This window comes from Synechococcus sp. 8F6 (genome assembly GCF_002252665.1).
Classification (GTDB): Bacteria; Cyanobacteriota; Cyanobacteriia; order PCC-6307; family Cyanobiaceae; genus Cyanobium_A.
On sequence record NZ_NQKZ01000013.1, the window covers coordinates 1 to 54,831 of the forward strand.

Here is a 54,831-nt window from a genome sequence, read left to right on the forward strand (position 1 = left end):
TCCCCTGGTCCCTGCGCATCGGCACCAGGCTCTCCAGCACTCACCCCACCGGCCAACGAGCTTGTCGCCGACCGGCCAACTTCATTGTCGGCAGACATCAAATTTGTGGCGGGCGCCACGGCCGGTGACATGCAGTTCCTGCCGGTGTCGGCAGATTTCATCCGCCACTTCCCGCCGATGAGCGCGGTGGGGGCCCGTCAGCACCCGCAGCAGGGCCCCCTGCTCTCGGGGTCAGGCAGTGGTGGCGGGGTAGGAACCAGCGAAAGTGGATCAGGTCGCCCCACAACGGGCCTTCTATGGCCTAGGAGCAGATGGGCATAATCAAAGTGTCATAACAGTCAAGCATCAATAATCCCTTCGAAATGCATGGTCGAGCTTCCAGGGCAAAACGCCGTTAGCATCCCAATGGTCAAAAGCACTGCCAACCGAGGCGACATTAAAATTAGCCCGAAGCTAGCCAGGTTTTGCGACTGCGAAGCAAGAAAGACAGGATGAACCCAATTAATGCAGGCTGCACTAAGGCATCGGAAACAACCCCAATGCGACCTCCCACGTACTGCTCATAGAACAAGAAGAAAGTCCCTAAGCAAATCGAGGTCTTCGGGGTCTTCAGGGCTGGACTCGCGTTGTCAAATATGTTCGCGAAATAAGGAACCACGCCTAAACAGATAACAAGCCTGTAATCCCATGATCGACTTACCAGCCAAGTAACCAGGATCATGCAAGAAAACATCAATGCTGCCTGCCTAGAGCTCTCCAGTCTTTGATCGTCTTGACTCCCCGCAAATAAGCCGTCAAATCGATCGCTCCGTAGAATGTACGCAATAAAAACAACAACTGCAGCCTTGAAAGCCGTCAGGATCATCGCCATCATCCCCCCAAGCCTAGATTGATAAGAAGCCAAAAAGCCAAAACTCGTACCGCCGTCAGGCTTGGGCGTGTTTGCCATTATTTGAGAAAGGTCTCCAATTTGGATTAAAACCCCAAGGCAACTCATAACAAGAATCAAAATAGGAATCCATTTAGCTCTTCTATCTGGCCAGCGAATAGCGAGCCCAAACGACCAGGGTGCTAGCCCTACCAATGGAAATACTTTCAACGCAACAGCACTGAACGCCAATGCGGAAGCGGTTATTGCTTTTGCCGTTTGGCCACCAAAACCCTCTGGCGGGAACAGGAGCAATGGCACAAAAAGACATACCCCAAAGACAATTACATCATGATTTCCCCTTTCGATAGCAAGCTGAAAAGGAAACGACATGATAAAAGCCGTGGCTATAAGCAAGCCCTTCGTTCGGCCTTTTGTCAGGGCAAAAACAAAGACAGACACAGCAATGAGCCCAAATACACCAAACAAGGCTCCTGTCAGCTCAGTACCTTCAGCCCCTATCCCTAGACTACGCAAAAGCTGAAGACTGGGCCACGTATAATTGAATGGCCTCTGGAATGGATCGCAATTCGAAGTGTTTGCCAGAAGCTCCCAAAAACTGGAACCACAACTACTCGAATGAGTAAGCTGCCGCAAGTCTGCAAAAACTGGACTCATTCGGGGAACCCGAAAAAAAGCAAAAGATCCTCCAGCTGAAAAGTAATATGAGGCAAGCGAGGCAAGCGTATATGCCAATGAACAAAAGAATGCAAACGCTGCAAATAAGTGCAGCCTGCCAGTCGAGGGTTTGGCAAGGTGGCTGTCAAGCTTGCGATCCATCGGCGATATGGGAAGGGGCATCAGTGCAATCCAGCTCGATTTCGTATGGATGAATAAAACACGGCGAGTGGATCCAACAGCCTGGAAGGCCTCGCCCACTCAGAATACTGCTTATAACTTCTCAGGAACATCTCTCGCGCCTGCCTAGAATCCTTGGCTAGATACAGCCTCCCCCCGGCGGCCGCCACCTCTTCGTCCAATTGATCCAGCACCTCCAGCAGCCCCGGCACAGCAGCAGGCACATCTGCGGCAAGCGTCCACCCCGGAATCGGGAATGACAGCGGCGCTGGGTTACTAGGCCCAAAGCGCTTGAGCACCGTGAGGAAGCTTGGTGCTCCCACTTGCCGCAGGGCCTCCAGCGTGCGCGGCACCAGATGAGCCGCTTCATTGGGCACCGCGAACTGGTACTGCAGAAAACCTGCCGGCCCATAGATCCGGTTCCAATCCTGCACCCCATCGAGGGGATGGAAGAACGGCGCAATCGCCTGCAGCTCTCCCACCCCATGCTTGGGGGCCTTCCGGTACCAGGCCTCGTTGAACGCCCGCACCGTGAACTTGTTCAGCAGCCCACCCGGCAGGAACGGTGGTGCGGAAGCTAGGGCCTTGGGGTCGTAGTAGAGCGGGTTCGATTGCTGGCTCTTGGGTAGTGCTTCGGCAGGGGCATGGTCACCGCAGGTGAGGACGCCACGCCCTTTGGGATCAAGGCTGTCAACCCAGGCCACGCTGTAGCGGTATTTCGTATCGGCCTCCACCATCGCGGCCATCAGCGACTCCAGATCGCGGTAGCGGGTGGTGTCGACGCTGATCAGTGAGCTGGTGATCGGGATCAGTGAGAAGGTGGCCTCCACGATCACCCCCGTGAGGCCCATGCCGCCGACGGTGGCCCAGAAGAACTCCGCCTCGTCAAAGCTGCCCCGGCCGCTGGGGGTGAGTTCGCGCAGCGTGCCGGTGCCATCCACCAGCAGCAGCCGCTGCACGTGGTTGCCAAAGCTGCCGTCCACGTGGTGGTTCTTGCCGTGCACGTCAGCCGCAATCGCACCGCCCACCGTGACGTTGCGGGTGCCAGGGGTAACAGGCAGGAAGAACCCCGCCGGCACGATCACCCGCAAGATCTGATCCAGGCTTACTCCCGCCCCAGCCGTCACCGTGCTGCTGGCGGGATCCAGCTCGATGCGATTGAAGGCCGGCAGCTCGATCACCGTGCCGTCTTTGAGCTGGGCGGCATCGCCATAGGAGCGGCCCAGGCCCCGGGCGATCAACGACCTCGGCGGCGCACCACGGATCAGCTCCTGAAGCTGCTCCACCGAGCTGGGCTGAATCACCTGAGCGGATACAGGGTTGGTGCGACCCCAGCCGCTCAGGGTTTTCGTTTCGGCCGTGAGGCCTGCAGGCAGGGGGATGGTCACAGGGCTCAGAGCTTGGAGGCGATGGAAGCAGGCAGCAGACGGATCAGCCGCATCAACGGCGACCACCACCAGGGCAGGTATTCGATGCCCCGCTTGTTGGACCGGCGCAGCAGATCTCGCGCCACCGACTCGGGGCTGGCACACAATGCAGGCGGTGCCTTGCCCACGGTCATCGGTGTGGCCATGAACCCGGCCTTGATGATCCGCACCGCAAACGGCTTGCCGTGGCTGCGCAGCAGCAAACCCTCACACAACGCCGTGAGCGCTGCCTTGGCGGCGCCGTAGTGGTAATTCGAGGGCCGCCCCCGATCTGCTGCCACCGAACTGAACACCCACAGCCGCCCTGGTTTGGCGAGGCGTTCAGGCGTGGCGATGGCAGTGAGCCAGGGAATCAGGCCGCCCACGTTGGCCGCCAGGATCCGCAGGGCCTCTGCCGCATCGCTGCGGGCTAGCTCGGCATCGCCCAGCGATCCGGCGGTGATCAGGTAGAGGTCGAACTCCCCCACCTCAAGGCGCCGGGCTGGCTCCAGGGCGGCATCGGCTAGTAGGTCGGTGGTCTCGGTACTCACCGTCGCACCCCACCGCTGCTGTAGTTCAACGCCCAGCGGTTGGTTGGCTTCCCCGTTGCGCGCCACCAGGTGGAAGCGTTGGCAGCCCCGCCCAGCCAGCTCCCGGCAGATGGCCTTGGCCACCTCGCTGGTGCTGCCAAGCACAAAGGCGCTGCGGATTGCTATCGGAACTGCTGCGGCCATGGCTAGGAGTCTCGCCTGAGTTGGGACCCAGCAGGTAACGGAAGGACACCGATTGCAGCCGCGAGAGCCACCATCGACCAGAGCGTGATCAGCCGCCGCAGCACCGCAATAGGCAGGGCGATCCCCGCCGGCACGCCCTGCTGGCCCAGCAGCAGCACTGTGGCCGCCTCATTCACCCCGATCCCACCCGGCAGGGAGGAGGCCATTCCGGCCGTGCCCGAGAGCAGATAAATGGCCACCGCCGCCGGGATGGTGATCGCGGCCGGGGCCAGCAGATGCACCAGCAGCCAGAGCACCAGAGCTTCATTGGCCCACACCAGCACCGAGATCAAGGCCGCCGGCACCATCGCCCTGGCCAGGTCGCCACTGGGCAGGTGGTGGCGCCAGTGCTGCCAGCGACCTGCCAGCCAACGGCGAGGCCTGGAGCTGCTGGCCAGCACCACTGCGCTGCCGGCCAGCAAGGCGATGCCAAGCAACCAGGGGCTGCTCAACGCGGGGAACCGTCCGAGCACCTGGGCCGGGGTGAGCACCAGCAGCAACAGCGCCACGGCAATGACGTCAGCGCAGCGCTCGGTCACGAACACGTGCACCAGGGGCAGGCGGGGATAGCCGAGCTGCTCATGCAGCAGCTGCACCCGGCTCAGTTCCCCCACCTTGGCGGGGGTAGCGGTGAGGGCAAAGCCCCGAAACCAGCCCAGCAGATCTGGCCAGTTCGTACTGCCGATCCCCAACCGCCCCAACAGCAGGCGCCAGCGCCAGTAGCGGCCCCCGTAGCTCAGAGCCACCACCCCATAGAGCACCGGCAGCCACACCAGCAGCGACTGCAGCGCTTTGAGTAGGGCATGCTGCTGGCTAGCAGGGAGCTGCACTACACCGGCCGCAGCAATGGCGAGCAAGCCCAGAGCGACCAAAACGAGCCAGGGCTTACTCCTCACGGCCTTGTTGATCTGGCCTCAAAATCAACCACATCAACAAGTCCTGAACTCAACAATTGATGGCCAGATGGATAAGTCAAATCACATCTCCTGACGATCCGTTTCACCCCTAAACGTCTTGATCATCTGAGCTTCGGAAGGGTGGTCAGAGGCGTAGTGTGAAATCGAGTCGGACATCGTTTCAGCTGAGCCCGGAGAAGTTGCGTAGAACGCCACAACATCTGATGCAGGAGTGATCTGCCTGCCAGGGAGCTTGAGCTCTGCAACCTTAATCCAGTTTTCAGGAGTGACCGGAAACCAGCTGTCGTAGACGATTGCATGCTCAACCTTTTTGTCAGCCATCAAACGCGGAATCCACACTCGAGGATCAGCGTTGGGATCCCTACGAAGAGAAAGAGCCTCATATGAGCCCAGGCCCCAGAGATCAAGAACATATTGCCTGGAACTCAATGCGACAGCCCCCAGGTCATTGACTGCAACTGGCTTATTGAGGTATTTACCGGCAATCAAGGCCATTTGGACTTGTTGATCTTGAATATTCCGTGCTGCAGCAGGGGTAAGCAGGGTCGACTGCCAAAGTGGCCTTGTTCCAATGACAAAGATCACCATTAATGGAAATAAGGCTTGTTTCTTAAGAAGGCCGGGGAAGCTTCTGACCTGGCGTGGCGCGGATGCACCGGCGCCTTGGATCGAGTTATGAACGTTTTCAGTCCAGAGATCAGCAGAGATAATCAGGGCATACAAAAGAATGGAAACTTCGTACCGGCCAAACCACCCATTCCTGCCTAAACACAAATGGAGCACGACCGGAGCCAACAGAAGCATTAACACTCGAAGCCAGCTTCTCTGAAATGCCATAAACTCAGACAAAAAGGCAAGACTGAATACGGTGAAAGTGGGGAGAGAATAGACATTACTTATCACGCTTCCCGCCATTGACCTGGCAAGCCCAAAAACAGATCCAGCTGTTGTCGCAGACTGCTTGGCAAAAACTGATGAAGGCAGATACCCCAGCCCAAGGCTTCCTAGGAAAACAGAGAACAAAACCAGTGCAGCCGCGAGAAGCAGGCCGGTCCATAACGCCTTTGTCCTTGTGGCTGGCCCTTGCAAGCCCAGATAACAGATGACCGGTATTGATATCGCAAGCCCCTCATACCTAATTAAAGGAAGGAGAAAGAGAGAGCCCCACAAGAGGAAGCCCGACCTTCGCTCAGCGAGCGAGGCTGCAATAATTGCAACTAGCAGAACCTGGAGCGAATGCTCCATGCCAGTAAATACCAGGCCGTAAATATTGAGGCAGAAGGCAACGAACGATGCAAGCACCCAAGAAGCCAGCCAACCAGCTCTAAAGCGAGACAAAAGCAAGCGCTGCAGAACCAAAATAGTTCCAGCAAGGCAAGCCAGATTGACGATCAATGGCGCAAGCCAAAAGCCCTTCATGCTGGCAAATGGTGCCATAAGGAATGGCCACAGAACGCTGCTCGATGGGGCCGAGTACTCGGAAGGGTTAATCCCGTAATGGAAACTATTTATGCCTTTGGCAAGAGCTAAATGAATATACGGATCATCAAGAGTGTAAATAAACTGCCAGCCTGTTATTAAGCCAACCAGGTCCAAAAGAATTAGGGGGGGGTAAGCGCAATGAAAGGCCCGATGAGTTTGGATCGATTCATTATTCGAGTCAGGCAAGGTTGTTGAGGCAGAGTATATGGTCATCGTTTATTGCTCGGCCGCCACATCAGACACACCACGCCGAGGGCCGTGGCGAACCAGAGCGTCATTAGCCGGATCAGCAGCGTCGCTGGGGTGGCCGCCGCCACGCCCACGCCCTGCAGGGCCAGCAGCCCCACCGTGCCGGCTTCCGTGCTGCCGAGCCCGCCCGGCAGCAGGGTGAGGGCACCGAGCAGGCCGGCAGTAGTGTGGGCAATGGTGGCGCCACCGATGCCAACGGCTTCTATTCCCATGCCGCGCAGCAGCAGCCAGAGGCTCACCCCCTCCAGGGTCCAGGCCAGCGCTCCGATCGCCGTGGCCTGCAACAACAACCCTGGTTGCTGCAGTTGCCGCAACGCCGCCAAGCCATCGCCGCCGGCATTGGCCAGCTTGCGGGGCAGCAGTTGTTTCAGGCTGCCCTTGAGCTGGGCCTTGGCCCAGGGGCTGGTCAGCACCAGCCAACCCACGAGCACAGCAAACAGAGCGATGCCAATCGGTACGGCCAGCGGCACCTGCCAGCGCAGCAGCAGCGGCAGGTTGATGACCAGCAGCAGCAGCACCGCCGTGCCATCGGTGAGCCGCTCCACCACCAGCGCCATCAAGGTGGGCGGCACCGGCACGCCGCACTCCTGTTTGAGCAACAGCGAGCGCACCGCTTCCCCTGATTTGCCTGGTGTGGCCGTAAACGCATAGGAGCCCATCCAGATCCGTGCATCCGCAGACATCGGTGGGTGCTGCTTGAGTGCAGCGAGCAAAAGCCGCCAGCGGGAGTAGCGGATGCCGTAGCCCAGTAACACCAGCAGCAGGCCCAGGGCGATCTGCGGCCACAGGCTGCGCAGCAACGGAACCAACTGATCCCCTTGGCTCCAGATCCCCAGCAGTCCGTAGCCCAGCAGCGCCAGGGCCACCACCGGCAGCAGCGGTCCCAGCGAGAAAGCTGGATAGGGCTGGGGTTCGGATAGGAAGCTGCGGTAGTGGGGCAGGGCAGCCGCCTGCAGCAGCTCGCGGTCGCCTTTGCTGTCGCCGTAGGCCTCGATCGTGAGCCCATCCAGTGGGCCAAGGTGCTCCGCCAGTCGCCTCACCTTCTCGGGGCCCTTGCAGTTGGGGCTGGCCAGCTTGGGGAGCCATTGGCCGTGCTGGTGCTGCAGCTCGGTGCAGAGCAACTCCACCCCCAACCAATCGGCCAACGGCTGCAACAGCAGCCGGGGTGAGGCCGAACAAAGCACCACCCGATCGCCCCGCTGCTGGTGCCAGCGCAACCGCACCAAAGCTTCCGGGCGCAGCTGGGCCTGCAGTTCGCCCAGTAACCAGTCCCCACGGCCAGCTGCATTGGCCCGGTTCACGGCTCCGCAGACGCCAAACGCGGCGATGGTCTGCTGCTTGAACCGTCCCGTGCTCACCAGCCGCAGTTGCCAGCCAATCAGCCAGGGCAGAACGGCCATGGCGGCCAGCAGCTGCCCCATAGCTCCCTTGGATCGGCGGGCAGCCAGCCACAGGCAGTCGCCCCGCAGCAAGGTGCCATCGACATCAAAGACCGCGACCCTGCTGCCCACCGCCTGGCCCATCAGCTGGCGCGGCTGAGCAGCCCGATCACAGCTGTCGTCACCAACCACCCCACCAGGGTGAGCTTGATGCCCCGATCCCCCAGCAGGATCTCTTCGGGTTTTTCGCTGCTGCGCTCCGGCGCCCACTCCCGCCGACGCTCCGCTTCCTCGGGGTCGCTCAGCAGTTGATAACGAAAAATCCCCACCAGCACAAACGGCACCGTCAGCAGCATCCAGCTGGTGGGTGCTCCCCGCAACGCTGGGCCTGCTGCCCAGAGGGCGTAGCTGATGAACGCACTGGTGGCGACGGTGCTCTCCAGCCGCAGCAACAGCGGCAGCGAATAACGCTCCAGCACTTTGCGGGTGATCACGCCCCGATCCTGCGCCACCCGCAACTCGGCCTTGCGCTTCTCGATCGCCAGAAACAGGGCCAGCAGCCCCACCGTGAGCAGGAACCAGGGCGAGGGCGGCAACATCGCTGCCACCGCACCGGCAATCGCCCGCAGCAGAAAACCCGAGGCGATGCAAAACAGATCCAGCAGCGGCATCCGCTTGAGCTGCAGGCAATAGCCCACCTGGATCAGCCCGTAGAGCAGCACCACACCCGCCAGGGGTGGCGCTACCCAGGCAGCAAAGCTCAGGCTCACGACCGCCAACACCGCAGCTGTGGTGAGTGCAGTAGGCACGCTCACCAGCCCTGCTGCGATCGGCCGATTGCGCTTGCTCGGATGGGCCCGATCCGCCGCCACATCCAGGCAGTCGTTCAGCAGATAGATCGCGCTGGAAATCAGGCAGAACGCCACCAGCGCCCCTGCGGCCGGCAGCCACACGTCTGCTTCAAAGCGGAAGGCGAACAGCGGCGCCGCGAACACCAGCAGGTTCTTGGTCCACTGCCGAGGGCGGCAGGCCTCCACCAGGGGCGGCAGGGCGCCAGGGGAGCCAGCAACCATCGATCAGCCCTCCCCGGCCTGCGTGGGCCAGACCTTATAACGCTGGGTCAAAGATTTCTCTCTTTGTCTGGGTAGATGAAGGGACCCGGACTTGCGGCTGACATGTGTAGGTACGGCCCGCGCTGGGTTGGAGAGCTATGGTTCTGGAGCAGAGCCCTACAGAACCCGCGGTGGGGTAAGGGCCTCAGCCCCCACCCGCCAGCTGCTGCCGCAGGGCCGCCAGCGCCTTCTTCTGGGCCCGTTGCACCGACATGCAGCTGATTTCCAGCCGCTCGGCTGCAGCCCGCAGCGACAGGCCCTCCAGGACGGTGAGCCGGAGAGCAGTGGCCTGGGCTGCCGGCAGCTGATCGACCAGCTGCTCCAGCGCCAGGCCATTTATGGCCTCGCTGATAGCCGGCTCGGCTTCTGGAGAGGCCAGCAGATCGAGCAGGCAGGGCTCTCCATCGGCCTGGGCATCAAGGCTGCTGTGGCCCAGCGGGCACTGGCCCTGCTCATGCAGCCGGCGCGGCACGCGCACCAGCCGCACCCGATCGCGCAGGTGATGCTGCAGGGCCCCGGTGATGCAGCGGCGCAGATAGGGAGCCGCCGGCTCGCCTTCTCTGCAGCGGGGAGCGGAGCGAACCAGGGCCTCCCGGGCCACCTGGATCAGATCCTCCCGCTCCACCAGCGGGAACAGGCGCCGGGCTGCTGCAAAGGCGATGGCATCAGCCAGGGGCAGGTGCTTCAGCACCAGAGCATTGCGGGCCTTGAGAGCAGAGCGGCTGAGGGCTTGAGCCGGCTTCTGGCGGCGGGAGGGGGAAAGCGGGGAAGCCATCTGGGGGACGGCGGAGAACCCCACCCCCACCGGCCGGCCGCAGCGCGGCGACAAGGACGCCCGACACAGGAGGGCGCATGGCCCGATCCTTGACGCGGCGTGAGGACTGGCCGTGATCACCTACCGCGACCAGTGCATCCGATTGATTTCCGTTCGGCGGTCCAGACCAGAAGAGGTGGAGCTCTATGAACAGTTCTGATTTCGATCAACGTTTCGATGCCGGCGAGTCCGTGCTCGAGGCACTTGACCTCGGCGGTGCGCGTCGCCGTCGGCTGGAGCAGCGGACGTCTGCTTGAGCGCAGTGCTGTGACTTCTATCCAGAAGGATGAGGCCGCACCGAAACGGGATCTTGCAGCCTCAGCGCTTCAGGCCTGGCCATCGCGTAAAACACCCTCGCTCATGGCCTCGTACACCAAGGAGCCAGGCTCCTTGGCTCGGCGGGCCACTGCGCTGCTGGAGTGGAGCACCCGATGGACCGATAGATCCGGCTGGGCTACGGAACCCTTGCGCTGGCGATCGGCGTACCGGAGAGCCGTATCAACGCAATCGTCAAAGGGCGGCGGGCGATCACTGCCGACACCGATCTCGGCTGAGCATTCAGCGCAAAAAAGGGGGCCTTGCGGCCCCCTGTGATTCCTGATCGGCTGAAAGCTCAGCCGATCAGTGGTGGGCGTAGTGGTGGCCGCGGTAGGTGAGTTGCTTGGTCACCTCGCCGGGCTTGGGCTCGTCGTGGTGGGCATCCACGTAGGGAACCCCCCGGTAGGACTTGGCCATCAGGTATTGGGCGTCATCGAGACGCTGGGCCTTGAGGATCCGGTTGCGGATCAGTTCGAGCACGTTCATCACGCTCTCCACAGTGTCCGCGTCCCCGTTGCCTGGCGCGGAACGATCTGCATCCACCGCTGGGTGGATCAACGTATCTCTATTTAAGCGCTTGGTAGCGGTTGATACCACATGATCCACCGGATTGCTTCCGTTTCGTTGCAAAGGGGGTGCGGTTCAGCTCCTGGGCTCAGCCCGCACCAGCAAGCCATCTCGCGGGCTGGGGCTGGGGATCAGTTGCAGGCTGAGGTCCTGTTCCGGCTCCAGCTGCAGGGTCAGTTGCCGCAGCAGGCCCACTGCCATCAGGCGGATTTCCAGTTCGGCCAGGGCCTTGCCCAGGCACACCCGCTCGCCGCCGCCGAAGGGCAGCAGGGTGAGCCCGCTATCACCATTGAGATGGCGTTCCGGGCGGAACTGCTCCAGATCGTCGCCGCCGGCACCACCATCAAATCCGCCGTCGGCAGCGCTGCTGAAGCGGTTGGAGGCGGCCAGAGCCACCTGCACCACTTGGCCCGCCGGTACCAGCACGCCATCGAGAACCAAGTCGCGGGTGGTGCGGCGGAAGAAGCCGCCCACCGGCGGGTTAAGCCGCATCACCTCCTGCACCACGGCCGAAAGCCGTGGTGTGGCCTCCTGCTCAGCCAACGGCCAGCTCAGGCCATCGAGCTCGGCGTGTAGCCAGGGGAGTACCTCCGGGTGTTGCAGCAGCGCCGCCATCAGGCAGCTCAAGGAGGAGGCGGTGGTTTCGTAGCCGGCGAAGAGCAGCAGCAGCAACTGCTCCACCAGGTCGTCGTCGGTGAGCGGCAGGCCTGCTTCATCGAGGCCGCCACTGAGCAGATCCAGGCCACCGGCCAGGGGTTCTCCCTCCGCCACTTGCTGGCGGGCCCGCTCCAGCACCCCGGCCAGGCGTGCCAACAAGCGGCTGCGGGCCTGCAGCGCTCGGGAAAAGGGGCTGCCGGGCAGCGCAATCGGAATCGAAAACAGGGCGCGGGTCCAGATTTCAAAGTCGGCAAACAAGGCGTCGCGGTCGTCGCCCTCCAGCCCCAGCACCACCGTGGCGATCACCGTGAAGGCAAAGCGGCGCATGCGCGCCACCAGCGGCACCGGTGTGTTGGCGGCCTTGAGCTCCGCGGCCAGCTCCTCCACCAGCGTCACGATCGTGGGGGTGTACCGCCGCAGCGCCGCCGCCGAAAACAACTGCCCCACCACCCGCCGTCGGGCGCGGTGGTCGGCGCCATTGCGGTTCGCCAGCGAACGGCTGCCCAGCAGCTGGCGCACACTCTCGGGCCACCAGCCCTCGGTGGCGTCGGGCTGGGCCAGCAGATCGGTGATTGCCCGGCCGCCGCGGATGAACACCAGCGGCTGGCCCAGCAGCCGCGTTTCATACACGTTGCCAAACTGCTCAAAGCGCTGCTGGGCGAAGTCTGCGTCGCGGAAAAACGCCAGGGCCTCCAGCGCGCCCGTGCTGGCGCCGGTGCTGGGCAGGGGCCGGGGTGATGCAGGCAGGTCAACCATCGTGTTCCACCTTGGAGGCTCCACCAGGCTCGTCGGCCACAGCCTCAATCCGGTAGTACTCCCGATCGTCGGAGCAGCACAGATCGGCGTAGTACCGCTCCAGCACTGCGTGGGCTGCGCCGTAGCTCGTGAACAGCTCACCAGCGATGCCGTCGCGGATGCCGTCGTCGCGGAGGATCTGGTAGCGGCTCATGGTGTGGTGCACAGGCGACAGCCCGGGATTCAGTAATACCGGCCGGGATACTCGCCCGGATGCTCGATCCGACGCACCCGCACGCCCGAGGCGGACTGGCCGGAGAAGCGCAGGATGTCGCTTCCAGACACCGAAAAGCCGAGCTCCTGGGCCAGCAGCGCCACTTCATCGGCCGTGATCGCGTCTCCCACCTGCCGCTTCAGGGCCGGATCACGCTGCACGCGGGCCAGGAAGTGTTTGAGCTGCTCGAGCGTCACCACTAACCCCTGAGACATCCACCATAGTGCAGCCTTGGTGAGGACATTAGGCACACAGAGTCGCTACGCTGGTGAAATGAAGCCCTTCGCGTGGAGTCCTGAGAAAAATGCTCAGCTGATGGTGGAGCGGCAACTCTGCTTCGAAGCTGTCGTCATCGCCATCGAGGGGGGAGATCTGCTGGATGTGCTGGAGCATCCCAACCCGCAGCGCTACCCAGGCCAACGGATCCTCATCGTGCGCCTTGAGGGATACGTGCACTTGGTACCCATTGTGGAAACCGACGAGCATTTTTTTCTAAAAACGATCATTCCCAGCCGTAAGGCCCATCGGCAGTACACCTCTGAAAAAACCGACCAAACCGAACCATGAAGACGATTCCCGCCACTCCTCGCCTGGATGCAGAGGAACACCAGCTGCTCAACGATTTTGAAGCCGGTGCCCTGCGCAGCACATCCAGCCCAGAGCTGCTGCAAGAGCTCAGTCAGTCCGCCAAGGCAACAGGCCTGAAAGACCAGCGCATCAACATCCGCATCTCAAGCGGTGATCTGCAAGCTCTTCGTACGCGTGCACTGCAGGAGGGCATCCCGTACCAAACCCTGATCAGCAGCGTGCTGCACAAATACGTCAGCGGAACGCTGTAAACCTGCCAAAACTGCCGATCTTCTCGAAAACCCTGGTTGCTCCAGGTTCAGACGCGCCGCTCCCTGCAGACTGCGGCAGCTGGCCTGTCTGATCTGGATGAATCCCAATGCTCTGCCGCCGATCGCCGGGCGAGAAGCCGAGATCCTGGCCCTGGTGCAGCAGAACCGGCCCGTGTTGTTGCCCGCCGGCAGACGCGATCTCGCGCAGATCCACTCGGCCTTCGCCTGTGCGCTGCACATGCACCAGCCCACGATTCCAGCTGGGGCCAATGGGGAGCTGATCTCCCATCTGCAGTACATGCTCGAGCATCCCGGCGAGGGCGATAACCACAACGCCGAACCCTTCGCCCAGTGCTACCGGCGCCTCGCCGAGCTGATTCCCCAGCTGATCAGCGAGGGCTGCAACCCGCGGATCATGCTCGATTACTCCGGCAATTTGCTCTGGGGGTTCGAGCAGATGGGCCGCGCCGACATCCTCGAGGCGCTGCGCTTTCTGGCCTGCGATCCCACCATGCAACCCCACGTTGAGTGGCTCGGCACCTTCTGGAGTCACGCCGTGGCTCCTTCCACGCCGATCCCCGATCTGAAGCTGCAGATCCTGGCCTGGCAACAGCATTTCGCCGCCCTGTTTGGTGAAGCGGCCCTGCAGCGGGTGAAGGGCTTCTCACCACCGGAGATGCACCTGCCCAACCACCCCGACACCCTCTATGAATTCGTCAAGGCCCTGCGGGAGTGCGGCTACCGCTGGCTGCTGGTGCAGGAACACAGCGTCGAAAACCTCGATGGCTCCGGCCTCAGCCACGCGCAGAAGTACATCCCCAATCAGCTGGTGGCGCGCAGCTCCAGCGGCGACACGGTGAGCATCACCACCCTGATCAAAACCCAGGGCTCCGACACCAAGCTGGTGGGCCAGATGCAGCCCTGCTACGAGGCCCTGAGCCTCGGGCGCATGCCGCTGGGCGACACCACCATTCCCGCCCTCGTGTCCCAGATCGCTGATGGCGAAAACGGCGGCGTGATGATGAACGAATTCCCTCAGGCCTTTCTCCAGGCGCACCGCAAGCTGGCCGGTGACAGCGGCGGCGAAGGCGAGCGCACGGTGGCCCTCAACGGCACGGAATACCTTGAACTGCTGGACGCTGGCGGTGTGACAGCTGAGGCTTACCCCCAGATCCAGGCGGTGCAGCAGCACAAGCTGTGGCAACACCTGGATGGGCCAGCCAGCCCGGAGTCCGTGCAGGCCGCCATCGCCGAGCTCCAGGCCGGCGATTCCAGCTTCTCGATGGCCGGTGCCTCCTGGACCAACAACCTCAGCTGGGTGGAGGGCTACGCCAACGTGCTGGAGCCAATGAACCGCCTCAGCGCTGACTTTCACCAGCGTTTCGATGCCCTGGTGGCGGCCGATCCCGCCGTCACCCGCAGGGCGCCCTATCAAGAGGCCCTGCTGCAGCTGCTGCTGCTCCAAACCAGCTGCTTCCGCTACTGGGGCCAGGGCACCTGGACCGACTACGCCACGGAGATCCACCGCCGGGGTGAGGCCGCCCTCCATGGCCAGCGCTGATCCACTGCCGCCCTGGCGGCCCCTGTTGCGGGGGGCGCGCGAGCGGGAGGGGCGCTCCCCCCAGGCCCGCTGGTTGCAGCTGGCCAGCGTGGCGACCGACGGCACGCCGCGGTTGCGCACCCTGGTGTTCCGCGGCTGGGCCGGCGCAACGGAGCTGGATCTGCTCACCGATGGCCGCAGCGCCAAGGCTGCTGAGCTGCACCATCAGCCAGCGGTTGAGCTGGGCTGGCTGCTGCCCAAGGCTCGCTGCCAGTTCCGCCTGCGCGGCGCGGTGCTGCACCTTCCGGCGGAGCTGGAGGCCCGCGAGCGGCAACGCCACTGGCAGGGCCTCACCCCGGGCGGCCGGGCGCTCTGGGGCTGGCCGGCCCCGGGCCAGCCGCTCGAAGCCGAGGCGTGCTTCCCTGCCGAACTCGGCGATGAGCTGCCGATCCCCACCAGCTTCCAGCTGCTGCGCATCGGCCTGGAGCAGGTGGAGCTGCTGGAGCTCACCAACCACCCCCACCGCCGCCGCCGCTGGTGCCGCGAGGATGGCTGGGCGGAGCAGCGCCTCAATCCCTGACCCTTACCCCTCTGCGATGCCCCACCACGCTGACCGCCCCACCAAGATCTGCCCCGTGTGCCAGCGCCCCTTCCAGTGGCGCAAGAAGTGGAAGGACGTGTGGGACGAGGTGCGTTACTGCTCCGACCGCTGCCGTCGCCGCCGCAGCTCCCCTAGTGCCGAAGGGCAGGCTCCTGATGCGGCAGCACAATCATGACCACCAGTCCTGTCCCTCCTGATATGTCCGCACCCCTGACCCCGCCCTTCAACCACGACAGCCTGCGCCAGCTGTTCACCAAGCCCTATGGCGTGGCCGCGCCCTCGGCTGAACAGTGGAGGCAGGTGTACGCCGAAACCGTGCACTTTGAAGACCCCACCCAGAGCAAAGACGGCGTGGATGCCTACATCGCCGCCCAGCAGGGCCTGGTGCAACGTTGCGATGACGTGTTTCTGGAGGCCGATGCGGTGGCCATTGATGGCGACACCGCCTTCGTGGAATGGCGCATGGGCCTGAAGATCAAGGGGATCGAATTCCTCTATCCCGGCACCAGTCGGCTGCGCTTCGGGGCTGATGGCCGCATCGTTGACCATCGCGACTACTTCGACTTCGTTGGCCCCACCTTTGCGCCGGTGCCGTTGGTGGGCGGCTTCGTGCGCTGGCTCTACAAGCGCTTCGTGGCCTGATGGGCGCCAGCACCAGCACCATGCGCCTGCTCAGCTGGAGCGATTTCGATCGCGCCGTGGATCACATCGCCGCCCGCTGCGCCGAGCGCCGCTTCAGCGGTATTTACGGCATTCCCCGCGGTGGCCTGTGCTTGGCGGTGGCCCTGAGCCACCGGCTGGCACTGCCCTTGCTGGCTGACGCCCGCCCTGGTTGCTTGCTGGTTGACGATGTCTACGAGACCGGCCTCACCCTGGAGGCCCACCGGCAGCTGCCCGAAGCCCAGGCGGTGGTGTGGATCAGCAAGGCGGAACCGCAGTGGTGGCATGCCGTGGAGGTGACCAGCTCCAGCGACTGGATTGTGTTTCCGTGGGAAACCCAGGCTGCCGCCGCCGCCGATGAGCAGCGCTACCGCAGCTCGCGCAGCTGATCTCAGCGATGCCAGCGATGCCCAGCCCCACCCTCTACCTCGCCTCCCCCTACGGCTTCTCGCCCCACTGGCGCGAACGGTTGCTGCCGGATTTCATCACCGCCCTCGAGGCCCTGGGGCTGGAGGTGTGGGAGCCCTTCAGCCGCAATGGCCAGGTGGATCTGGCGCAGGAGGGCTGGGCCTGGCGGGTGGCCCAGGCCGACCTGCAGGACGTGCGCGACGCTGATGCTTTGCTCGCGATCGTCAACGGAACCCCTCCCGATGAGGGGGTGATGCTGGAGCTGGGGGCGGCGATCGCCCTGGGCAAACCGGTGTTTCTGTATCGCGACGATTTCCGCCGCTGCAGCGATTCGGAGGACTATCCGCTCAACCTGATGGTGTTCAGCGGCCTGCCGCAGCACGGTTGGCAGGATTCCCTCTACGGCTCGATTGACGAGCTCAGCGATCCCCGCAAGGCCCTGGTGCGCTGGTTGCAGCAGACGGCACCTGGCGGGGGCAGCTAATCCGCAGGTTCGCCGTCTTCGTTCACGCTCAACCGGCGGCAATCATGTGGATCGCCACCTCCTGGGACGTGGCATGCAACGGGGTTGGGGTGGGAGTGGTGGTTTGAGCCATAACGACAGACCTGAACAACATGGTCTTAGGCAAGACGCCAGAGCCCATGAGGAGCTGCCCCCAACCTGCCGATCAGTGCTGCAGCAATCCTGCGTGATCGCCAACGGGCTGCGGCTGCTGAAGGGTCTGGAGCCCCTTACCAGGGCAACCGCTCTCCATTGGCATGCCAGAAGCTGCCGGAGTTGTCCAGGGTGAGGGCATCGATGCGGGCCAGCAGTCCGCGCACCGACTCCTCCGGGCTGATCCCCTGGGGGTTGAAGTTGATCATGCGGGTGCGCACCAGGCCGGGGTGCAGGATCGCCACGGCGATGCCCCGGGGCTTCAGGTCGATCGCCAGCGATGTGCCGGCCATGTTCAACGCCACCTTCGACATCCGGTAGCCGTAGGAGCCGCCGGAGGTGTTGTCGTCGATGGATCCCATGCGGCTGGTCATCAGCACCAGCTTCGAGCCGCGCTGCAGCTGGGGCAACAGGGCGTGAGTGAGCCGCAGTGGTGCCAGGGCATTCACCTCAAACTGGCGCCGCAGGCTGTCTGGATCCAGGTGCTCGAGGCTGGTGGCCTCCAGCACGCCGGCGTTGAGAATCACCCCATCCAGCGGCAGGCCCGCCAGCCGATCCACCAGATCGGCAACAGCGGCCTCACGGGTGAGGTCCACCCCCGCTTCGATGCGCACTCCCAGTGCCTCCAGCTCAGGTGAGGGGGTGCGGCAGACGGCGATCACCCGCTCTCCCCGCTGCTGCAGCTGGCGGCAATACTCCAGGCCGATGCCCCGGTTGGCATCGGTGACGAGGAAGGTCTTCAAGGCAGATGAGTCGCGTGAGCCCACCCACGTCTAGCGGCGTCCGTTGACGATCACCGCGTTGCCAGAGCCGCCAGCGGCACCGGGCAGCGCCGGCACCACGGAGGTCTGGCCGTCCCACTTGTCGAGGAAGAGCTTGTAAAGCACCTGGTCATCGAGGCTGGTGTTGAGCGTCTCGTAGCGCTTGGCTTCCTGTTCGGCGATCAGCACTTCGGTCTGGGCCCGCAGCAGCTGCTGCTCGGCGATCTGCTTCTGCTCGATGGCGGCGCGGTATTCCTCGGCGATCTGCAGGCCCGTCAGGTCGAGGCCCTGCACGGTGACGTAGTCAAATTTGCGCAGTTCCTCCGCCACCTTCTCCTGCACGAGCTCGGAAATGGAGTTCCACTCCGTGGCAATCGTCACCAGCTCATATTGCGAGAACACGGATTTCAGCGCCTTGAGCAGGGATGGCTGAATCACCCGGGGGTAGATCTGCTGGTCGTCGGTGGCAATCGTTTCGTAGATGCGCCCGGCTTCGGCCGGTTTCATCGCATATTTCACCGTCGCCGTGGCCTGGATCACCTGCAGATCCTTGGTCAGGGTGGAAAACTGCTCGGGTCGCACCTGGGTGCGCACGTCAAACAGCGAGGTGTTCTGAACCAGCGGCGCCTTGATGTTGGCGCCGGGATTGCGCGGAACACCGGTCACCTTGCCGAGGGTGGTGACCACGGCCACGTTGCCGGCCGGAACAATGAAGACGGTCTGGCTCAGCAGGATCGCCAGCCCGACCACCACGGCAATGATCAGGCTGAAGGCTGCTCCCGGCCCCTCTGGACTGGCGGCGGAGCGAAGGGGCGACTGCATCGGGGAATCGTGCCAATTAACAACCCTAGGAACGGTCGTTGATGAAACAACGGCTGACAACGGGTGACGTCATGGCGCGCAACAGGGCGCTGTAGCTGAGCTGGTAGCGCTGTTCATCGCCCACCTGGGGAGCGGTGCCCGTGCATCCGACCACCAGGTGATCACTCGAGGCTCCCCGGATCGTCACCCCAACCGGTGGGCCCAGACCAGCCGGATCGACGTCCTGTTCCCCCAGGGCGAGCAAGGCCCTTTGTTCGGAAGCGGGCTCCCCGGCTGGAGGCAACAGCTGCGGCTGCGCCCATCTCACCCAGACTGATCTCGCCATGATTGAGGGATCCCGACTGGCTGCGATCCCATGGCTCTCTCTCAGGAAACCTGCATTCCCTGCACCGATGGTGCGCCCACCCTCAGCGACACCGAGCTCGCCGCCCTTCTGCCGGAGCTGCCGGGTTGGCAGGTGATCGAGGCGCACCACCTGCACAAGTCCTGGACCTTTGCCGATTTTCAGCAGGCTCTCGATTGGGTCAACCGTGCTGGCGCGATCTGCGAGGCACAGGGCCATCACGCCGAGTTCACCCTGGGCTGGGGCCACGCTGAAGCGCTGGTGTACACCCACAAGGTGGATGGGCTCACCCGCGCCGATGCGGTGCTCGCGGCCAAGTTGGATCAGGCCTAGGTCGTCAGGCCTAGGCGGGTTTGCAGCAGGCCGCTCTTGGCCGCCGCACCTTGGCGATGCCCTAGGGGGCTTCGACCCGTTAGGCGCTGTTCTTCACACAATCTTCCGTAGAAAACCTGCGGCTCCAGCCTCGATCAGCTCCAAATCTCCATAGGGTCCACAAAACGTGCGGTTTCGTCATGGCTTCCCGGGAGGAGCTCAACTCCAGCGGTGATCTGTTCGAGCCCCGCAGCCTGGAATGGCAAGACAACGGTGAGCTGGCCGCCAGTGAGGTGTTTGAGCTGGTCAAGCGTCTGCGGGCAGTGGAATCTGGTGAGCACGTCAATGAGTTGTGGCGGCTCAGCCAGAAAGTTTGATCTAAAGCACGTTGCAGCACGCGAGCTGCAAGATTGCGTGTATCCAACTCCGCAAGATCGCATCAGACTGTTGATAGCGATAGAGGGGAGGAGTTGATGTTTCTCAAATTGCGTGATGCCGACGACGAGAGCCTGGTGGAGGTGCTCGATCTGAAGCAGCTTTTGGATCCTTTTGTTGCCGATGTGCTGGTTCGTCTCCATGCCGGAGAGGAGCTACAGGATCCAGGTCTCGTGCGTAAGGACCATCTGGTGTTTCCCTCCGGGGAGGTGCTGCCGCGCTGCTGGGTGCAACTCAGCGCCAACGACTGAGGCCCCATCCCTTCACCACGGCCGCGATGGTTCGGTTTGCTCCCGCTGACAGAAAAGCTGAGCGGAGGCCCTGGCTTGCTGCTCCCCGATCGTGATCTGCTGACACGCCCGACCAAAAGGGCGGAATGCCGACAAGATTGCTGCATCTTTTGCCGAAATGCGCAGTGGCGAGCTCCTCAGGTTTTCCGATGTCCGGTGACAGCCTTGAAGCGAGCGACCTCACCCTGCGGCAGTTGCGCCACTTGGCCAGCAATCTCGGCATCGGGCGCTACAGCCGCATGTTGAAAGATCAGCTGCTGCGGGCCATCGAGCGTCAGGCGCCCTCTCCGGGCGAGCCTGGGCAGGGCCCGGCCGACCTCCGCGCCCTGGAGGCGGGCATGGCTCCGGCCCCTCGCCCAGAGGCCCAGACCTCCGTGGTCTTTCTGCCCCGTGATCCCCAGTGGGCCTATGTGTTCTGGGAGCTCTCTGATGCCGATCGACGTCAGGCGATGGCCGACGGAGCCAACCAGTTGGTGTTGCGCATCGCCGATGTCACCGGCCTCGGTGAAGGCGGCGCCCATCCCCACACCATGCAGGAAGTGGTGGTCAACAGCCACGCCACCGAGTGGTACCTGCCAGTTCCCCTGAGTGACCGGGCCTACCGGGTTGAACTGGGCTATCGGGTTGCGGGCGGTGCTTGGCGTTCCTTGGCGTTTTCCGCCGTGGCCCACGTTCCCTCACTCCATCCCAGCGAGCTGATCCTTGATCAATTCGTGCCCTTCACCCTCGAGGCTCCGGTGACCGAGGCCCCGGCTGCGCCGCTGATCTCCGAGGCCGCACCGGGAATCCACGAGCGCGTCTACCAGGTGGCCACCTCCACCTGGCGGGCGACAGGTCGCGGTTCGGAAGCCTTCCATGAGGTGGATACCTTCGCCGATTCCAGCCAGGGGCTCAACGCCTCCGGTGCTGGCCTTTGGGCCAGCGGCCGCACGGCATCGGGTGCCGGTGGGGTTGCCTCACGCCAGCGCTCCTTCTGGCTGGTTGCCGATGCCGAGTTGATCGTCTACGGCGCCACCGATCCCTCGGCCACCCTGCGCATCGGCGAGGAACTGGTACCCCTCGCCGAAGACGGCACCTTCCGCATCCAGGTGCCGTTCCGCGACGGTCAACAGCAGTATCCGATCACGGCAGTGGCGGCCGATGGCGAGCAGCGCCGCCACATCACCCTCGAGTTCAGCCGTTCTACCCCCGAAGCCAACGTCAACACCGTGGAGGACGCAGTCGCCGAGTGGTTCTGAGGCCCTCAGGGCACCAGGTTGACCAGCTTGCCCGGCACCACGATGACTCGGCTGGGGGCTTTGCCCTCCAGCCATTTGGTGGCGATCTCGCTGGCTAGGGCGAGCTGCTCCAAGGTGGCCTTGTCGGCATCGGCGGGCACTTCGAGGTTGCCGCGCACCTTTCCCTTCACCTGGATCACCAGCGGGATCGTGTCGCGCACCAGGGCGCTGGCATCAGCGCTTGGCCAGGCCTGGTGGTGCACGCTCGTTTGGCCATCGGGATTGCCCCCCAACCTCTGCCAGAGCTCCTCGGCCAGGTGCGGCGCGAACGGCGCCAGCAGCACCAGCAGGGTGCGCAGGGCTTCGCTGGCGACGGCCGCGGAAGCCCCCTGCAGGTGCTCGCCCATGGCGTTGCTCAGCTTCATCAGCTCCGAAACGGCCGTATTGAATTGGTAGTCGCCGTCGAGGTCATCGCTGATCTCGCTGATGGCGGTGTGAACGGCGCGGCGCAGGGCTTTGTCCTCCGGGCTGAGGCTGCTGGACGCGGTGCTGGAGCCGCCATCACCTAGCCCCAGACCCTGGCCCACGGCCCCATCCACCAGGCGCCAGAGGCGCTGCAGGAAGCGGAACTGACCCTCCACATCGGCGTCATCCCACTCGAGATCCTTCTCGGGCGGCGCCTTGAACAGGATGAACATGCGGGCGGTGTCAGCGCCGTATCTGTCGATCACCACGGCGGGATCGACGCCGTTGTATTTCGACTTTGACATCTTTTCGTAGAAGGTTTCCAGCACCTCGCCCGTGATCGGATCACGGGGATCGCTGGGATCGGCCACATCGGCCGGGGCGATGTACTTGCCGCTATGGGGGTTCTTGTAGGTGATGCCCTGCACCATGCCCTGGGTGAGAAGGCGCGCGAAGGGCTCATCGAAGCCCAGCAGGCCTCGGTCGCGCAGCACCTTGGTGAAGAAGCGCGAGTAGAGCAGGTGCAGGATGGCGTGCTCGATGCCACCCACGTACTGGTCCACCGGCAGCCAGGAATCCACCGCCTCGCGGTTGAAGGGCAGGGCTGAGTTGTGGGGATCGCTGTAGCGCAGGAAGTACCAGCTGGAGCACATGAAGGTGTCCATGGTGTCGGTTTCGCGCCGCGCGGGCTTACCGCAGCAGGGGCACTCGACACGCCACCAGCTCTCGAGCTGGGCCAGGGGCGAGCCGCCCTTGCCCTCAAGGTTGGCGCCCTTGGGCAGCTCCACCGGCAGTTGCTCCGCCGGCACGGGCACAACGCCGCAGCTGTCGCAATGGATCACCGGGATCGGGCAGCCCCAGTAGCGCTGGCGGGAGATCAGCCAATCGCGCAGGCGGTAGGTGATGCGGGCCCGACCCCAGCCCTCGGCTTCCGCAGCGGCGGTGATGGCCGTTTTGGCCTCTGCGCTGGCTAGGCCATTGAAGCGGCCGGAGTGGATCAGCACGCCGGGCTCGGTCCAGGCGCCACCCTCGTAAGCGTGCTCATCACTGCCCTCCGGGATGACCACCTGCTGCACCGGCAGCTCGTACTGGCGGGCAAACACAAAGTCGCGCTGGTCGTGGGCGGGCACCCCCATCACGGCGCCTGTGCCGTAGTCCGCCAGCACGTAGTCGGCGATCCAGAGGGGGATCAGTTCGCCGTTGGCGGGGTTGCGCACCTGCGCACCGATCGGCACACCGCGCTTGGGTTTGTCGTCGGCCGTGCGCTCCTGCTCGCTCTGGCGACTCACCAGATCACAGAAAGCCTCCACGTGGATCGCCTGCTCCGCAGTGGTGAGTGAGGCCACCCGAGGGTGCTCGGGGGACAGCACCACATAGGAGGCGCCAAAGATTGTGTCCGGCCGGGTGGTGAACACGGTGATGTGTTCGCCGGTGTCTGCGCCCTCGCCATCCACCACCGGGAAGCTGAGCTCGGCGCCGGTGCTGCGGCCAATCCAGTTGGCCTGCATGGTGCGCACCCGCTCCGGCCAGCCCTGCAGCTTGGGAAGGTCGTCGAGCAGCTGGTCGGCGTAGGCGGTGATCTTCAGAAACCATTGGCGCAGCTTGCGCTTCTCCACCAGGGCACCGGAGCGCCAGGAGCGGCCTTCGCTGTCCACCTGCTCGTTGGCGAGCACCGTCTGGTCGATCGGATCCCAGTTGACCGTGGCGTCTTTCTGGTAGGCCAGGCCGGCTTCGAGAAACTGCTGGAACAGCCACTGGGTCCAGCGGTAGTAATCGGCGTGGCAGGTGGCCACCTCCCGGTCCCAGTCGATCGAGAGACCCAGGCGCTGCAGCTGGGCGCGCATGGAGGCGATGTTCTGATCGGTCCACACGCCCGGATCGATGCCCCGCTCGATCGCGGCGTTCTCCGCCGGCAGGCCGAACGCATCCCAGCCCATCGGATGCAGCACCTGTTTGCCGCGCATGCGCTGCACCCGGGCGATCACATCGGTGATCACGTAGTTGCGCACATGGCCCATGTGCAGGTTCCCCGAGGGATAGGGAAACATCGACAGGGCGTAATAGGGCTCGCCATCAGCAGCGGCCGTGCGGTGTTGCCCGGCGGCATCCCACTGCTGCTGCCAGCGGGATTCAAGGGCCTGGGGTTGGTAGCGGGGTGCGTCGCTCACAGCAGCCAGGCCTGGATCAGAGTTGTGATCGTGCCACAGCCCAGTCGGTGAGGGCGGGATCAGCCCAGGGCGCGGATCGTGCAGGCCGCAGCACGGTTGATCAAGGTGAGAGGACGGCCTTCCGCCTGGCTGAGGGCGAGATAGGCGACGTCCTGCCAATGCAGGGTTCCTTCCAGTTCACCGACACCCATCACCTGGATGGCCACGGGAGTTTTGTGGCGGATCAGATCCTGCAGATGGCGAATGCTCGGCTGGGAGGTATCGAGAGCCGCCAAGCGCTTCTCGAAAAAGCTCTGCATAGGATTTGGCGGTGGCTGCGTTTGCCCCCATCGTGCTCCAGTTCAGCAAATATCAAGGTCTGGGAAACGATTTCCTCATGCTCGATGCCCGGGGGGCGGGCAGCAGCGACAGCGATCTGGGCCTCACTCCGGAACGGATTCAACGCCTATGCGACCGCCGCTTCGGCGTGGGCGGTGACGGGGTGATCCTGGCCCTTCCGCCCCGGGAGGGTGGAGAACTGCGCATGCGGATTTTCAATGCCGATGGCAGCGAACCGGAGATGTGCGGCAACGGCATCCGCTGCCTGGCGCGCTTCCTGGCCGACAGCGATGGGGATGCCCCGGGCCGGCAGTGGCAGATCGAAACCCTGGCCGGGCGCATCGTTCCCGAGCTCTGCATCGACGGCACCATCCGGGTGGACATGGGCGCCCCCTTCCTCGAGCCGGCGGCCATCCCCACCACCCTGGCGCTTGGCGATGCCGGGATCGCCCAGGGCAGCCTGGAGGTTGCGGGTGAGACCTTCGCGGTTGGAGCCGCTGGCATGGGCAATCCCCATGTGGTGATTCCTGTGGACGATGTGGCGGCTGTCGATCTGGAGCGCTACGGCGCCGCCCTGGAGGTGCATCCGGCCTTCCCCGCCCGCACCAACGTGCACTTCGTGCAGGCCCTCAGCCCCACCCATCTGGTGATGCGGGTGTGGGAGCGGGGTGCTGGGCCGACCCTGGCCTGCGGCACCGGGGCCTGCGCCACCTTGGTGGTGGCCCATCGCCTCGGCTTGGCGGAGCGCTGCGCCCGCCTGGATCTGCCTGGCGGCCCGCTGGAGATTGCCTGGGATGAAACCAGCGGCCATCTGTTTATGACCGGTCCGGCGGTGGCGGTGTTTGACGGTGTCGTCACCCCCGAGCTGTGGGGTGAAAGTGCCGCAGACCTCGAAGGCTCTGATGAGCCTGCAACCGGACTCCCGGTGAACGTTCAACAACCAGCGAAGGACATCGCGATTGCCGGGTCGGCAGAGGCCGAGATCGATTGCGCCACGGTCTGCATCAACGGTTGTCTGCGGCCGGATGCCTGTCCGTCCGCGGAGGCCCGGGCCCGGGTGGCGGCCCTGCTCAGCAGCAGCTCCCTCGACGACCTGGTGGCCCTGGCCACCAGCTCCCTGGAGTCGCGCACGCGGGCTCGGGTGGAGCGGGACAGCGGTTTGTTCAGCTAGCGCCTTGGCACCCTCCGCACCGGCTGCCTCCGCACCGATCTACCTCGACGCCTGCGCCACCACCCCACCGGCAGCGGAGGTGCTCGAGGCCATGGCTGCGGTTCAGGCTGATGCCTGGGCCAACCCCTCAAGCCTGCATGGTTTTGGGTTGGCCGCCGCCGAGCAGCTGGAGCGCAGCCGTTGGCGACTCAGCGAGCTGCTCGGCTGTGCCGCCAGTCAGCTGGTGTTCACCTCGGGGGGCACCGAATCGATCCACACGGCCCTGCTTGGAGTTGCCGGGCAGGGGACGCCAGGCCGGCTGTTGATTTCAGCGGTCGAACACCCGGCCACCCTGGCTGCTGCGGCACAGGTGCAACGGCTCGGCTGGCAGGTGGAGATCTTGCCGGTGGACCACCTGGGGGTGGTCGATCTCGAGGCCCTCGATCGCCTGCTGGTGCCGCCCACACGGCTGGTGTCGCTGATCTGGGGCCAGAGCGAAGTGGGCACGATCCAGCCGATCGAAACGATCGGGGCCCGCTGCCGCGATGCCGGCGTGCTGTTGCATGTGGATGCGGTGCAGGTGCTGGGCCATCGGCCGTTGGCCTTCGACGCCCTGCCGATCGACCTGCTCAGCCTGGCGGCCCACAAGCTGCAGGGGCCCCGGGGCGTCGGCGCCCTGTTGGTGCGCCCAGGCTTGACGCTGTCCCCCTTGATCGGCGGGGGCGGCCAGGAAGATGGGCGGCGAGGTGGCACCGAGCCGGTGGCCCTGGTGGCGGGTCTTACCCGTGCCCTGGAGCTCTCCCAAACGCGCCTGCAGGCCCACGGGGGCCGTGATCCGATCACGGATCTGCGTGATGGCCTGCTGGCCCACGTGCTGGCGCTGGAGGGGGTGTGCCTCAGCGGCCCCGATCCCCGCCACCCCGGCGATCCTCCCCGCCTACCCCACCACCTCAGCCTGTTGGTGGCCAGCCCATGCGGCACGCCCCTGTCGGGCCGTCGCCTGGTGCAGGCCCTCTGGCAGCAGGGGTATGCGGTCAGCAGTGGTGCGGCCTGCAGCAGTGGGCGCGCTGCCCAGCCGGGGGGGCTGGCTCCCAGTCCGATCCTGCAGGCCATGGGCTATGCCGATGCGGCGGCCGCCAGTGGTGTGCGCCTGAGCCTGGGGCCCTGGCTCACCGCTGCCGATCTGGCGGGTGTTCCCGCGGCGCTCGAGCAGGCCCGGTTGTGGCTGCAAGCTGAACACCCAGCAGACTGACGCCTTGGTCAGGGAGCCCTTAGGGTCAGCCGACCCGTGCTGGCTTGATGCTCCCCCCCGACCTGCGCAGCGCCGAGGCTGAAGCCATCACGGCGGTCCAGGCAGCCCTCAGCGGCGGTGCCAAGGGTCTGTGGACCGTGGAGCTGCGCTTTGAGGGCCTGCGGATACTGCCCTTGGCCCTGCGTCTGCAGGCGGCCCTCAGCCCAGCTCAGCCCAGCCTGCGGCTGTTGTGTCCAGACGCCGGCGCCACGGCCCTGGCCCAGCGCGATGCCCCGGATTTCGCCGCCCGCATCGCCAGCTTGCGGGATCAGATGCGCCTGCAACAGGCCGATGGCGGCAGCGAGGGCGTGCTGCTGCTGGTGGCCCCCTCCCCCGCCGACTATGAGGAGGTGGAGCAGGTGTGCGCCCTTCACCGTGAGGCGGTGGTGCTGCTCAACGGCAGCCTGGAGGATGCAGCGGTGGGCATTGGCAGCGTCGCCCGGCAGCGCCGCAAAGGATTTTTGTCGGGCTGGCAAAGCGCCTATGCCCTGATCCCCTCCGGCGATGGGGCGCTGCGCCGGGCTTGCCCTGATCCCTGGGAGCTCTACCGCTGCGATCCCGACGGCTACCGCTTTGTGGCCCACTTCGATCAGAAACCGGATCCAGAGCAGCAGGCCCTGGCTCTGGCCGGTGAGTGCGGGCTGGGGCTCGGCGGCAACCTCAAGGTGATGGATGCCTTCATCGAGGGGCTGCGCAACTAGGTTCTGGCCTGCCGCTGGCCGGTATCGGCTCTGGTGGGACCCGGCGAACCTCCGTACACTGCGCCGTACCCTTGCACAGCCCGATGGCCCCCGAGCGCGACCTGTCATCTGCACGCAACGGCCGCTCCTGGAGCCTGGTGGACCTCGGCGCCGCAGCCGCGGTGGTGCTCGCCGCTGTTGGTGTGATCTGGAGTCCCAAGCTCAGTGGCGCTGTGGCCCAGGCCACCGGTGCCCTCACGCCGGTGACGGTGCTGGTGGATGTGCGCGGTGTGCCGGTGGCGGATCCCGCCGCCCTGATTCAGGCGGCCAAGCGCGAGGGCAAGGTGGCCATCGTGATCCGCAACCAGCCCCATGGTTCGGTGGACGTGAAGCAGGTGCTGCCCTTGCAGCGCTTGCTGACGGCCGTGCAGCCCAACGGCACGGTGGTGACGGCAGTGGATCCGAACCAGGCCACCCTGGGCAGCCTGGATGCCCGCTTTGTGCTGCAGGGCCAAGGCCGCAAGAGCGGCGGCGGCGTCGTCTTTGGCAACCAAAACCTCAAGGTCGGCGCCCCCGTGGAAATTGAGGGGTTGCAGTACCGCGTTGGGGGCACGGTGAGTGGCCTGCAACTCGGAGGCCAGTGAGATGGGCACCATCTGTGGTTCCGTTCAAGCTGCTGGGGCGCTGATCACGCTGGCGGTGCTGCCAGCGGCAGCCCTGGCCCAGCAAGCCCCGGCGATCACCGCCTACGCGCTGGAGCCGGCACCGCTGGCCACCCTGCCGCCGCTGCCCCCTCCGGTGGGCCTGCCCCAGTTGCAGTTGCAGGTGAGCTGCCCGGCGCTGCAGCAGCGGCTCCTGACCACGGTGGGCAGCCAGGCACCGGTCTGGAGCATCAGCATTGCCGATAGCCAGGGGCGACTGCTGGCCGATCTCAACGGCACCCGCCCGCGCATTCCGGCGTCCAACCAGAAACTGCTGAGCACGGCCTATGCCCTCGATCGGCTCGGGCCTGATTACCGCCTCAACACCCAGCTCTGGCTTCTCAGCGACGGCAGCTTCCGTCTCACCGGTGAGGGCGACCCTGATCTGGCCCTGCCCCAGCTGCAACGCTTTGCCAAGTTGGCCCTGGGATCGGGTGGCAGCAGCGGCGAGACCCCTTCGCTGGTGCGCCTCCAGATCGCCGAAGAGCCTCGCCAGGCGTGGTGGCCCCAGGGCTGGCATCCCGATGATCGTTACTACGCCTACGGGGCCCCGATCACCCGGCTGGCCGTCACCAGCAATGCCATCCACGACTCGGTGATGAATCCGCCCTCCCGTCTGCAAGCCCTGCTGCAGAAATCCGTGGGCCAGCAGGGCGGCAAGGTGCAGGTGTCTCAGGTGTCGTCGCGCGCGCCCCTGCCGGGTGATGCGGTGCTGCTGCATCAGGAACCCTCAGCGCCGATGCACAACCTGCTGAGCCTGGCCAACACCGAGAGCCACAACTTCACCGCCGAGGTGCTGCTGCGGCAAGCTGCCGGCACCTGGGATCTGGGTCAGGCCGCCCAGCGCCAAACCCTCTGGCTGGGTGAGCAGGGCCTGCCGATGGATGGCGTGCGGATCGCCGATGGCAGTGGCCTCGACCGGGCCAATCGCCTCACCAGTCGCTTCCTGACGGCCCTGTTGCTGCGGATGGATCAACACCCCTACGGCCGTGCCTACCTGGCTTCCATGGCTGTTGCTGGTCAGCGAGGCACCCTGCGCAATCTCTACGTGGGCACCCCTCTGCAGGGCCAATTCTTCGGCAAAACCGGCACCATCAGCGGGGTGCGATCGATCAGTGGCGTGCTGCTCACCAGTGCTGGCCCTCGCTATGTGAGTGCGATCAGCAATGGCGCCAGCTCCCCCAACGACACCATCGGCCGGGTGCTGCGCCAGGCGCAGAACACCCAGCTCTGCCCGCTCTAACCCGCCAGCTGCTTGAGCGTGTTGGCCACCCGGCGGCGGCGGCTGACCGGCTCCTCACTACCGGCGGACGCCACTTCCGGTGTCTGGAGCCGCACCAGTTCGCGCCGGCCTCCCAGCACCACCTGGCTCATCTCCTTGAGGCGCCCTTCCAGTTCGCCGAGCACCTGTTCGGCGTAGCGGTTTGCCCCTTCCTGGATGGCGGCGGCCTCCTGGCGACTGCGGGACACCAGGGCATCGCATTGCTGCTGGGTCTGTTGGCGGAACTGCAGGGCGTCGTTGTGCAGCCGCTCCGCTTCGGCCTGGCTGTCGCGCTGCACCCGCATCCCCTCCTGGCGCACCTGCTCCAGCTCCGCCATCGCCTGTTGCCGGTTGCGCTCGTGTTGCTCCAGCAGCTGACGGTTGCGTTCGGCGGCCTCCTGCTCCAGCTGCTGGCGGCGGGCCGCAAATTGCTGCTCCATCTGGGCCGTGCGGGCTTGGTGTTCCTGCTCGGCCTGGGCCACCTGTTGGCGGGCCTGCAGCATCAGCTGCTCGCATTGCTGGCGGGCCTGGTCGCGCAACTCGGCCACCTGTCGCTCCGCCTCCTGGCGGATGGCGGCGCCGTTGATCAGCTGTTCACGCTCGCGCTTGCCGGTGGCAATGATCTCGTCGGCCTGCTGGCGGGCCTGGCCGATGAAGTCCTCCCGCTGCCGGATCAGCTCGACCGCCTGGCTCAGCTGGGTTGGCAGCGCCTCCCGCAGGGCATCCATCACTTCAATGGCGTCCTGTTCGTTCACCAGGCGGCAACCGCTGAAGGGAATGCGGCTGCCTTCGAGCACGATCTCCTCGAGTTGATCGAGCTGATCGAGCACGGTGATGGTGGCCTCGGCCATGGACGGCTCTAAACAGATGTCCGATTAAAAAGCCTGGCCAGGTCATCCGCCACTCCAGGAGGCACCATGTGGCGCACATCGCCACCGAACCGCGCCACCTCCTTCACCACCGAACTGCTCAGAAAGCTGTGGCGCACGGCGGTAGCGAGAAACAGCGTTTCCACCTGGGGGGCCAGGCTGTGGTTGGTGTGGGCGATCTGCAGCTCGAATTCGAAATCGCTCAGGGCCCGCAGCCCGCGCAGGATCACCTGGGCCTCGCTGCGACCGGCGAAATCCACGGTGAGCCCATCAAAACTGCCCACCTCCACGCCATTGAGGTGGGCGGTGGCGCTGCGGATCTGCTCCAGGCGCTGCTCCAGGCTGAAGGCGGGCTGTTTGCCGGGGTTCTGCAGCACCGCCACCACCACACCGTCAAACAGCCGGGCCGCCCGCTCGATCAGATCGAGATGGCCCAGGGTGAGGGGATCGAAACTGCCGGGGTAAAGGGCACGCATCCAGCCAGCCTATGGGCGCCCCCAGCGTTTCTAGAGTTGGGCCAGTTCCCCGCGCCCCCGGGCGCCTCTGCCGCCATGGCCCCGATTGCCACCCTCAACGCCGAAGCCAAGAAGACGCTGCTGCGCAAGATTCCCCATGGGGTGTTCATCTGCGGGGTGGCCGAAGCTGAGGAGGTGAACGGCTTCACCGCCAGCTGGGTGACCCAGGGCAGCTTTGAGCCGCCCCTGGTGGTGATGGCGGTGCGGGCCGACAGCACCAGCAACGGCATGATCCAGCGCACCGGCAAGTTTTCCCTGAACGTGCTGGCTGCCGACCAGAAAGACCTGGCTGCCGTGTTTTTCAAGCCCCAGAAAGGGGTGGGTGGGCGCTTTGACGCCGCCCCGTTCCAGCTCGGGGAGCTGGGCTTGCCGATCCTGGACAACGCGCTGGGCGCAGTGGAGTGCGAACTGGTGGGGCAGGTGGCCCATGGCGACCACACCGTGTTTGTCGGCGAGGTGAAAAGCGCCACCCTGCACCGCGATGGCGCTGCCCTGGAGCTGGGAGGCACCGGCTGGCAGTACGGCGGTTGAGCCTGCCCCTGCTGCAGCAGCCCGATCGGCTCAAGGCCCGGCTGCGGGAGGTTCCCTCCGAGCCGGGCTGCTATCTGCTGCGCGACGCCAGCGACCGGATTCTCTACATCGGCAAGGCCAAGCTGCTGCGCAACCGGGTGCGCAGCTACTTCCAGAGCGGCAGCGGCCACGCCCATAGCCCGCGCATCTCACTGATGGTGCGCCAGGTGGCCGAGATCGAGTTCATCGTCACCGACAGCGAAGCCGAGGCGCTGGCGCTGGAATCCAACCTGATCAAGCAGAACCAGCCGCACTTCAATGTGCTGCTGAAAGACGACAAGAAATATCCCTACCTCTGCATCACCTGGAGTGAGGCCTACCCGCGCATCTTCATCACCAGGCGGCGCCGCTTCCGCTCACCCCTCGATCGCTTCTATGGCCCCTATGTGGATGTGGGCCTGCTGCGCCGCACCCTGACCCTGGTGAAACGGGTGTTCCCTCTGCGCCAGCGGCCCCAGCCGCTCTACCGCGACCGCACCTGCCTCAACTTCGACATCGGCCGCTGCCCGGGCGTTTGCCAGGAGAAGATCAGTTCAGACGACTACCACCGCACCCTGCGCCAGGTGGCGATGGTGTTCCAGGGGCGCAACGAGGAGTTGTTGGAGCTGCTGCACGAGCAGATGGGCAAGTACGCCGAGCGGCTCGACTTCGAGAGTGCCGCCCGGGTGCGCGACCAGCTGCAGGGCATCGACACCCTCACGGCCGACCAGAAGATGAGCCTCGGCGACAGCTCGGTGAGCCGCGATGTGCTCGCCCTGGCGGCCGATGCGCGGGTGGCGGCCGTGCAGCTGTTCCAGATGCGGGCCGGCAAGCTGGTGGGTCGCTTGGGGTTCACCGCCGATGCCGTTGGCGCCGATGGCGTGCCCCTGGAGCCCGGCCGGATTCTGCAGCGGGTGGTCGAGGAGCACTACAGCCAGGTGGAGCCGGTGGAGATTCCGCCCGAGCTGCTGCTGCAGCACCCCTTGCCCCAGCAGCCCCTGATCGAGGAGTGGCTGGTGGAGCGCCGCGGCCGGCGCGTCAAGCTGGCCGTGCCCCAGCGGCAGCAGAAGGCCGATCTGATCGAGCTGCTGGAGCGCAACGCCAGCTACGAGCTGCAACGCGCCCAACGGGGTGCTGAACAGCAGTTGCTGGCCACCGAAGACCTGGCCCAGCTGCTGGAGTTGCCCAGTCCGCCGCGGCGCATCGAGGGCTACGACATCAGCCACATTCAGGGCAGCGATGCGGTGGCCTCCCAGGTGGTGTTCATCGATGGGCTGCCGGCCAAGCAGCACTACCGCAAATACAAGATCCAGAGCAGCTCGATCCGCGCCGGCCACTCCGACGACTTCATGGCCATGGCCGAGATCATGCGGCGGCGCTTCCGGCGCTGGGCCCAGGCCAAAGCGGAGGGAGCGGATCTGAGGGCCCTGCGTCGGGCGGCCAACACGGCCCTGCACTCCGGCGGGCTCAACGACTGGCCCGATGTGGTGATGATCGACGGCGGCAAGGGCCAGCTTTCCGCCGTGATGGAGGCTCTGCGCGAGCTGAACCTGGACGAGGAGCTGGTGGTTTGCTCGCTGGCCAAGCAGCGGGAGGAGGTGTTCGTGCCGGGGGCGAAGCAGCCGCTTGAGAGCGAACCCGACCAGCTGGGGGTGCAGCTGCTGCGCCGCCTGCGCGATGAGGCCCACCGCTTCGCGGTGAGCTTCCATCGCCAGCAGCGGGGCGAGCGGATGAAGCGCTCCCGCCTCTCCGACATTCCCGGCCTGGGCCCCAAGCGGGTGAAGGAGCTGCTGGCCCACTTCCGCTCGATCGATGCCATCCAGCTGGCGAGTCCCGATCAGATCGCGGCGGCCCCGGGGGTGGGGCCGGCTCTGGCCCGCCAGGTGTGGGACTACTTTCATCCCAGTGACGACCTCGCCGGCGAGGAATTGGCCAGTTGAGGCATCTTGCTGCTGTGGTGCTGCTTCCCCTGCTGGTGCTGCTGCTGCAGCTCCTGCCGGGGAGGGTTGGTCCGGCCTGGGCAGCACCCGGGATTTGCGTCGGCCCAGTGTGCGGTGATGAGATCAGCCGCAGCGCCAAGCACCATTGGCAGCTGCGCCTGCGGGTGAGCGACCAGCACGGCCAGCACGAGCGCCTGGTGGTGGATTGCCGCAATGGGGTCGTGAGCCCCTTGGCTGGTCCGGTGGAGCGGGGCTATGCCGCCGCTGTGGCGCGACGGGTTTGCCGCTTGGCCGGTGATTCCGCCGCATGACTGCCGGCATCTGGATCCTGGGCGACCAGCTCTCGCAGACCCATCCGGCCCTGGCCTCCCTCGCACCTGCCGAGGCTCGGGTGCTGCTGATCGAAAGCACATCGGTGCTGCAGCAGCGCCGCTATCACCGCCAGAAGCTGGTGCTGGTGTGGAGTGCGATGCGCCACTTCGCCGCTGAGCTGCGTCAGCTGGGCTGGAGCGTGGATTACTGCGAAGCCACCACCTTCGCCGCTGCTCTGCAGACCTGGATCACGCAGCACGGCATCCGTGAGCTGCACCTGATGGACCCGGCTGAGCGTCCCTTCCGGACGGCCATCGAGCGCCTGGACCTGACGGTGCCGTTGGTGTGGCATCGCTCCACTGCCTTCCTCTGGAGCCAGGAGGACTTCGCGGCCTGGGCCCAGCCCTACAAGCAGCTACGCATGGAGCTGTTTTACCGGGAGGGCCGCAAGCGTTTTGGTGTGTTGATGGGCGACGCCGGCCAGCCGCTGGGCGGCCAGTGGAATTTCGACCATGACAACCGCAAGGCCCCGCCCAAGGGGCTGGCCGGCCCAGAACCGCTGGGTTTCGCGCCCGATGCGACCACCCAGGCGGTGATCGCCAAGGTTGAGCGCCTGGCCGCGGAACTGGCGGCGAGTGGCGCCGAGGACTTACCCGGACAGAGCGAACCGTTCCGCTGGGCCGTCACCCGCAGCCAGGCCCTGGCGGTGCTGGAGCAGTTCATCGCCACCCGCCTCGATGGTTTCGGACCGTTCCAGGACGCCATGGTGAGTGGCCAGCCCACCCTCTGGCATGCCCTGCTCTCTCCGTACCTCAACCTGGGCCTGCTGCACCCGCTGGAGGTGATCCGGCGGCTGGAGCAGGCGGGCCTGGAGCGGGATACCCCGCTGGCGTCGCTGGAGGGGGTGATCCGCCAGATCCTGGGTTGGCGTGAATACACCCACGGGCTGTATTGGTGGTTTGGGGCCGACTATCCCCAGCGCAATCATTTCGGCGCCGATCGCCCCCTGCCGGTGTGGCTCGAGCAGCTGGGCGGCAGTGGCATGGCCTGCATGGACACGGTGCTGGCTGAGCTGGACAGCAGCGGCTATGCCCACCACATCCAGCGGCTGATGGTGCTCGCCAACTACGGCCTGATCGCCGGCCTCGATCCCCAGGCCTTCACCGGTTGGTTTCACAGGATGTTTGTCGATGGCTACGACTGGGTCATGCAGACCAACGTGCTCGGCATGGGTCTGTTTGCCGATGGCGGTTTGCTGGCCAGCAAGCCCTACGCGGCCAGCGGCAACTACATCAACCGGATGAGCACCTACTGCAAGGGCTGCCGCTACAACCCCAAGCAGCGCACGGGCCCGACGGGCTGCCCATTCAATGCCCTCTATTGGGACTTTCTGAGCCGCCATGCCGAAACCCTGCGGCGCAATCCCCGCATGGGCCTGGTGATGAAGCAGCTCGAGAAAATCCCTCACGACGAACTTGTCGCGATCCGGTCTGCAGCTGAGGCCCACCTGGGCGCTGAAGCGTGTCCGGGATGATGGTCGGGCGTTCGCGTCCCACCATGTCCACGCTGTTGACGGGTGGTCATGGTGATCCACCCCGCACCCGCCGTTACGACTACGGACTGGTGGTGCTGCAGCTGTTTTGGAGGATGCGCCTCGATCTGCTGCTATTTGGGCTCCTGGTGGCCGTTGCGGTGTGGCGCGGCCCCCTGCCGACCCGTTGGGGCCTCACCCCCATGGGGATCTCGGTGCTGGGGATCGCCGTGTCGATCTTCATCGCCTTTCGCAACACCCAGGCCATCAACCGCTGGTGGGAAGCCCGCACCCTCTGGGGAGCGATGGTGAACCACAGCCGCAAGTGGCGCGATGTGCTTCTGGCCCTGCTGCCCCAGCGGCAGCTCGCCACCCAGCGGGGACGCTGCCTGATGGAGTATCAGGTGGCCCAGGTGTGGCTGCTCAACTTCGAGTTGCGCAATTTCTGGCGCACCGATCTGCACCGCGGCGTTGAGGGCCTGCTGGCCGACCTGCAGCTCCAGCCCGCCACCTCCCTGCAGGAGGTTTGCCGGCAACGGGCCCAGGCGATCGAGCGGTTGCATCGCGATGGCTGGATTGATGGCTGGGGCCGGCAACAATTGAGCGAGGTGAGCAACCTCTGCCACGACGCGATTGGTGGTCTGCAACGCATTCGCAACACACCCATTCCCGCGTCCTACGACGTGTTCGTGCGGATGATCACCTGGCTCTATGGCCTGCAGTTGCTCTTGGAATTTCAACGTTCCAGCCACATCCTGGTTGGGGTGGTGCTGTTCATGGGCTTTCTCACCGCCGAGCGGATCGGTTCCTACGTGGAGGGACCCTTTGATCGCGATGGCAGCAGCTTCTCGCTACCCCTCAATGCCATCTGCAGCACGATCACCAACGACTTGATGCAACGGCCGTTGGATTTCGGCAGCTTCCGCCCTAGCCAGGATCCAGCTCGCTGGGATTGATGGGATCATGGATTGCGCCACCCAGGCCAGGGGGCCTGGGGCTTTACGTTGTGGCTCGCCCTGACAACCACCGCCATGCCCCTGCTGGCCCTGAGCTGGCCCCCGGAGGCCTATCTCTGGTTCAAAACGCTCCACATCGTGGGTGTGGTGGTGTGGTTTGCCGGACTCTTCTATTTGGTGCGGTTGTTCATCTACCACCGCGAAGCTGAGGAGCTCGATACCCCCCTGCGCCTGGCCTTTCAGGAGCAATACGGGCTGATGGAGCGCCGCTTGGCCAACATCATCACCACCCCCGGCATGGTGGTAGCTGTTGTTTGTGCGGCGGGCCTGTTGAGCGTCAACCCGGCCTGGCTCCAGCAGGGTTGGCTGCACGCCAAGTTGGCCTTTGTGGCGGCGCTGCTTGCCTATCACGTCTTTTGCTACCGGCTGATGGGGCAGCTGCGGTCCGGCCAGTGCAGCTGGAGCCCGAAACAACTGCGGGCCCTCAACGAGCTGCCCACCCTGCTGTTGGTGATCGTGGTGATGCTGGTGGTGTTCAAAAACCAGTTTCCTACAGGTGCTGCCACCTGGTTCATCGTGGCGCTGGTGGTGTTCATGGCGGCCTCGATCCAGTTTTATGCCCGCTGGCGGCGGCTGCGGGCCGAACGCCTGGCTGCCGGTGCTTAATCCCCAGCCAGCCCACCATCCGCTGCGGACCGTGCTGCAGCAGCTGACGCCGCGCTGTTGCCCGGGCCGGGTCAACTTCCACTGCCACACCACATGCAGCGACGGCAGCCTGCTCCCCCAGGAGCTTGCTGAGCAGGCCGTCGCTCTGGGCCTGGAGCACCTGGCGATCACCGACCACCACAGCATCTCCGCCTACGGGCCGGTGCTGGAACACTTTGAGGCTGCATCCCACTCAGGCCAATCGGTGCCGAGGCTCTGGCGGGGAGTGGAGATCAGTTGCCTGCTCGAAGGCTGCCTGGTGCACGTGTTGGCGCTGGGCTTTGGCGAGCATCACTCCAGCCTGGGGCCCTACCTGCACGGACAGTCCGTGGTGGGTCCGGCGCTACAGGCCGAAGCCGTGCTGGAAGCCGGCCGCCAGGCCGGGGCGTTGCTGTTGCTCGCCCATCCGGCCCGCTACCGCCTGCCTTTCCAGCGGCTGATCGCCGCCGCCTATCGGTTGGGCTTTGATGGAGCAGAGGCCTGGTACGACTACCAGATGCAGCCCCGCTGGGCGCCCACACCGGTGGTGTGCGAAGCGATCGCCGCCGACCTCCAGCAACGGGGCCTTTTGATGAGTTGTGGTACGGATACCCATGGCTTAGCGCTTCACGGCCGCTAGGGTTTGGCGACGCTTTCCCGTGCCAGTCGATGGGTCTGTTTGATCGCCTGTTCGCCGCCCGTGGCGGCAACACCAACAACGGTAATGTGCCCGCCCAGCCGAAGAAGGAGGCCGAAACCTTCTTCCTCGATGCCGACGCCTCCAGCAGCATGGGCAATGTCGAGTTCATGCGGCGCTCCAACACCATCCGCCGCACCTTCCCCGGCACCGTCGACAGCCCCGGCAACAAGGAGATGGTGGCTGAGGTGGCCTCGATGGAGGCCAAGCTCGAGAAGATGTCCGAAGGCCTTGGCGGCCAGACCAGCCAGCAGGAGTCGATCAACCTCACCGGTGGCATCCCCAAGCCGGTGAAGAAAACCTTCGCCCAGACGATGTCCCAGGCGGAGCTGGATCAACGGATGAAGGGAACGGCCTTTGGGGTGAATGTGCCCGGGGGTACTGCCGCCATCAAGAAGGAGCAGGAGCAGGTGCAGGCCGAGCCACAGGCCCAACCCCAGATCAGCCAGCAGCCCACCGGCAAGGCCGGTGCCATCGATCCGTTCAAGCAGATGGTGAGAGATCTCAACAGCTGAGTGCTTCGCTCAGCTGGCTCAGCTCAGTTCTGTTCGATCAAGCTTTCACTCTCCAACACCAGCTGGCGCAGATGCTCCAGCTGGTTTTTTTGTGCGCCGTCCCAGAGCCCACGGTTGTGGGCCTCCAGCAGCCGCTCGGCCATGTCCCGCAGGGCCCAGGGATTGCTCCGCTCTAGAAAAGCGAGCACGGCGGGATCGCTCAGCCATTGGTCGCAGAGGGCCCCATAGCCCCAGTCGGGCACCCGGCCGGTGCTGGCGTCGTAGGCAAACAGATAGTCGAGGCTGGCAGCCATCTCGAAGCCGCCCTTGTAGCCGTGCTGCTGCATCGCCTCGATCCAGCGTGGGTTAAGCACGCGGCTGCGCAGCACCTTGTCGAATTCCCGCTCCAGGCGGTGCAGCTTTGGCCGGGCGCTGCGGGAGTGGTCGCCAAACCAAAGGGCCGGCCTCTGCCCCGACAGCTTTTCCACGGCGGCGCTGAGTCCCCCCTGAAATTGGTAGTAATCGTCGGAATCCAGCAGGTCGTGCTCGCGGTTGTCCTGGTTGTGCAACACCACCTGGACGGCACCCAGCCGTTGCTCGAGGCCGTCCCGATCGGCCTGGGCCTCGATGCCCGCTTGGCCCGGAATGCCCGCCTGGCTGTCGTAGCGCCAGCTGCTCCAGTTGAGAAACGCCTCGCCCAGGTCGCCGCGCTGCTCCCACTGGCCGCTGTCGATCAGGCCCTGCAGCCCCGCCCCATAGGCGCCTGGGGCTGAGCCGTACACCCGGGCGCTGTGACCGTCCCGCCGCCAGGCCGCCGCCAGCGGGTTGTCGGCATCCAGCTCCTCGAGCGCCGCCACGAGAGCTGTCGCCCGGTTGACCCAGCTCACCAGCTGGGGGAACGCGTCGCGGAACAGCCCCGAGATTCGCAGGGTCACATCCACCCGCGGCCGACCCAACAGGCTCAGGGGGATCACCTCCAGGTCCACCATCCGGCGGGTGGGGCCATCCCACACCGGCCGCACGCCCAGCAACGCCAGCACCTGGGCGATGTCCTCGCCGCCATTGCGCATCGTGGCCGTGCCCCACACCGACAAGACCAGGGTCTGCAAGTGCTCCCCCTGCTCCTGGAGATGCAGCTCCAGCAGCAGTTCAGCGCTGCGACGACCCAGGTCCCAGGCGGCCTCCGTTGGCAGGCCGCGCAGATCGACGCTGTAGAAATTGCGGCCGGTGGGCAACAGATCGGGCCGGCCTCGGGTCGGGGCTCCGGAGGGCCCGGCGGCGATGCGCTCCCCGTCGAGCCCCCGCAGGAAGGCTTCGCGCTCAGCGGCGCCACAGGCCAGCAGCCGTGGCAGCACGGCCTGACGCAGATGCTGCACGGCCTGCTGCACGGCTGGCCCCAGCTCACCGGCCTCGACTGGCCCTGGCCCGTCCTCCCGCAGCTCCTGCTCCACCAGCGCCAGGGCCCGCCGCTCGAGCAAAGCCACGCCATCTCCCACCAGGCGAGGCGACTCACCCCCAAAAGCGGCCTGGAGGCGACGCTGGTCGCCAGGTTCGAGCGCCGTGGCATCGGCATCGGCCCAGGGGTCGAATCTGAGCTGCAGGTCATGGGCCAGGGCCTGGGTGAGGCCGGGTTGGTTGGCCAGGGGGCAGCGCACCAGGCAGAGCAGCAGCTCCGCCAACCGCTGGGGCTCCGGCAGGGTGCCGTAGGTGTGCAGCCCGAGCCGGATCTGGGCTTCCTTGAGTTCGCAGAGGTAGCCATCAGCCGCATCCAGGCGCGCATCCAGCTCCGCGGCGGTGCCCAGGGGCAATTGCAGGGTCTCCAGTTGTTCCACCAGGGTCTGCCGCAGCGGTGCGGCCCGCTCGCTGCCCAGCTGGCTGGCCTCCCAGTATTCGTCGAGCAGCACCTCAAGCTGTTGCAGGGCGCCGTGCAGCCCGGCGCGACCCAGCGGTGGGGTGAGGTGGTCGAGAATCACGGCCTGGCTGCGGCGCTTGGCCTGGGAGCCCTCGCCCGGATCATTGACGATGAAGGGGTAGAGATGGGGCAGCGGCCCGAGGGCCCACTCCGGGAAGCACTGGTCTGAGAGCCCCAGACCCTTGCCGGGCAACCACTCCAGGTTGCCGTGCTTGCCCACGTGCACCACGGCATGGGCCCCAAAGGTCTGACGCAGCCACAGGTATTGGGCCAGGTAGGCGTGGGTGGGGGGCAGGTCGGGGCTGTGGTAGCTGAGGGCGGGGTCGCGGTCGTAACCACGCTCCGGCTGGATCAGCACGGCCACATGGCCCAATTGGAGTCCGCGGATCGGGAACCCCAGCGCGGCCCCAGGGCCGGGGGCGCTCACCAGACCCGCATCCCGTTCCGGTGGCCCCCAGCGGGCCTCCAGGAGCTCCCGTCCCTCCCGCGGCAGTCCGGCATACCAGGCCTGGTAGTCGGCCAGGGGCAACAGGGCCAGGGGCGGGCGGTGTTCGCTTTCGGGATCGTTGCTGCGGCCGGCCAGCAGCTGTTGGATCAGGGCTTCGCCGCTGCTGGGCAGGCCCTCACTGAGCTGGTAGCCCGCCTCGGCCAGCCACTGCAGCATCAGGGCCGTGGAGGCCGGCGTGTCGAGCCCCACGCCATTGGCCAGGCGACTGTTGCGGGCGGGGTAATTGGCCAGCACCAGCGCGATGCGCCGCTCCCTGGCTGGGGTCTGCCGCAGGCGAATCCAATTGGCGCTGAGCTGGGCAATCCAGGCCAGGCGCTCCGGGTCTGGTTGGTAGCGCTGCAGGGCTGAAGCCAGGCGCTCACTGGCCCCCACCGTCTCCTTGAAGGCGCCGATGCGGGTGGTGAGCCGGCCATCCAGTTCGGGGAGAGCCACCTGCAGGCTGAGGTCGATGGGGCCCTGGCCAATGCTGCTGGCCTGCCACTGGCTACGGGGCTGGCTGCTGCACAGCAACTGCAGCACCGGCACCCCGAGTTGCTCCCACAGGGGAGCCCCCAAACCGGCCTCCTCAAATTGCACCGACGCAAACGACGTGCTGCAGAGCACCGCCTGCACCCTTTGCTGGTGCAACAGGTCGGCGACGCCCCGTTGCACGGCCCGATCCCGCAGCCCACTCACCCAGAGCGCCCGCGGGCAGAGACCAGCCCCCCGCAGGGCCGCGAGGGTGGCCTCGATCAGCGCAAGGTCGCCGGCTTGCAGCAGGGCCCGGTAGGCGATCACCCCCACCCGTGCTCCCGGCTCCTCGCGCCAGTCGTGGGGGAGGGGATCGGCCAGGGGCTCGGCGCAAGGTGGTGGCGGGATTTCGCCATCGAGCAGCCCCCGCAGGCACACCAGCAAGCGACGCAGATTGGCCGGCCCGCCCTCCCGCAAGCATTGGGCCAGGCCTACCGCCAGCTCAGGCGCCACCGTGCCCAGTTCGGCTAGGGCGGTTTCCTCCTCCGGCGTGCCGGCCAGCACCAGCAACTGGCGGTCTGGCTGGGCTGCCGCCCAGAGCTGCAGTTGCTCCAGTCCATAACTCCAGTGGCCCCGCCCACCCAGCAGCCGCACCACCAGCAGCCGGGCATGGCGCACCGTGGAGCTGAGGTAGTGGTCGATCTGGGCGGGATGGGCCAGAGCCGCGAGGTTCAGGCCCCGCAGTTCGGTCCCCAACAGCTGCGGCTCCTGCGCCAGCAACTGGTCGATGGCCAGCAGGTCGGTGTCGGCACTGCTGAGCAGCAGCACCGGTGCGGGGGGCTGCTCCACCAGGGCACCGACATCGGCTGCCTCCCCTCCTCCCGGTACCGATGCCAAGCGATGCATGGCCCCATCCTGCTTGCTGCAGTGAGAAGATCGGGGCATCACGGCCTCCGGCCGACGCCTCAGCTCCGCCCGCTTCGCCCCACCATGCACCAGTTCCTGCCCTACGCCTGGTTTGGTGGCAAATGCGTGCCCTTTGCCGAAGCCACCCTGTCGGTGGCCACCCATGCCCTGCACTACGGCACCGGCGCCTTCGGGGGCATGCGGGCCCTGCCCAATCCCAGCGACCCCGCTGAGATCCTGCTGTTCCGCGCCGACCGGCACGCCCGGCGCCTCAGCCAGAGCGCCCGGCTGCTGCTCACCGAGTTGCCGGAGCAGACGATTCACGACGCCATCGGCGTCTTTCTGCGGGCCAACAAGCCCACCTGCCCGGTGTATCTGCGGCCGTTTGTCTACACCAGCGACCTGGGGATCGCCCCACGGCTGCACAACATCGAAACCGACTTCCTGATCTATGGGCTTGAGCTGGGCGACTACCTCTCCCCCGAGGGAGTGAGTTGCCGCATCAGCTCCTGGACCCGCCAGGAAGATCGTTCCCTGCCCTTGCGCGGCAAAATCAGCGGCGCCTACATCACCAGCTCCCTCGCCAAAACGGAGGCGGTCAAGAGCGGCTTCGATGAAGCCCTGCTGCTCAACAGCCGCGGCAAGGTGAGCGAGGCCAGCGGCATGAACCTGTTCATCGTGCGCGATGGCGTGTTGATCACCCCCGGCGTTGATCAGGACATCCTTGAGGGCATCACCCGCGCCAGCGTGCTGGAGCTGGCCAAGTCGATGGGCATCCCCACCCTGGAACGCCCCGTCGACAAGAGCGAGTTGTTCATTGCCGATGAGGTGTTCTTGAGTGGCACCGCCGCCAAGGTCACCCCGGTGCGTCGCGTCGAATCCACTGACCTGCCCAGCGCTCGGCCGGTGATGAAGGCGATTCGCGAGCGCCTCACAGCGATCACGGAGGGCCGCGATCCCGCCTATGACCATTGGGTGACACGGATCCGCGTGGACGGTTGAGCGAGATGGGCACGGCGGTGGCACCCCGGGTGGGACAGAGGATGGGTTTTCTTGAGCGGCTGCACGCGCCCGAGCGGCCCGTGCTCGTGTTCGACGGTGCTACCGGCACCTCGCTGCAGCAGATGGATCTGAGCGCCGACGACTTCGGCGGTCCAGCGCTGGAGGGCTGCAACGAAGTCTTGGTGTTCACCCGCCCGGATGCGGTGCAGGCGGTGCATCGCCAGTTTCTGGAGGTGGGTGCCGATGTGATCGAGACCGACACCTTCGGAGCCACCTCCCTGGTGTTGGCGGAATACGACATCGCCGATCAGGCCTTTGCCCTCAACCAGCGCGCTGCCGAACTGGCCCGGGAGATGGCGGATGCCTACTCCACCCCAGAGAAGCCCCGCTTTGTGGCCGGCTCGATGGGGCCCACCACCAAGTTGCCGACCCTGGGGCACGTCGATTTCGACACGATGAAAGCCTCCTTCGCCGAGCAGGCCGAAGGGCTGCTGGCTGGCGACGTCGACCTGTTCATCGTCGAAACCTGTCAGGACGTGCTGCAGATCAAGGCAGCGCTGCAGGGCATTGAGGCCGCGTTCAGCAAAACCGGCCAACGCCGGCCGCTGATGGTGAGCGTGACAATGGAGACCACCGGCACAATGCTGGTGGGCTCCGACATCGCCGCTGTGGTGGCGATTCTCGAGCCGTTTCCGATTGATGTGCTCGGCCTCAACTGCGCCACCGGCCCGGAGCAGATGAAGGAGCACATCCGCTACCTGAGCGAGCACAGCCCCTTTGTGGTGAGCTGCATCCCCAACGCCGGCCTGCCGGAGAACATCGGCGGAGTGGCCCATTACCGGCTGACGCCGGTGGAGATGAAGATGCAGTTGATGCACTTCGTCGAAGACCTCGGGGTGCAGGTGATCGGCGGCTGTTGCGGCACCACGCCCGCTCACATCGGCGCCCTGGCAGACCTTTCGGCCGAGCTGCAGGCGGCGCCCAGGCCGGTGCGTACCCCCGAAAGCCAGCACGCGCGACCCCTGTTGCAGGGAGAGCCTGCAGCCGCCTCGATCTACGGCACCACGCCTTATCACCAGGACAACTCCTTCCTGATCATCGGCGAGCGGCTTAACGCCAGTGGCAGCAAGAAGGTGCGCGAGCTGCTGGCTGAAGAAGACTGGGATGGCCTGGTGGCCGTGGCCCGGGGCCAGGTGAAGGAGAACGCCCACGTGCTCGACGTCAACGTCGACTACGTCGGTCGCGATGGCGAGCGGGACATGCATGAGCTGGTGAGCCGTCTGGTCACCAACGTCAACCTGCCGCTGATGCTCGACTCCACGGAGTGGCAGAAGATGGAGGCCGGCCTCAAGGTGGCCGGGGGCAAGTGCATCCTCAACTCCACCAACTACGAAGACGGCGATGAACGCTTCTTCAAGGTGCTGGAGCTCGCCAAGGCCTACGGCGCCGGTGTGGTGGTGGGCACCATCGATGAGGAGGGCATGGCGCGAACGGCGGAGCGCAAGTTTGCCATCGCCCAGCGGGCCTATCGCGATGCCCTCGAGTTCGGGATTCCCGCCCACGAGATCTTCTACGACCCCCTCGCCCTGCCGATCTCCACCGGCATCGAGGAGGACCGCCTCAATGGTGCGGCCACCGTGGAGGCGATCCGACGCATTCGCACGGATCTGCCCGGAGTGCACGTGGTGCTCGGGGTCAGCAATGTGAGCTTCGGTCTGTCGCCGGCGGCGCGGATCGTGCTCAATTCCGTCTTCCTGCACGACTGCTGCGAAGCCGGCATGGATGCGGCGATCGTGAGCCCCGCCAAGATCCTGCCCCTGGCCAAGATCAGTGCGGAACATCAGCAGGTCTGCCGCGACCTGATCTACGACCGCCGCCGTTTCGAAACCGACCAGCCGGGCGCAATCTGCAGCTACGACCCCCTGACGGTGCTCACCACCCTGTTTGAGGGCGTGAGTGCCAAAGAGGCCCGGGCCTCAGGACCCTCCCTGGCGGACCTGCCGGTGGAGGAGCGGCTCAAGCAGCACATCATTGATGGCGAACGCATCGGCCTGGAAGCTTCACTCGATGAAGCGCTGCAGACCTACCCGCCCCTGCAGATCATCAACACCTTCCTGCTCGATGGCATGAAGGTGGTGGGCGACCTGTTCGGCTCCGGCCAGATGCAGCTGCCCTTCGTGCTGCAGAGCGCCGAAACGATGAAGGCGGCCGTGGCCCAGCTTGAGCCCCACATGGAGACGGTTGAAGGGGAGAGCTCGGCCAAGGGCAAGTTTCTGATCGCCACCGTGAAGGGTGACGTGCACGACATCGGCAAGAACCTTGTCGACATCATCCTCACCAACAACGGCTACGAGGTGATCAACCTCGGCATCAAGCAGAGCTGCGAGGCGATCATCGAGGCCCAGCAACAACACCAGGCCGATTGCATCGCCATGAGCGGCTTGCTGGTGAAGTCGACGGCATTCATGAAGGACAACCTGGAGGCCTTTAACAAGGCCGGCATCGCTGTGCCGGTGATCCTCGGCGGAGCCGCCCTCACGCCCCGCTTCGTCAACGGCGACTGCCGCGCCGCTTACAACGGGCAGGTGATCTACGGGCGCGACGCCTTTGCCGATCTGCGCTTCATGGATGCATTGATGGAGGCCAAGGCCGCCGATGTTTGGAACGATCACCAGGGCTTCCTGGGGCCGATCCCGGAAGGCCTGGGCCTGGCAGCCAGTGATGCTGCAGATGCGCCGGCCAGCAGCACGGAGCCAGTGGCTCCAGCCGAGCCCGCCACCGCGGGCACGGCACCGGAGCTCGCCCCCAACGACGAGCGCTCCGAGGCCGTGCCTGAAGAGCCCGCCCTGGAGCCACCGTTCTGGGGCAGTGCGGTGTTGACCGAGGAGCAGATCGATCTGGAGGAGGTGTTTGCCTACCTCGATCGCAATGCCCTGTTCGCCGGCCAATGGCAGCTGCGCAAAACCCAGCAGCAGAGCCGCAGCGACTACGACGCCATGCTGGCCGAGAAGGCGGAGCCCGTTCTGCAGCAGTGGAAGCAGCGTTGCCTGGCGGAAGGGCTGCTGTCGCCTCGCGTGGCCTATGGCTACTTCCCCTGTGGTCGCAGCGGCAATGCGGTGGTGCTGTTCGACCCCGTTGAGCATGGACGCGAGCTCGGCCGCTTTGCGCTGCCGCGCCAGCGCTCCGGCAACCGCTACTGCATCGCCGATTTCTACCGCGATCTCGCCGTGGGAGCCGATGGCGCGGCGAGGCCAACCGATGTGTTGCCGATGCAGGCCGTGACCATGGGGGAACGGGCCACCCGCTTCGCCCAGGAGTTGTTCAAGGCGGATCAATACAGCGACTATCTGTATTTCCACGGATTGGGAGTGCAGATGGCGGAGGCCCTGGCGGAGTGGGTGCACGCCCGCATTCGCCGCGAGCTGGGCTTCGCCGATCCAGCCGAGATGCCGCTGCGGGATGTGCTGGCCCAGCGCTATCGCGGCAGCCGTTACTCCTTCGGCTACCCGGCTTGCCCGAATGTGGCCGACTCCCGCCAGCAGCTCACCTGGCTCGGGGCTGATCGCATTGGGCTGTCGATGGACGAGAGCGAACAGCTGGAGCCGGAGCAGAGCACCACGGCTCTGGTGGCGCTGCACAGCCAGGCCCGCTACTTCTCGGCCTGAAAACAAGGCCGTTCTGGCCTGGGAGCGCGTGTGGGTCCTTCTAGCCTGATCGTTCTTGTGAAGCACGGCCATGGCCATTGCCGGACCCGGCGGCGTTGACGCTGCCATCGCCGCGGGGATCGACCTCGACGGCACTCCGATCCCCGCCGAGATGGTGGCCCTCTACACGGAGGTGATGGACCTGGAGAGCCAGCGTGCCCGCAGTGGCGTCAAGAAATCGATGCGCAACCGGATCGTGAAAACGGGCTCCAAGCACTTTGATCAGGCCACCCTCGATGCCCGATTGCAGGCTGCGGGATGGGAAGGACTCAAGCCGAAGGAGATTGCCTTCTTCTACTCCTGAGCTCTAGCTGCACATGTCCTCAAGGGTATCGATCACCTCCTGCTGAAACTCCTCCAGATTTGAGGAGTCGCTGAGATCGATGCCCTCGCCGGCGGCGTTCTGGGTGAGTTCCTGGAAATGGAAGGCCCCTTCGCCGTGGGCGAGGAACTCCATGGCGGAGGGTTCACCGCTTTCTTTGTAGGCGTCGCAGAGGGCCAGAAAGGCCGCATCTTCGGTGAATTCCCAGCTCATGAAGGGGGCCGCGCTGAAAAACAAGGTGAACGCGCTCACCGACCTTTAACGCCTACCCCCCGGAATCCGTCAACCACCCTGGCCAACTTTGTGCCGGTGTGTTGCCTTGGAACCTTTGGGTCTCGACGCGCCTCGAAGGCCCTGCAACGGCGCGAACCATTGGCCAGACTTGAGCCACCGCCCCAGAGAACGTCATCCCGTGAGCGAGTTCAGCGCCGGACCCAGCCCCGACCTCAACGTGTTGGGCGAACCCCTCGTGGTGTGCGGCTGTCAGCCGATGACCGGGTGGTTTCGGGATGGTCATTGCCGCACCAATGCGGCCGACCTGGGTCGCCACAGCGTCTGCTGCGTGGTGACAGAAGCCTTCCTGCGCTACAGCCAGGCCCAGGGCAACGATCTGAGCACCCCGGCCCCGGACTACGGCTTCCCCGGCCTCAAGCCCGGCGACCATTGGTGCGTCTGCGCCCCGCGCTGGCTGGAGGCCTACGAAGACGGCATGGCCCCGCCGGTGCGTCTGGAGGCCACGGAGAACACAGCCCTGGAGGTGATTCCGCTCGAGCTGTTGCAGGCCAACGCAGCCTGAGGCTGGCGCTCTGGCCCGGCACCACCGCCTACCAGGGGATGGGTTGGCCGTCCCAGGCCCAGAACTGGCCGCTCTGCTCCGGCGTAAGCCCCTCCAGCACGTCCAGCAGCTGTCTGGCGGCCCTTGCGGTGCTGAACAGCTTCTCTGGCGCCACACCCGCCTGGAAGGGGCTGGAGAGGGCCGTGGCGGTGGTGCCCGGATGCAGCAGGCTCACGCAACCCTGGGGTTTTCTGCGCCGCCACTCCAGCGCCAAGGTGCGCAGCAACTGATTCTGGGCGGCCTTGGCGGCCCGGTAGGCGTACCAACCGCCCAGATGGTTATCGCCGATGCTGCCCACCCGGGCTGAAAGGCTGGCGAAGTGAAAGGGGGCCTGGGCCGGCAGGGCGGGATCCACGGCCTGGGCCAGCAGCAGGGGCGCAAAGGCATTCACCGCAAAGCTCTGCTCCAGGGCAGCACGGCTCACCTGGCTGAGGCGTTTTTCAGGCTGCAAGCCAGGCCCATGGAGCAATCCGGCGGTGTGGATCACCAGCCGCAGGGGGGGGAAGGCTCCGAGGGTGGGACCCAGCTGGGCCAGGCTGGCGTCGTCGACCAGATCCAGGGGAAGGTGCGTCACGCCCTGCCAACTGGCATCCCCCGTTCGTCGCCAGTCGCGGCGCGAGGCCCCCAGCAGCTGCAGGTGAGGTGCTCGCCGCGTGAGCTCCTGCAACAGCGCCTGCCCGATGCCGCCACAGCCCACCACCAGGGCGCTGCCCTGCCAGGCGTGCAGGGGGTTGGGGCAAGGGGGAGCTGAAGACACGCAAACCCTGGACTGGCGACACGACCTCAGCCCTGGCGCATGATGGCAGCGCCAAATGGCCTGCTGCACCGGAACCGATGGGGCTTCGCATTGCTGTGTTGGGCTTGGGGGCCTGGGGGCAGACCCTGGCGGAGCGTTGGCAGCGCCAGGGCCACACGGTGTCGGGTTGGTCCCGGCGCGACGGCGGCAGCGCTGTGGATCTGCTGAGCCAGCAGGATCTGGTGGTGTCGGCAGTGGCCATGGCTGGCGTCCCGCCCCTGGCCCAGGAGCTTGGCCCCCATTGGCCCGCAGGCCTGCCGCTGCTGAGCTGTAGCAAGGGGCTGGACCTCACCCAGCTGACCACGGCCACCCAGCTCTGGGCCGCCCAGTTGCCCAGCACACCACTGGCGGCGTTGAGCGGCCCCAACCTCGCCACGGAGGTGCAGCAGGGGCTGCCAGCGGCGAGTGTGGTGGCCAGTGTTGATGAGGAGCTGGCCCAGCTGCTGCAGCAACAGCTGAGCGATCGGGCCCTGCGCATGTACACCAACAGCGATCCGATTGGCACCGAAGCGGCCGGTGCTCTCAAAAACGTGATGGCCGTGGCGGCCGGCATCTCCGACGGCCTGGCCCTGGGCGCCAATGCCAAGGCCTCGCTGCTCTGCCGCGGTCTGGCCGAAATCGGCGTGGTGTTGGAGGGGCTCGGTGGGGTCACCAGCACCCTCTACGGACTCGCTGGGTTGGGCGATCTGCTGGCAACCGCGACCAGTCGCCTCAGCCGCAACTACCGCTGCGGCCTGTTGCTGGCGGAGGGATGCAGCGAGGAGCAGACCTACGACCAGATCGCCGCCACCGTGGAGGGGCCCCGCACCGCCCGGGCGGCCCTCCAGCTGGCCGCTCGCCAGGGCTGGCACCTGCCGATCTGTGAGCAGGTGGTGCAGGTGCTCGATGGCGCCGCTACCCCGGCGGATGCGGTGCGCGCCCTGATGGAGCGCGATCTGCGGCCGGAATGGGCCCAGCCATGACCAGCAGCCCGCCACGGGTTGAGCCGAAGCTGGTTCGTGGCCTGGTGCAGCGGCCAGCCGTGCTGGTGGAGGCCTTTGCCGATGGGCCCTGCTGCGGCAATGGTGCCGCCGTGGTGCTCCTGGACGAGCCCATGGGTGACCAGGCCCTCCAGGGCATCGCCCGCAGCCTCAACCAATCGGAAACGGCCTTTCTGCTGCGCCAGCAGGACCGCTGGTGCCTGCGCTGGTTTACCCCCAGGTGCGAGGTGCCCCTCTGTGGCCACGGCACCCTGGCGGCCCTTCTGGCCCTGGGCCATTGGCAGCTGCTGGGTCCCAACGAGGAGGTTGAGCTGCTCAGCCGCAGCGGCCCCCTGGCGGTGGCGCTCGACCCCGGTGGTGCCTCGGGACGCTTGGTGCTCCCCAGTGCCGGCTTGTTGCCGGCCGAACCGTCCCCGCCGCTGATTCGGCTCCTGCAGGCCCATCTGGGTGTCACCCCGCTGGCCTACTGGGCCTCGAGCCTGGGGTATCGCGTGGCGTTGTTGCCGGCTGCGCCCTTGCAGGCCATGGCGGGCCTTGCCGGGGAGCTCCAGGGTCCAGATCGGGCTGGCCTGGTGCTGATGCAGGCCTGTGCCGACGATCCGGCCGAGCCGCCCCCCACCGTGTTGGGTCAACCAGCCGATTACCAACTGCGGTTTTTCGCGCCGGGACTGGGCATCGATGAAGACCCCGTGACCGGTTCGGCCCACGCCCTGGTGGCGCCCTTTTGGTTGGAGCGGCTGGGCCGCAGCTCCGTGGTGGGTTGGCAATGCTCCCCGCGTCCCGGCGGCATGGTCTGCGAGGTGGTGTGCGAACCGGCGTCCTCAGGCATGATCCGCCTAAGCGGTACGGGCCATCTCCTGTGGAACGGCACATTGCGGGTGCACGCCGATGGCTCCGGAGCCGAGGCCTGGTCGTCCCTGTGCGCCCTCGCTTGATGCTGGCGGGCCCCATGGCGGTGGCGGCGGTGGCGGTTGGTTTTGCGGCCCAGGGCCTGGTGCCCCGGCCCTATGGCGCCGCCCAGGGCGAGCTGCTGGATGCCCTGATCGACTCACCACCACCGGCCGCCGACACCACCACCGCGGCGGAGCAGCTGCGGCGACTAGAGGCCCGTCGTGCACCCGCGCAGGGCAGCGCAGCCAGCGTGGGTCTGGTGGAGCCCGAAGCGGGGCCGGGCGTGGATCTGGAGATACGCGTCGCCCTGCTCAGCGCCGGTGCGGCACCGGATCTGACGGCACCTGGCCCCTGGCAGTTGTTGAGCCGAGATGGCCAGCTGCTGCAGCAAGGAGATGCCGAAAGTCGGGTTGATCTGGCCAAGGTGTGGCAGCAAGGCCCGGAGGCTTGGCTGCAAACCAAGGGTGGGTCGCTGCTGGTCAATGGACGCCCCTACGGCGGCCGGCTGCGGCTGATCCGCGATACCGAGGGCCCGCGGCTGGTGAACCACCTGGCTCTGGAGACCTACATCGACGCCGTGGTGGGGGCTGAGATGCCCAGCAGCTGGTCGATGGAGGCCCTCAGGGCCCAGGCCGTGGCCGCTCGCTCCTATGCCCTGGCCCACATGGCTCGCCCGGCCAACCGTCATTGGCACCTGGGCGATACGACCCGCTGGCAGGCCTACAAGGGCCTCTCCAGCAGCAACAACCGCACCCGCCAGGCCGCCGCCAGCACCGCTGGCCTGATTCTCAGCTACCAGGGCGCCATCGTCGAAAGCCTCTACGCCGCCAACCGCCAGATCAGCCTGGAAGCCCACGGCCATCTCGGCGCCAGCATGAGCCAGCACGGGGCCCAGGATCTGGCTCAACAGGGCTACCGCTACAACCAGATCCTTGGCCACTACTACCAGGGTGCATCTCTGGCCCGTCTCAAGGCCGGTGCGGGCTGAGCGCACCTGGCAGCGGGCCCTGGAGCGTTGCGGGGAGGCCCAGCGCTGCGGAGCCCTGGTGCCCCTGGCCACAGAAGTGGTACAGGCCCCCGAGCTGGAGCCTTTTGTGCTGCGCCGTCTGCTCAGCCGTACCCCCAAACACCTACGGGGTGGGGGGCCCAAGCCGAACCCCTTCCTCCCCTGGGAACCAGCCCTGGAGGTGGACCGTCTGGGATCCAGCCATGTGGTGCTGCTCAACAAATACCCCGTGCAACCGGGCCACCTGTTGCTGATCACCCAGGCTTGGCAGCCCCAGTCCGGCTGGCTGACAGCCGTCGACTGGCAGGCCGTGGCAGAGCTTGACGCGGATACGGGGGGGTTGTGGTTCTTCAACAGCTGCGCCGCCGCTGGTGCCAGCCAACCCCATCGGCATCTTCAAGTGTTGCCACGCCATGCCGGAGAACCCAGTTGCCCCCTTGCTGCGCTGTTTGCGGCCCAACTGGAGCCCCCAGGGGAGTCGATGCCTGGCGCCGCGCCGATGCCCTGGGCCTATCGGCTGAGTCGGCGAATCGATCCCCTAGGCAACAGCGATCTGGAGGGCCTGTACCGGGAGCATGCGGCGCAGCTGGGCCTGGGTTGCCCCCAGCACGACCCCCAGCCCCTCCATCCCTACAACCTGCTCTTCGACGATCACTGGTTGCTAACGGTGCGGCGCCGCCAGGAGCACTGTGCGGGCTTCAGCCTCAACGCCCTGGCCTTTGCGGGCTATCTGCTGTGCACCGAGCGCTCCGATCTCAGCTGGCTGGCACGGGAAGGGCCCTGGGCCTTGCTGCAGGCGGTGGCCAGTGCGCCGCTGCCGATCCGTTGAACGCCCATTCGTGGAACGCTGATCCGTTGAGCGCCGTTCCGTAATTTCTCGGTTGCCAAAGCCGATGCGGCTGGGGCTGGTTGGAAAGGAAGGGGTTGCGGCCCCTTGTCGAACGACCACTGACCCATGACCGACCACACGAAGCGTCCAAGCCACCCCACCGGCAACCTGTCACGCCGGGCCCTGCAACAACGCAACCAGCGGGTGAACCTCTACCGCGGACTGGTTACGCCCATCGCTGTCCACTACGGCCGCCGTTGCCCCGAACCTCTCGACGATCTTGTCCAGGTGGGCCTGCTCGGCCTGCTTCGGGCTGCGGAGCTCTACCAGCCCCAGACCACCACACCCTTTGAAGCCTTTGCCAGGCCGCACATCCGCGGCGCGATTCTCCACTACCTGCGGGATTCAGCCCTGGTGGTGCGCTTGCCCCGTCGCCAGATGGAGCTGCACGACAAGCTGCGACAACTCAAAGCCAGCTGGTGTGCCCAGCACGGCCAGGAGCCCAGTGCAACCGATCTGCGCATGGCTCTGCGGCTTAGCCAAACCCAGTGGCAAGATCTGCTGCGGGGCCAGGCGATGGGACGCCCCATGGCCTTTGAGCCCGGAGGAGATGAGCCTTTGGCCCTTTGGCGTCTAGGCAGCGGCTTGGCTGAGGATGAATCCCGCCTGGACCATGAGCCAGAGGAGCAGCGGGAGCTCCTGCAGCGGCAACTCCTGAACCTTGAGCTTGGCGTGCGACAGGTGATACAGAAGGTGGTGCTGTCGGGTTGGACCTATCGGCGCACCGCGGCCTGGTTGCAGGTGAGCCCGATGACCGTGCAGCGTCGGCTGAAGCGGGGCCTGGCGTTGCTGCGGGCGGCGCTAAGCCCTCCCGCAGCAGTTGAACTCAGCTCTCGGCGGAGGCCGCATCCCGTTGCATCTGTTGCTCCAGCGTGCTGATCGCCGCGTTGACGGCGGCCAGTTGGCGCTCCACACCATCACGCCAGAACTGCAGCATGCGCAGCTTGCGATGCTGATGGCGCCGCCAGCTGTCGCGACCTCCTTCGTCGCCGATGCCGCAGCAGCCCAGGGGGGGAAGCATGAGAAAGTGGAAGAGTGCCCAAAGGTTCTAGCGAGCTGCGCGGGTCACCCGAGTGTCGTGTTTCCTCCCCAGCAATGGCCTTGAAACACCTTTGGGCAAGCCTCTGTATCCCATTTGCAACAGGCCTTTCGCGTCCATTGGGAAGGCACTCCATTGATTCTTCAGCCCAGTCGTTTCAGCCCTCCAGCGTGGGGGCAGTCGGTCACGGAGCTCGCATGCGTCCGTTCCCCTGGTTGATGGCGGCTGCCCTGGGAGCGCCTGTGGTGCTGCTTCAGGTGCAGCCGGCATCCGCCTATGTGGCGCTGATGGCTGGACAGCAGGCCCGCCCCCTGAATGGCAGCTTCAACAAAGTGCCGGTGCTGCATTCCAACCAACCCGAGGAGGTGGAGGGCGCCGGCATCCTGATCAATACGGCCCCTGGCTATGCCTATGCCTCCGAAACTGGCCAACCCCTGCGCAACGCTGAATACACCTTCAACGGGGAGTTCGGCGTGCACATGCACCACAAATACTTCCCTCCCAACCGTGGCCAGATTTCAGCCTCGGCGAGGCGTCCCAAACTCACCCTCGGTCTGATTCTGATCAACCCGGGTGCACGTCCTGTGCACATCCGTTTTGAGAACGGAGCGGTGCGCAACAGCTTTGAAGCCCCCTATCTCCAGCAGTACAAAATGGGGGTGAGGCCGTTGGGGCCAAGGCCGTGGAACACAGGGCCGGGTGATGCCACCGCCATTCAGGTTCTGCGGGGGCGCCTCGATTCCAAACTCAGCCAGGAGATCACCATTCCGGCCCGCAGCCGCATCGTGCTGTTCCAGACCCAACTGCCTGCCTTGGGCATCGCCAATGCCCTGCTGAAGGGACGCAGTGATGGGCCCTTCCAAATGGCGGTGGTGGCGGCCAAAAACCCCCAAAGCGATTGGGATGTGCTGGCTGTGCTCGACCGGGGTCGCTTAGCCCCAGGCCGCGTTTATCTCAATCGGATCGCTGATATCAATGGGCGGCGTGTGTTCTCCCGAGTGGGTGGTGTTGCCATTGGCGATGGCTACGGGGCCAGCCTCGACCATGATCTGACCCAGCAGGGCCCATTGCATGTGCCCCTCACCAGCACCCACCGCCACAACTTCGGCACCCGAGAGGTGCAAGTGAATCCGCTGGTGAGCCGCATGGTCGACTCCTCCTTGGACAACGTCGGCACCTACGGGGTCCGCTTTGACGTCGATCTCAACCTCAAGGGGTCCGGTCCCTACGAGCTGGTGCTGAGCCACCCCTCCAGCACCGGCAGCAGTAAGCCGTTCACCGCGTTTCGGGGATCCTTTCAGGTGCGTTCTGAGGATGGGCTGCAGGAAATGCACGCAGGCCTGCGTTCCGGCCAGAGTGTTGCCCTCACAACCTTGAACCTGCGGCCTGGAGTTCCCAATCCGGTGCGTGTGAGCCTGGTTTATCCCGCGGATGCCACACCCGGCCATTTGCTCAGTGTGGTTCCTGCAAGCCAACTCACCATGGTGCAAAACCAGGAGCGCCAGCTCGAGATTGCCCGCAGCACCGCAGCCACCACCGCTCCCGCCCTGATTCCGATCCCTCCCGCTGTCCCCGATCCCACTGGCGTTGACGCGGATCCAGCGGAGAGGATGCCCCCGCTTGTCCTTCAGACCCCCCTGCCGGGCCTACCGCCGTTACGGTCCAATCCACCGCCACCACCACCGCCGGCGATCCTGTCACCGCGTTCCGCCGCTGGG

58 protein-coding genes (1 of these 58 only partly in view) are annotated in these 54,831 nt (G+C 65.6%); 35 read left to right on the forward strand and 23 right to left on the reverse strand.

Annotated elements, in window-relative coordinates; all coding sequences use genetic code 11:
- Nucleotides 1-442 precede the first annotated feature (442 nt).
- The 12 genes from CJZ78_RS13765 to CJZ78_RS10050 form a co-directional block, all read right to left on the reverse strand.
- On the reverse strand, nt 443-1,807 hold the full coding sequence (locus CJZ78_RS13765; RefSeq protein ID WP_198953881.1) for a hypothetical protein: 1,365 nt from the start codon (nt 1,805-1,807) through the stop codon (nt 443-445).
- Nucleotides 1,729-3,114, reverse strand: coding sequence for an FAD-binding oxidoreductase (locus CJZ78_RS09990; RefSeq protein WP_094561181.1), 1,386 nt, complete (start codon nt 3,112-3,114; stop codon nt 1,729-1,731). Before CJZ78_RS09990 ends, CJZ78_RS13765 begins: the two co-directional genes overlap by 79 nt.
- 5 nt (nt 3,115-3,119) lie before the next feature.
- Complete coding sequence (locus CJZ78_RS09995) at nt 3,120-3,866, reverse strand: SDR family NAD(P)-dependent oxidoreductase (protein ID WP_094561182.1); 747 nt, start codon at nt 3,864-3,866, stop codon at nt 3,120-3,122.
- 2 nt (nt 3,867-3,868) lie between these two features.
- Complete coding sequence (locus CJZ78_RS10000) at nt 3,869-4,801, reverse strand: lysylphosphatidylglycerol synthase transmembrane domain-containing protein (protein WP_255373986.1); 933 nt, start codon at nt 4,799-4,801, stop codon at nt 3,869-3,871.
- 81 nt (nt 4,802-4,882) lie between these two features.
- Complete coding sequence (locus tag CJZ78_RS13770) at nt 4,883-6,490, reverse strand: hypothetical protein (protein ID WP_158217067.1); 1,608 nt, start codon at nt 6,488-6,490, stop codon at nt 4,883-4,885.
- Nucleotides 6,491-6,513: 23 nt separating this feature from the next.
- Complete coding sequence (locus CJZ78_RS10010; RefSeq protein ID WP_143592897.1) at nt 6,514-8,076, reverse strand: flippase-like domain-containing protein; 1,563 nt, start codon at nt 8,074-8,076, stop codon at nt 6,514-6,516.
- Entirely contained in the window at nt 8,076-9,005 is a 930-nt protein-coding gene (locus tag CJZ78_RS10015; protein WP_094561186.1) for a decaprenyl-phosphate phosphoribosyltransferase, read from the reverse strand. Before CJZ78_RS10015 ends, CJZ78_RS10010 begins: the two co-directional genes overlap by 1 nt.
- A 184-nt stretch (nt 9,006-9,189) precedes the next feature.
- Nucleotides 9,190-9,819 carry a sigma-70 family RNA polymerase sigma factor gene (locus CJZ78_RS10020; protein WP_094561223.1) on the reverse strand — a complete coding sequence of 210 codons (630 nt, stop codon included), beginning with the start codon at nt 9,817-9,819 and terminating at the stop codon, nt 9,190-9,192.
- 660 nt (nt 9,820-10,479) lie between these two features.
- Nucleotides 10,480-10,662, reverse strand: coding sequence for a DUF4278 domain-containing protein (locus tag CJZ78_RS10035; RefSeq protein ID WP_198953878.1), 183 nt, complete (start codon nt 10,660-10,662; stop codon nt 10,480-10,482).
- Between the two features lie 156 nt (nt 10,663-10,818).
- The gene (locus CJZ78_RS10040; RefSeq protein ID WP_094561187.1) at nt 10,819-12,156 is read right to left on the reverse strand and encodes a cytochrome P450; all 1,338 of its coding nucleotides are present in this window, start codon (nt 12,154-12,156) and stop codon (nt 10,819-10,821) included.
- Nucleotides 12,149-12,349 (reverse strand): hypothetical protein, encoded by a 201-nt coding sequence (locus CJZ78_RS10045; RefSeq protein WP_094561188.1) that lies wholly within the window; start codon nt 12,347-12,349, stop codon nt 12,149-12,151. Before CJZ78_RS10045 ends, CJZ78_RS10040 begins: the two co-directional genes overlap by 8 nt.
- 29 nt (nt 12,350-12,378) lie before the next feature.
- Nucleotides 12,379-12,624, reverse strand: coding sequence for a Nif11-like leader peptide family natural product precursor (locus CJZ78_RS10050; protein WP_233128666.1), 246 nt, complete (start codon nt 12,622-12,624; stop codon nt 12,379-12,381).
- A 58-nt stretch (nt 12,625-12,682) separates the two neighbouring features.
- Between CJZ78_RS10050 and CJZ78_RS10055 the strand changes: the two genes are divergently transcribed.
- From CJZ78_RS10055 to CJZ78_RS10090, 8 genes are all read left to right on the forward strand, one after another.
- Nucleotides 12,683-12,976 (forward strand): toxin, encoded by a 294-nt coding sequence (locus tag CJZ78_RS10055; RefSeq protein ID WP_094561189.1) that lies wholly within the window; start codon nt 12,683-12,685, stop codon nt 12,974-12,976.
- Nucleotides 12,973-13,248 (forward strand): hypothetical protein, encoded by a 276-nt coding sequence (locus CJZ78_RS10060; RefSeq protein ID WP_094561190.1) that lies wholly within the window; start codon nt 12,973-12,975, stop codon nt 13,246-13,248. The genes CJZ78_RS10055 and CJZ78_RS10060 overlap by 4 nt, the downstream gene beginning before the upstream one ends.
- 97 nt (nt 13,249-13,345) lie before the next feature.
- The gene (locus CJZ78_RS10065) at nt 13,346-14,809 is read left to right on the forward strand and encodes a glycosyl hydrolase family 57 (protein ID WP_094561191.1); all 1,464 of its coding nucleotides are present in this window, start codon (nt 13,346-13,348) and stop codon (nt 14,807-14,809) included.
- The gene (locus CJZ78_RS10070) at nt 14,796-15,368 is read left to right on the forward strand and encodes a pyridoxamine 5'-phosphate oxidase family protein (protein WP_094561192.1); all 573 of its coding nucleotides are present in this window, start codon (nt 14,796-14,798) and stop codon (nt 15,366-15,368) included. Before CJZ78_RS10065 ends, CJZ78_RS10070 begins: the two co-directional genes overlap by 14 nt.
- 16 nt (nt 15,369-15,384) lie before the next feature.
- A complete protein-coding gene (locus tag CJZ78_RS10075) occupies nt 15,385-15,564 on the forward strand; it encodes a DUF2256 domain-containing protein (RefSeq protein ID WP_094561193.1) in 180 nt (59 codons plus the stop codon).
- Nucleotides 15,565-15,587: 23 nt separating this feature from the next.
- Nucleotides 15,588-16,031 carry a nuclear transport factor 2 family protein gene (locus tag CJZ78_RS10080; RefSeq protein WP_094561194.1) on the forward strand — a complete coding sequence of 148 codons (444 nt, stop codon included), beginning with the start codon at nt 15,588-15,590 and terminating at the stop codon, nt 16,029-16,031.
- Nucleotides 16,031-16,438 (forward strand): phosphoribosyltransferase, encoded by a 408-nt coding sequence (locus CJZ78_RS10085; RefSeq protein WP_369802047.1) that lies wholly within the window; start codon nt 16,031-16,033, stop codon nt 16,436-16,438. Before CJZ78_RS10080 ends, CJZ78_RS10085 begins: the two co-directional genes overlap by 1 nt.
- Nucleotides 16,439-16,455: 17 nt before the next feature.
- Nucleotides 16,456-16,941 carry a nucleoside 2-deoxyribosyltransferase gene (locus CJZ78_RS10090; protein ID WP_094561227.1) on the forward strand — a complete coding sequence of 162 codons (486 nt, stop codon included), beginning with the start codon at nt 16,456-16,458 and terminating at the stop codon, nt 16,939-16,941.
- Nucleotides 16,942-17,189: 248 nt separating this feature from the next.
- Here CJZ78_RS10090 and CJZ78_RS10095 read toward each other — a convergent pair whose 3' ends face one another.
- Genes CJZ78_RS10095 through CJZ78_RS10105 form a run of 3 tightly spaced genes read right to left on the reverse strand, consistent with a single transcriptional unit; the run spans nt 17,190 to nt 18,978 of the window.
- The gene (locus CJZ78_RS10095) at nt 17,190-17,855 is read right to left on the reverse strand and encodes an SDR family oxidoreductase (RefSeq protein WP_094561195.1); all 666 of its coding nucleotides are present in this window, start codon (nt 17,853-17,855) and stop codon (nt 17,190-17,192) included.
- A 30-nt stretch (nt 17,856-17,885) separates the two neighbouring features.
- Entirely contained in the window at nt 17,886-18,695 is an 810-nt protein-coding gene (locus CJZ78_RS10100) for a prohibitin family protein (protein ID WP_094561196.1), read from the reverse strand.
- Between the two features lie 25 nt (nt 18,696-18,720).
- Complete coding sequence (locus tag CJZ78_RS10105) at nt 18,721-18,978, reverse strand: hypothetical protein (protein WP_198953879.1); 258 nt, start codon at nt 18,976-18,978, stop codon at nt 18,721-18,723.
- A 72-nt stretch (nt 18,979-19,050) separates the two neighbouring features.
- Here CJZ78_RS10105 and CJZ78_RS10110 point away from each other — a divergent pair, with 72 nt between their 5' ends.
- The 4 genes from CJZ78_RS10110 (at nt 19,051) to CJZ78_RS10120 (ending at nt 21,313) form a co-directional block, all read left to right on the forward strand.
- Nucleotides 19,051-19,371, forward strand: a complete 321-nt coding sequence (locus CJZ78_RS10110; RefSeq protein ID WP_094561197.1) for a 4a-hydroxytetrahydrobiopterin dehydratase — start codon at nt 19,051-19,053, stop codon at nt 19,369-19,371.
- Nucleotides 19,372-19,550: 179 nt separating this feature from the next.
- Nucleotides 19,551-19,727 (forward strand): hypothetical protein, encoded by a 177-nt coding sequence (locus CJZ78_RS14065; protein ID WP_158217068.1) that lies wholly within the window; start codon nt 19,551-19,553, stop codon nt 19,725-19,727.
- 96 nt (nt 19,728-19,823) lie between these two features.
- Nucleotides 19,824-20,036 (forward strand): acetyltransferase, encoded by a 213-nt coding sequence (locus tag CJZ78_RS10115; RefSeq protein ID WP_094561198.1) that lies wholly within the window; start codon nt 19,824-19,826, stop codon nt 20,034-20,036.
- 188 nt (nt 20,037-20,224) lie between these two features.
- Nucleotides 20,225-21,313 (forward strand): DUF4912 domain-containing protein, encoded by a 1,089-nt coding sequence (locus tag CJZ78_RS10120; protein ID WP_094561199.1) that lies wholly within the window; start codon nt 20,225-20,227, stop codon nt 21,311-21,313.
- Between the two features lie 5 nt (nt 21,314-21,318).
- On the opposite strand, the gene leuS is transcribed toward CJZ78_RS10120, so the two are convergent.
- Nucleotides 21,319-23,964, reverse strand: coding sequence for a leucine--tRNA ligase (leuS, locus tag CJZ78_RS10125; protein WP_369802050.1), 2,646 nt, complete (start codon nt 23,962-23,964; stop codon nt 21,319-21,321).
- 20 nt (nt 23,965-23,984) lie between these two features.
- On the reverse strand, nt 23,985-24,224 hold the full coding sequence (locus CJZ78_RS10130) for a hypothetical protein (RefSeq protein WP_094561201.1): 240 nt from the start codon (nt 24,222-24,224) through the stop codon (nt 23,985-23,987).
- Nucleotides 24,225-24,256: 32 nt separating this feature from the next.
- Here CJZ78_RS10130 and dapF point away from each other — a divergent pair, with 32 nt between their 5' ends.
- The 5 genes from dapF (at nt 24,257) to dacB (ending at nt 29,308) form a co-directional block, all read left to right on the forward strand.
- Nucleotides 24,257-25,414, forward strand: coding sequence for a diaminopimelate epimerase (gene dapF / locus CJZ78_RS10135; protein WP_094561228.1), 1,158 nt, complete (start codon nt 24,257-24,259; stop codon nt 25,412-25,414).
- Between the two features lie 4 nt (nt 25,415-25,418).
- Nucleotides 25,419-26,645, forward strand: coding sequence for a cysteine desulfurase family protein (locus CJZ78_RS10140; RefSeq protein WP_094561202.1), 1,227 nt, complete (start codon nt 25,419-25,421; stop codon nt 26,643-26,645).
- A 47-nt stretch (nt 26,646-26,692) separates the two neighbouring features.
- Nucleotides 26,693-27,385 (forward strand): DUF1995 family protein, encoded by a 693-nt coding sequence (locus CJZ78_RS10145; protein WP_094561203.1) that lies wholly within the window; start codon nt 26,693-26,695, stop codon nt 27,383-27,385.
- Between the two features lie 83 nt (nt 27,386-27,468).
- The gene (locus CJZ78_RS10150; RefSeq protein ID WP_094561204.1) at nt 27,469-28,008 is read left to right on the forward strand and encodes a DUF4330 domain-containing protein; all 540 of its coding nucleotides are present in this window, start codon (nt 27,469-27,471) and stop codon (nt 28,006-28,008) included.
- Between the two features lies 1 nt (nt 28,009).
- Entirely contained in the window at nt 28,010-29,308 is a 1,299-nt protein-coding gene (gene dacB / locus CJZ78_RS10155; RefSeq protein WP_094561205.1) for a D-alanyl-D-alanine carboxypeptidase/D-alanyl-D-alanine-endopeptidase, read from the forward strand.
- Here dacB and CJZ78_RS10160 read toward each other — a convergent pair.
- Both CJZ78_RS10160 and coaD read right to left on the reverse strand, forming a co-directional pair.
- Complete coding sequence (locus CJZ78_RS10160; protein WP_094561206.1) at nt 29,305-30,177, reverse strand: hypothetical protein; 873 nt, start codon at nt 30,175-30,177, stop codon at nt 29,305-29,307. The two genes, dacB and CJZ78_RS10160, sit on opposite strands and share 4 nt — an antisense overlap.
- A gap of 8 nt (nt 30,178-30,185) precedes the next feature.
- The gene (coaD, locus tag CJZ78_RS10165; RefSeq protein ID WP_094561207.1) at nt 30,186-30,671 is read right to left on the reverse strand and encodes a pantetheine-phosphate adenylyltransferase; all 486 of its coding nucleotides are present in this window, start codon (nt 30,669-30,671) and stop codon (nt 30,186-30,188) included.
- Between the two features lie 75 nt (nt 30,672-30,746).
- Here coaD and CJZ78_RS10170 point away from each other — a divergent pair, with 75 nt between their 5' ends.
- The 8 genes from CJZ78_RS10170 (at nt 30,747) to CJZ78_RS10205 (ending at nt 37,894) form a co-directional block, all read left to right on the forward strand.
- Nucleotides 30,747-31,241 carry a flavin reductase family protein gene (locus CJZ78_RS10170; protein ID WP_094561208.1) on the forward strand — a complete coding sequence of 165 codons (495 nt, stop codon included), beginning with the start codon at nt 30,747-30,749 and terminating at the stop codon, nt 31,239-31,241.
- Complete coding sequence (uvrC, locus tag CJZ78_RS10175) at nt 31,238-33,199, forward strand: excinuclease ABC subunit UvrC (protein ID WP_094561209.1); 1,962 nt, start codon at nt 31,238-31,240, stop codon at nt 33,197-33,199. Before CJZ78_RS10170 ends, uvrC begins: the two co-directional genes overlap by 4 nt.
- Nucleotides 33,196-33,510: a hypothetical protein gene (locus CJZ78_RS10180; protein WP_369802048.1), complete on the forward strand. Its 315-nt coding sequence runs from the start codon at nt 33,196-33,198 to the stop codon at nt 33,508-33,510. Before uvrC ends, CJZ78_RS10180 begins: the two co-directional genes overlap by 4 nt.
- Complete coding sequence (locus tag CJZ78_RS10185; RefSeq protein WP_094561210.1) at nt 33,507-35,045, forward strand: cryptochrome/photolyase family protein; 1,539 nt, start codon at nt 33,507-33,509, stop codon at nt 35,043-35,045. Before CJZ78_RS10180 ends, CJZ78_RS10185 begins: the two co-directional genes overlap by 4 nt.
- A gap of 23 nt (nt 35,046-35,068) precedes the next feature.
- Nucleotides 35,069-35,998, forward strand: a complete 930-nt coding sequence (locus CJZ78_RS10190) for a bestrophin family ion channel (RefSeq protein ID WP_094561211.1) — start codon at nt 35,069-35,071, stop codon at nt 35,996-35,998.
- Nucleotides 35,999-36,073: 75 nt separating this feature from the next.
- On the forward strand, nt 36,074-36,664 hold the full coding sequence (gene hemJ / locus CJZ78_RS10195; RefSeq protein ID WP_094561230.1) for a protoporphyrinogen oxidase HemJ: 591 nt from the start codon (nt 36,074-36,076) through the stop codon (nt 36,662-36,664).
- A complete protein-coding gene (locus tag CJZ78_RS10200; protein WP_233128667.1) occupies nt 36,657-37,322 on the forward strand; it encodes a PHP domain-containing protein in 666 nt (221 codons plus the stop codon). Before hemJ ends, CJZ78_RS10200 begins: the two co-directional genes overlap by 8 nt.
- A 29-nt stretch (nt 37,323-37,351) precedes the next feature.
- The gene (locus tag CJZ78_RS10205; protein WP_094561213.1) at nt 37,352-37,894 is read left to right on the forward strand and encodes a hypothetical protein; all 543 of its coding nucleotides are present in this window, start codon (nt 37,352-37,354) and stop codon (nt 37,892-37,894) included.
- A gap of 23 nt (nt 37,895-37,917) precedes the next feature.
- Here CJZ78_RS10205 and cobN read toward each other — a convergent pair whose 3' ends face one another.
- Nucleotides 37,918-41,649, reverse strand: a complete 3,732-nt coding sequence (gene cobN / locus CJZ78_RS10210) for a cobaltochelatase subunit CobN (RefSeq protein ID WP_094561214.1) — start codon at nt 41,647-41,649, stop codon at nt 37,918-37,920.
- 84 nt (nt 41,650-41,733) lie between these two features.
- On the opposite strand from cobN, the gene CJZ78_RS10215 reads away from it, so the two are divergent.
- The 3 genes from CJZ78_RS10215 to CJZ78_RS10225 all read left to right on the forward strand — a co-directional run bounded on the left by CJZ78_RS10215 (nt 41,734) and on the right by CJZ78_RS10225 (nt 46,659).
- Nucleotides 41,734-42,651 carry a branched-chain amino acid transaminase gene (locus CJZ78_RS10215; protein ID WP_094561215.1) on the forward strand — a complete coding sequence of 306 codons (918 nt, stop codon included), beginning with the start codon at nt 41,734-41,736 and terminating at the stop codon, nt 42,649-42,651.
- Between the two features lie 5 nt (nt 42,652-42,656).
- Complete coding sequence (gene metH / locus CJZ78_RS10220) at nt 42,657-46,316, forward strand: methionine synthase (protein WP_094561231.1); 3,660 nt, start codon at nt 42,657-42,659, stop codon at nt 46,314-46,316.
- A 70-nt stretch (nt 46,317-46,386) separates the two neighbouring features.
- Nucleotides 46,387-46,659: a DUF4090 family protein gene (locus CJZ78_RS10225; protein WP_094561216.1), complete on the forward strand. Its 273-nt coding sequence runs from the start codon at nt 46,387-46,389 to the stop codon at nt 46,657-46,659.
- Between the two features lie 3 nt (nt 46,660-46,662).
- Here the strand turns inward: CJZ78_RS10225 and CJZ78_RS10230 are convergent, their stop codons facing one another.
- Complete coding sequence (locus CJZ78_RS10230) at nt 46,663-46,890, reverse strand: hypothetical protein (protein WP_094561232.1); 228 nt, start codon at nt 46,888-46,890, stop codon at nt 46,663-46,665.
- 199 nt (nt 46,891-47,089) lie between these two features.
- On the opposite strand from CJZ78_RS10230, the gene CJZ78_RS10235 reads away from it, so the two are divergent.
- On the forward strand, nt 47,090-47,473 hold the full coding sequence (locus CJZ78_RS10235; protein WP_233128669.1) for a DUF2237 family protein: 384 nt from the start codon (nt 47,090-47,092) through the stop codon (nt 47,471-47,473).
- A 28-nt stretch (nt 47,474-47,501) separates the two neighbouring features.
- Here CJZ78_RS10235 and CJZ78_RS10240 read toward each other — a convergent pair whose 3' ends face one another.
- A complete protein-coding gene (locus tag CJZ78_RS10240; RefSeq protein WP_198953880.1) occupies nt 47,502-48,269 on the reverse strand; it encodes an SDR family NAD(P)-dependent oxidoreductase in 768 nt (255 codons plus the stop codon).
- 77 nt (nt 48,270-48,346) lie between these two features.
- Between CJZ78_RS10240 and CJZ78_RS10245 the strand changes: the two genes are divergently transcribed.
- From CJZ78_RS10245 to CJZ78_RS10265, 5 genes are all read left to right on the forward strand, one after another.
- Nucleotides 48,347-49,270 (forward strand): NAD(P)H-dependent glycerol-3-phosphate dehydrogenase, encoded by a 924-nt coding sequence (locus CJZ78_RS10245; RefSeq protein WP_094561217.1) that lies wholly within the window; start codon nt 48,347-48,349, stop codon nt 49,268-49,270.
- Entirely contained in the window at nt 49,267-50,223 is a 957-nt protein-coding gene (locus tag CJZ78_RS10250) for a PhzF family phenazine biosynthesis protein (protein ID WP_233128670.1), read from the forward strand. Before CJZ78_RS10245 ends, CJZ78_RS10250 begins: the two co-directional genes overlap by 4 nt.
- Nucleotides 50,223-51,167, forward strand: a complete 945-nt coding sequence (locus tag CJZ78_RS10255; RefSeq protein WP_233128671.1) for a SpoIID/LytB domain-containing protein — start codon at nt 50,223-50,225, stop codon at nt 51,165-51,167. The genes CJZ78_RS10250 and CJZ78_RS10255 overlap by 1 nt, the downstream gene beginning before the upstream one ends.
- Nucleotides 51,130-52,014 (forward strand): ATP adenylyltransferase, encoded by an 885-nt coding sequence (locus tag CJZ78_RS10260; protein ID WP_233128673.1) that lies wholly within the window; start codon nt 51,130-51,132, stop codon nt 52,012-52,014. Before CJZ78_RS10255 ends, CJZ78_RS10260 begins: the two co-directional genes overlap by 38 nt.
- 126 nt (nt 52,015-52,140) lie before the next feature.
- Nucleotides 52,141-52,953 (forward strand): sigma-70 family RNA polymerase sigma factor, encoded by an 813-nt coding sequence (locus CJZ78_RS10265; protein ID WP_094561219.1) that lies wholly within the window; start codon nt 52,141-52,143, stop codon nt 52,951-52,953.
- Here the strand turns inward: CJZ78_RS10265 and CJZ78_RS10270 are convergent.
- Entirely contained in the window at nt 52,901-53,095 is a 195-nt protein-coding gene (locus CJZ78_RS10270; RefSeq protein WP_094561220.1) for a sigma factor SigF, read from the reverse strand. The two genes, CJZ78_RS10265 and CJZ78_RS10270, sit on opposite strands and share 53 nt — an antisense overlap.
- A gap of 215 nt (nt 53,096-53,310) precedes the next feature.
- Between CJZ78_RS10270 and CJZ78_RS10275 the strand changes: the two genes are divergently transcribed.
- On the forward strand, nt 53,311-54,831 hold the 5' portion of the coding sequence (locus CJZ78_RS10275; RefSeq protein WP_094561221.1) for a DUF3370 family protein. Its footprint extends 96 nt past the window's final position; only the first 1,521 of its 1,617 coding nucleotides appear in the window; its start codon is at nt 53,311-53,313; its stop codon lies beyond the right edge, outside the window.

Excerpts from the sequence above, each read along its gene's own strand:
- CJZ78_RS14065 (WP_158217068.1), top strand. The coding sequence starts at position 19,551 with ATGGCTTCCCGGGAGGAGCTCAACTCCAGCGGTGATCTGTTCGAGCCC.
- CJZ78_RS10170 (WP_094561208.1), top strand. The coding sequence starts at position 30,747 with ATGGCCCCGATTGCCACCCTCAACGCCGAAGCCAAGAAGACGCTGCTG.
- CJZ78_RS10250 (WP_233128670.1), top strand. The coding sequence starts at position 49,267 with ATGACCAGCAGCCCGCCACGGGTTGAGCCGAAGCTGGTTCGTGGCCTG.
- metH (WP_094561231.1), top strand. The coding sequence starts at position 42,657 with ATGGGCACGGCGGTGGCACCCCGGGTGGGACAGAGGATGGGTTTTCTT.
- coaD (WP_094561207.1), bottom strand. The coding sequence starts at position 30,671 with ATGCGTGCCCTTTACCCCGGCAGTTTCGATCCCCTCACCCTGGGCCAT.
- CJZ78_RS10085 (WP_369802047.1), top strand. The coding sequence starts at position 16,031 with ATGGGCGCCAGCACCAGCACCATGCGCCTGCTCAGCTGGAGCGATTTC.
- CJZ78_RS10190 (WP_094561211.1), top strand. The coding sequence starts at position 35,069 with ATGTCCACGCTGTTGACGGGTGGTCATGGTGATCCACCCCGCACCCGC.
- CJZ78_RS10020 (WP_094561223.1), bottom strand. The coding sequence starts at position 9,819 with ATGGCTTCCCCGCTTTCCCCCTCCCGCCGCCAGAAGCCGGCTCAAGCC.
- CJZ78_RS10130 (WP_094561201.1), bottom strand. The coding sequence starts at position 24,224 with ATGCAGAGCTTTTTCGAGAAGCGCTTGGCGGCTCTCGATACCTCCCAG.
- CJZ78_RS10150 (WP_094561204.1), top strand. The coding sequence starts at position 27,469 with ATGGCCCCCGAGCGCGACCTGTCATCTGCACGCAACGGCCGCTCCTGG.
- CJZ78_RS10045 (WP_094561188.1), bottom strand. The coding sequence starts at position 12,349 with ATGAGCCGCTACCAGATCCTCCGCGACGACGGCATCCGCGACGGCATC.
- CJZ78_RS10015 (WP_094561186.1), bottom strand. The coding sequence starts at position 9,005 with ATGGTTGCTGGCTCCCCTGGCGCCCTGCCGCCCCTGGTGGAGGCCTGC.
- CJZ78_RS10215 (WP_094561215.1), top strand. The coding sequence starts at position 41,734 with ATGCACCAGTTCCTGCCCTACGCCTGGTTTGGTGGCAAATGCGTGCCC.
- CJZ78_RS10040 (WP_094561187.1), bottom strand. The coding sequence starts at position 12,156 with ATGGTTGACCTGCCTGCATCACCCCGGCCCCTGCCCAGCACCGGCGCC.
- CJZ78_RS10225 (WP_094561216.1), top strand. The coding sequence starts at position 46,387 with ATGGCCATTGCCGGACCCGGCGGCGTTGACGCTGCCATCGCCGCGGGG.
- hemJ (WP_094561230.1), top strand. The coding sequence starts at position 36,074 with ATGCCCCTGCTGGCCCTGAGCTGGCCCCCGGAGGCCTATCTCTGGTTC.
- CJZ78_RS10230 (WP_094561232.1), bottom strand. The coding sequence starts at position 46,890 with ATGAGCTGGGAATTCACCGAAGATGCGGCCTTTCTGGCCCTCTGCGAC.
- CJZ78_RS10010 (WP_143592897.1), bottom strand. The coding sequence starts at position 8,076 with ATGGGCCAGGCGGTGGGCAGCAGGGTCGCGGTCTTTGATGTCGATGGC.
- CJZ78_RS10055 (WP_094561189.1), top strand. The coding sequence starts at position 12,683 with ATGAAGCCCTTCGCGTGGAGTCCTGAGAAAAATGCTCAGCTGATGGTG.
- CJZ78_RS10115 (WP_094561198.1), top strand. The coding sequence starts at position 19,824 with ATGTTTCTCAAATTGCGTGATGCCGACGACGAGAGCCTGGTGGAGGTG.
- CJZ78_RS10265 (WP_094561219.1), top strand. The coding sequence starts at position 52,141 with ATGACCGACCACACGAAGCGTCCAAGCCACCCCACCGGCAACCTGTCA.
- CJZ78_RS10160 (WP_094561206.1), bottom strand. The coding sequence starts at position 30,177 with ATGGCCGAGGCCACCATCACCGTGCTCGATCAGCTCGATCAACTCGAG.
- CJZ78_RS10070 (WP_094561192.1), top strand. The coding sequence starts at position 14,796 with ATGGCCAGCGCTGATCCACTGCCGCCCTGGCGGCCCCTGTTGCGGGGG.
- CJZ78_RS10255 (WP_233128671.1), top strand. The coding sequence starts at position 50,223 with ATGCTGGCGGGCCCCATGGCGGTGGCGGCGGTGGCGGTTGGTTTTGCG.
- CJZ78_RS10245 (WP_094561217.1), top strand. The coding sequence starts at position 48,347 with ATGGGGCTTCGCATTGCTGTGTTGGGCTTGGGGGCCTGGGGGCAGACC.
- CJZ78_RS10145 (WP_094561203.1), top strand. The coding sequence starts at position 26,693 with ATGCTCCCCCCCGACCTGCGCAGCGCCGAGGCTGAAGCCATCACGGCG.
- CJZ78_RS10035 (WP_198953878.1), bottom strand. The coding sequence starts at position 10,662 with ATGAACGTGCTCGAACTGATCCGCAACCGGATCCTCAAGGCCCAGCGT.
- CJZ78_RS10060 (WP_094561190.1), top strand. The coding sequence starts at position 12,973 with ATGAAGACGATTCCCGCCACTCCTCGCCTGGATGCAGAGGAACACCAG.
- cobN (WP_094561214.1), bottom strand. The coding sequence starts at position 41,649 with ATGCATCGCTTGGCATCGGTACCGGGAGGAGGGGAGGCAGCCGATGTC.
- dacB (WP_094561205.1), top strand. The coding sequence starts at position 28,010 with ATGGGCACCATCTGTGGTTCCGTTCAAGCTGCTGGGGCGCTGATCACG.
- CJZ78_RS10120 (WP_094561199.1), top strand. The coding sequence starts at position 20,225 with ATGTCCGGTGACAGCCTTGAAGCGAGCGACCTCACCCTGCGGCAGTTG.
- CJZ78_RS10185 (WP_094561210.1), top strand. The coding sequence starts at position 33,507 with ATGACTGCCGGCATCTGGATCCTGGGCGACCAGCTCTCGCAGACCCAT.
- CJZ78_RS10050 (WP_233128666.1), bottom strand. The coding sequence starts at position 12,624 with ATGTCTCAGGGGTTAGTGGTGACGCTCGAGCAGCTCAAACACTTCCTG.
- CJZ78_RS10205 (WP_094561213.1), top strand. The coding sequence starts at position 37,352 with ATGGGTCTGTTTGATCGCCTGTTCGCCGCCCGTGGCGGCAACACCAAC.
- CJZ78_RS10270 (WP_094561220.1), bottom strand. The coding sequence starts at position 53,095 with ATGCTTCCCCCCCTGGGCTGCTGCGGCATCGGCGACGAAGGAGGTCGC.
- CJZ78_RS10090 (WP_094561227.1), top strand. The coding sequence starts at position 16,456 with ATGCCCAGCCCCACCCTCTACCTCGCCTCCCCCTACGGCTTCTCGCCC.
- CJZ78_RS10075 (WP_094561193.1), top strand. The coding sequence starts at position 15,385 with ATGCCCCACCACGCTGACCGCCCCACCAAGATCTGCCCCGTGTGCCAG.
- CJZ78_RS10100 (WP_094561196.1), bottom strand. The coding sequence starts at position 18,695 with ATGCAGTCGCCCCTTCGCTCCGCCGCCAGTCCAGAGGGGCCGGGAGCA.
- CJZ78_RS10110 (WP_094561197.1), top strand. The coding sequence starts at position 19,051 with ATGGCTCTCTCTCAGGAAACCTGCATTCCCTGCACCGATGGTGCGCCC.
- CJZ78_RS10080 (WP_094561194.1), top strand. The coding sequence starts at position 15,588 with ATGTCCGCACCCCTGACCCCGCCCTTCAACCACGACAGCCTGCGCCAG.
- CJZ78_RS10065 (WP_094561191.1), top strand. The coding sequence starts at position 13,346 with ATGAATCCCAATGCTCTGCCGCCGATCGCCGGGCGAGAAGCCGAGATC.
- CJZ78_RS09995 (WP_094561182.1), bottom strand. The coding sequence starts at position 3,866 with ATGGCCGCAGCAGTTCCGATAGCAATCCGCAGCGCCTTTGTGCTTGGC.